A 56,071-nucleotide genomic window follows, 5' to 3' on the forward strand; every position below is an offset into this window, starting at 1 on the left:
ATGGGGAAGGGGCTGTAGGCGGAGTGCATGGCTTTTATCGGATCCATGTCCTGGAAGGCGATGGCCCAGACAAGGCCCAGCAGGGCGCCGAAGCTGATCACCGGGAAGGCAGGCTCGCGGTTGGCCAGCAGGCCCAGCACCAGCACTACGGGCACTATGGCCAGCGGGGTGATGTTGAACTGCTTGTCGAGCGCCTCCATTACCAGATTGACCTGTTCCAGGCTGACATTGCCGGAGTATTGCATGCCGACCACAGTGAACAGGGCCGCCGTGATGACGTAGGAGAACAGGCTGATGGGCAGCATGCCCTTGATGTGCTCCACCACGTCGACGTTGGACATGGTGGATGCCAGTACCACGGAATCGGAGAGAGGGGAGAGTTTGTCACCGAAATAGACGCCGGAGAGCACGGCGCCCGCCACCAGCGGTGCGGGTACCCCCAGACTGTGGCCTATGCCCATCATGGCGATACCGGCGGTGGCGGCGGAGCCCCAGGAGGTGCCGGTGGCCAGTGAGGTGAGGGAGCAGATGATCAGGGTCGCCAGCAGGAAGATGGACGGGTGTATCACCTTGAGGCCGAAGTAGATGATGCTGGGCACTATGCCGCCGGCGATCCAGGTGCCGACCAGGGCACCGACGGAAACCAGTATCAGGATGGCCCCCATCCCTTTGGCGACGCCGTCGACGGCGGCCTGCTCCAGGGATTTATAATCATGGCCGAGCTTGATGCCGAGCCCCATGATAACGAACCAGGCGATGAACAGTGCCAGCTGGATGGGCAAGTCGAGCAGGCTGGTGAAGGAGAAGGCCAGGGCCAGGAAAATGGCCAAGCAGGCAAACACCTGTGGCATGCTGGGTAGTCGAATGTGGTTGTGCTGGTTTTGCATAGATACTTCCTAAACTCTTGCTCGCCAAGGTCGCTCCCTCTCGTCCTGTGGATACTGGTATCCCGAGGGGCAACCCAAAAAGAGGCCGCAATCTACCACAAACTCAGGGCTTAAAATCCCAACGTATTTAGCAAAAATGCATTATTGATTGAAAAACCCACCAATTAGTTGATCTCGTAACCGTTTTTTTATGTCGGGTCGATACCGGCGAAATGGGCAAGACCCATAGGAAAGTCCGATTGCATACTTCTAAAATACAAATGATAATTATTATCAAAGTGTGCGATAAGGATATTCACCATGATCTGGATAGTGCGAGGCTTGCTGCTGGTGGGGTTGCTGGCGGTGCTGGGCTGGGGTCAGGACAAGGCGTATGGCATCTGGAGCCTGAGTTTTCTGCTGGCCGCCTGGGTCATGCTGGAGCCCAAGCTGAGGCCGGTGTTGATCCTGCTGCCCGTCGCAGGCATGACGGGGGTGGTCGCCTTGCTCTGGCAGCACAGCTGGCTGTAGCTGCCGGGTAGCCGTCAGCGGTAAGGGATTGCCTGAATCTTGTCGTGGGCTTGGCTCAATGCCTCGATCACCTTCTGCTCCATCTCGGTGCGCTGGGCATCACTCGTGAAGTAGATCATGTCGACGCTGTGACGGATGTAGTGGCTGGGGAGCTGATTCAGGGTGAGGCAGCAGAGATCGGCTAGCTGGTGAGAGGTCAAGGTCTGGTCAAGACCCTGTTTTTCTATCTCTTTGAGCACCAGATGTTCATAGAAGTTGTGAATATCGGTATCCAGGATCATCGATAGCCCTCGTCCATGATGTTGAAGTATCAACAGCATAGCCGCGCAGACAGAAAAAACAAAAGGCCCATAACTTGCGTTATGGGCCTTTTGCAGAATAGATGGTGCGAAGAGAGGGACTCGAACCCTCACATCCGTGGGACACTAACACCTGAAGCTAGCGCGTCTACCAATTCCGCCACCTTCGCACACTGTTTTTCTCCAGCAGTTTTTAAATGCGGTTGGACGCATTGCTCTGTTTTAACATGTCAGAATCATGGTGCGAAGAGAGGGACTCGAACCCTCACACCCGGGGGGCACTAACACCTGAAGCTAGCGCGTCTACCAATTCCGCCACCTTCGCACATCGGGTTATCAGTCTGGATTTACATGCTGTCTGATAAAAGCATGGTGCGAAGAGAGGGACTCGAACCCTCACATCCGTGGGACACTAACACCTGAAGCTAGCGCGTCTACCAATTCCGCCACCTTCGCACATTGGGTCATCAGTCTGGATTTACATGCTGTCTGATAAAGCATGGTGCGAAGAGAGGGACTCGAACCCTCACATCCGTGGGACACTAACACCTGAAGCTAGCGCGTCTACCAATTCCGCCACCTTCGCACATTGTCATCAATCTTGTTTTACATGCCATCGATGGAGCATGTTGCAGTATGGTGCGAAGAGAGGGACTCGAACCCTCACATCCGTGGGACACTAACACCTGAAGCTAGCGCGTCTACCAATTCCGCCACCTTCGCATCACTGCGGTCGGGGATTTTATAGAGTTTTGGGGGGGCGTCAACAGCCAAAGGGGACTTTTTTCGCTGTTGACGGATAAAGCCGCGCTAAGGGCACAAAACTTCAGCAAATCAGCGTCGAACCGGGGCCAGCGCATCCCGATACATCTGCTCGTACTGGATCACAGAATCAGCCCAGTTGAAGCGGGTATGCATGGCATTGCGTTGTACCTGAGCGAAGCGGTCAGGATCTTGCAGATAGTGGAGCAGGCTGCGGCGCATGGCATCGAGCAGGGTGCTGGCGGTGGGATCGTTGAAGCAAAAACCGGTGGCCAGCGCCGGGTCGGCAGCCCAGTCCACCACAGTGTCCTTCAGGCCGCCGACGGCCCGCACCAGCGGCAGGGTGCCATAGGCGAGGCTGTACATCTGGTTGAGCCCGCAGGGCTCGAACAGCGAAGGCATCAGGAAGAAGTCGGCGCCAGCCTCTACCAGGTGAGCCAGCCGGTCGTCATAGGCGTTGATGAAGGCGAACTTGTCCGGGTGCTGTTGGGCGATGGCCTGCAACTGGGCGGCGAGGGAAGGATCGCCTGAGCCGACGATAACCATCTGCACCTGGTGCTGCAGGAATTTGTCCAGGGTCGGGATCAGCAGGTGCACCCCTTTCTGTTCTGTCAGGCGACATACCATGCCATAAATTGGCAAATTTTCAGCAGAAAGTCCTACTTCCTGTTGCAACGTCTGTTTGCAGACCCGCTTGCCGGCCAGCTGGTCAACGTCATAGGTGGCGGGCAGCAGGGCATCGGATGCGGGATCCCAGTCCTGATAGTCGCAGCCGTTGAGGATGCCGCACAGATCGTTTGCCCGTTGCTGGAACACGCTGGCCATACCGTGGGCGCCCAGGTGAGTGAGCAGCTCGTTGGCATAGTTGGGGCTGACTGCATTGATCTTGTCGGCATAGAGCACCCCGCATTTGAGCAGGTTGACGTGGCCGTAGTCGTAGTTGATGCGCTGCTCGTAGTCCGCTATCTCGGGCACGGCCCAGAACTGCTGGCGATCGAATATCCCCTGAAACGCCGCATTGTGGATGCTGATCACCGATCGGGTGCGTTGGAAGAAGGGATTCTGGGCATGCCGGGTCTTGAGCAGTAGCGGCAACAGGCCGGTGTGCCAGTCATTGCAGTGGGCAATGTCGGGCGCAAAGTTGAGCTGCTCGCAGGCATGCAGGGCGGCCGCGGCCAGGAAGGCGAAACGCTCACCATTGTCGGGATAGGCCTGATTGTGCTCGGCATAGAGCTGGGACCGCTCAAAATATTGCGGGCAATCGAGCAGGTAGACGCAGATCCCGTCCAGCTCCAGCTGATAGATGCGATAGCTGATATCGGCTCTGTCCGGCGGAGTGGGCAGCCAGCGCGAGGCGATGAGCTTGGCCTCGTCCCGGCGCTTGAGTGTCTTATAGAAGGGCAGGATGATGCGAACATCGTGGCTCTGCCGGGCCAGATACAGTGGCAGGGCTCTGGCCACATCCGCCAGACCCCCGGTCTTCACCAGCCCCTCAACCTCCGAGGCAACAAACAGGATTTTCAGTGGGTTAATAGCCAACTCTTGCTCCCTTAGGTACCACGACGATACCGCCTTCGGATACGGTAAACCTCTCTCTGTCATGGTCCAGATTTTCACCGATCACGGTGCCGGGTGCAATTTCAACATTTTTATCGATGATGGCACGCCGAATTGAGCAGCCCTCACCTATCTTCACATCCCCCAACAGCACGGATTCACTGATGTGGCTGCAGGCGCCTATGTTGCAGCTAAAGCCCAGGATGGAACGCTGGATCTGGCTGCCCTGGATGAAACATCCGCCGGAGATCAAGGAGTTGGCTATCTTGACTTTGCACTCGTCGGTGTCGATGAAGGTGGCTGGCGGCAGCGGCGGGTAGTGGGTGTGCAGCGGCCACTTGCGGTTGTAGAGCGAGAAGGGCGCATCGTCGGCGACCAGGTCCATGTGCGCCTGCCAATAGGAATCCAGCGTACCCACGTCACGCCAGTAGACGTTGGGTTTCTCGCCCGGGATCACGTTGCTGCTGTAGTCGTAGACATAGACAGGGGTGCGCGGGTAGAGGCTAGGGATGATGTCCTTGCCGAAATCGTGGCTGGAGTTCTCCTCGGCGGCATCCCGTTTCAACTCGCGGTACAGCGTCTCGGTCTCGAAGATGTAGTTGCCCATGGAGACCAGAGCCTGGGTGGGATCCCCCGGGATGTGCTTGGGATGCTTGGGTTTTTCCTCAAAGCCAATCATCCGTCCTTCCTGATCCACTTCGATCACCCCGAAGGCGCTCGCCTCCTCGATGGGCATGCGCAGCGCGGCGACCGTCATGGCGGCCGCCTTCTGCTTGTGGAAGGAGACCATCTGGCTCACATCCATCTTGTAGATGTGGTCTGAGCCGAAGATGCAGACATGCTCGGGATCCGAGGTTTCGATGAAGCGCAGATTCTGGTAGATGGCGTCGGCGGTGCCGTCATACCAGCGCTTGCCCATCCGCATCTGGGCCGGGATGGGGTCGATGAAACGATCGGTGATACCAACGATGTTCCAGCCCTTCTTCATGTGCAGATAGAGGGACTGGGACTTGAATTGGGTGAGCACGTAGATGCGCAGGAAGTCGGCGTTGACGAAGTTGTTGAGGACGAAGTCGATCAAGCGATAGCTGCCGCCAAAGGGGACCGAAGGCTTGCTGCGGGTGGTGGTCAATGGCTGGAGGCGAGTACCTTCGCCCCCGGCCAGAATCATGGTCAATATGCCTGCCATTTGTATCTCTCTCCCTGCTTGAAAAGGTTTTCAGTCCGCTGCGAAAAAACACCCCTTAAGGGGTGTAAATCGTTTTCCTGGTACCTTATCAGATCCCGTCTGGCACTCTCTACTTGTTTTATTACAACAGTTAGACTTATTTACACTTTGCTCAGATAGACCTTGAATTTGGCATCGCTACCGATCACTTCGGTCCGTTTGAAGTGAGTATCCAGTATAGGCTGGTATCGCAGGAAGGCATTGGCGACTATGGTCAGGTCGCCGTTGGCAGAGAGGTATCCGGGGGCCTCGGCCAGGAAGGTTTCGGTGGCGGCATAGAAGGTTTTGAGGCCGGCATGGAAGGGCGGATTCGAGACAATATGTTGGAATTTTTCGGCAATATTGGAATACACATCAGAGGCATACACCTGCCCCTTCAAACTGTTGACGGCTAGGGTACGGCGGCTGGATTCGAGTGCCAGTGCGCTGATGTCCACCATGTTGACGGTCAGCTCCGGGTTGCGCTTGGCCAGGACAGAGCCGATGACGCCGGCGCCGCAGCCGAAATCGAGCAGACGGCCGCTCATGGAGGGCACAGTGGCCAGCAGCATCTGGCTACCGAGATCCAGCCCGTCGGCACTGAATACCCCGGGCAGCGCCATGACGGTCAGATCTGTCTCTCCGGCCCGGCACTCATAGCGGCTGAACCAGGCATCCAGCTCGAACGGCGCGACCGGCTTGCTGAGCTCGCCGTGATAGAGGGAGCAACGGCGCGCCGAATCCCGTTTGATCGGTTTCTCGCCATAAGGGGCCAGCAGCTTGTCCGCACCATTGATGCCACCCCGGTTTTCACCGGCCAGCAGCAGATCGGCGCCCGCCTCCAGCAGGGGCGTCATCATCGCCAGCAGATATTGTGCCTCGGCCTTGGCCTTGGGCATCAGCAACAACAGGGCATCGAAGCGAGGGGCGCCCCCGAGCTGGTGGTCGAACAGGATGTTGTTGCCCAGAGCAGCTTGCTGACCGCGGTAGTAGCAATAATCGGTGGTGAAGACCGTCAGACTATCGGTCAGTTCGGCCAGCTGGCGCGGGTAGTCATCCTCCAGGGCGCCGCAGATCAATAGCCGCTTGCCGACAAAGAGGGCTTGGTTACGTTCCAGCATCTGGCTGACGGCACTGATAGGACGGCTCATTGTGTCTCTCCACGCAATTTTGGGCGGCCATTATACATGGCCGCTTTCGCCTTGACATTTATGCCGTGTTACCGAAATATGCCAAGACACCTTATTTACCCAGAGATGATGCAATGCGGCAGCGCGTATCGAAACGAAAGCATAAACAAAGCCCGAACCATGGGCCTGCTGACGTGCGCGCGTAACCTCTCATCCCTGAGACGATTCAGCCCCGGTAGCGACCCCCGTACCGGGGCTTTTTATTGGTCTTTTACCAGTGTTTAGGAGAAGGAAATCCCATGTTTCAAGGTTCGATAGTTGCTCTGATCACCCCATTTCGGCAGGGCCAGCTGGATGAGGCCGCGCTGGTCCGTCTGGTGGAGTGGCACATAGAGCAGGGGACGCACGGCATAGTGCCGGTCGGTACCACGGGGGAGAGCCCGACCCTGACTCACGATGAGCATTGCCGGGTGGTGGAGTTGGTGATCAAGCAGGTGGCGGGACGTGTTCCCGTCATCGCCGGCGCCGGCTCCAACAATCCGGTCGAGGCGATCGAGTACACCCGTTACGCCGAGCAGATGGGGGCGGATGCCACCCTGCACGTGGCGGGTTACTACAATCGCCCCAGCCAGGAGGGATTGTTCCATCATTTCAAGGCGGTGCATGACGCCACCAGCAAACCGATCATCGTCTACAACATTCCGCCGCGTGCCATCGTCGATGTGCAGCCGGCGACTCTGGCCCGCCTGGCCGAGCTGCCGCGAATCGTGGGTGTGAAGGATGCCACCGGCGATCTGGCCCGCCCCTGGACCGAACGTCAGCTGATCAAGAAGCCGTTTGCCTGGCTCTCGGGCGAGGATGCCACCGCGGTTGCCTACAACATCGGTGGAGGCCAGGGCTGCATCTCGGTGACGGCCAACGTGGCCCCCAAGCTGGTGGCCGAGGTGCAGAATCTGACCCTGGCTGGCGAGTGGCAGGCTGCCCGCGAGTTGCAAGACAAGCTGATCCCGCTGCACCAGGCCATGTTCGCCGAACCTAGCCCGGCCGGCGCCAAATACGCAGTCTCCCTGCTCGGCTTGTGCAGCGAGGAGTGTCGTCTGCCGGTGATGCCGCTGTCGGAAGCGACCCGTGAGCGGATCCGCAATGCCATGCAGGCGTTGAATTTGTTGTAAAAACTGGGCTCTGGATCGCGCTTTTGAGTGTTGAGTCAGTTACTGATCCGGCTTTGCCGATATACTCGCTTGGATACAACCAAGGATGAGCGGGCATGCAGGAATGGGATCCGGAGCACTTCACCAGTTTTGAACACCTCTGCGAAGTGACGCTGGCGGCGGTCAGAGAAAAGACCGAAGCCGAGCAGATCTATCTGTGGCTGCGGGCGCCAACGCCCCAGCTCTACTGTTACCGGCCAGAGCTGGGATTGCTCTGCCTTGACATCGACGATCTCGTTGCCCTCGATCTCCCCCTCCTCTTCATCGAACGTTCCCTCGATCTCGGCCAGTTACTGGTGGAGCAAATAGCGCCGCCCCACGCGCTCTGGGACAACGTCGAGCCGGAAACCCCACGGCTGCGTGCCAGCTTCCCACTCAAGCGTCATCAGGGATTGGAAGCCGTGGTCTATCTGGAGACCCGACGTCGCATCGATCGCCTGCCAACGCGCCAGCAGCAGAGCATCCAGCTGCTGATGCACTACCTCGCCGCCGAGCTGGAGAGCCGACGGCTCGCCGGCCAGGTCAGTCTGGAGCGGGATCAACGGCTCCACACCCAGGCCGATCTCGTTCGCAGTCAGGCTCTGCAGGATGCCTTCCTCTGCATGTTGCAGGCGTTGCATCAGGTGGGGGTCAAGCTGTCTCGCTGCGACAACGAAGACAGTCTGTTGCACGATGCGGTGGCCCTTGCCCGTAAGGAGCTGCAATTCGATCGCATCGCCATCTTCCTGATCGACAGCGACTGCAAGACCATGCAGGGCACCTGGGGCACCAACGAGGCGGGTGAGCTGGTCGACGAGCGTCATTTTATCAGCCCCATCCCGGATCACCCCACGGTGCAGGAGGCGCTACGGCGCAAGGATTATGTACTGGTGCTGGAAGATGCCCCGCTCTATTACGAGAAGCAGGAGGTTGGGCGCGGCTGGAATGCCATGGTGTCCCTGTGGGACGGGGCTACCCCGATCGGCTGGATTGCGGCCGACAACCTGCTCTGGCGTCGCCCGCTCAAGACGTATCAGAGCGAGATCTTCAAGCAGTACGCCGCCGTGCTCTCCCAACTGCTGATCCGCCAGCGTACCCAGGCCACACTAGAGCGTTTCAACCGGGAGTTGGAGCAGAGGGTACAGGAGCGGACCCGACAACTGGCCGATTCCAACCGGGAGCTGGAGGAGGCCAACCGGCGGCTCTCCCTGCTGTCGCTGGAGGATCCCCTGACCGGGATCGCCAACCGCCGCCAGTGGGATATCACCATGGAGCGGGAGTGGGAACGAGCCCGTCGCCATCAGGGGGTGTTGGCGGTGCTGATGATCGATGTGGACGAGTTCAAGTCCTACAACGATCGCTTCGGCCACGGCAAGGGAGATCAATGCCTGCAACGGGTGGCAGCGCTGCTGCAGGAGACGGAGCGACGCCGGACCAATCTGGTGGCCCGTTATGGTGGTGAGGAGTTTGTGATCCTGCTGTGTGCGCCCCAGCCGGGAGAGGCGGAGCGCTTGGCCTCGCAGATCCACCAGGGGCTCGAGCAGCTGCAGATCGCACACCCGGCCTCTCGGGTGGCGGCGATGCTCACGGTCAGCATTGGTTTTAGTTATCTCATCCCTTCCTCGGACAAGAGCTGGCAGACACTGACCGAGCAGGCGGATCAGGCGCTCTATCTTGCCAAGTCACAGGGGCGGGCCTGCTCCCTGGCATATCGCTGAACCCGGGGCTGCGGGTCTCTCCGCAGCCCTCTTCCCATCTTCTATATGCTCTTCATCGCAGCGATCCCGAGATCGTTAATGCATCGCCATGCCCGGTCCTGTTGGCGGTAGCCGCGACTTTGTTTGGCCATAAATGTGGGGGCAAGCGTTTCCCGGCATTTGGCTCGTGGCGATGGGAGACGGCTCTGGCTAGAATGGGGGCCCATTTTCACAAGACAGATCCTGCACCATGACCCTATCCGGATTTCAAGGCCTGGTTTTCGACCTCGACGGCACCCTGGTGGACTCCATGCCGTTGCATCTGGCCGCCTGGGAGCACGCCGCTCGCGAGTTTGGCTTTCGGTTTGATGCCGACTGGTTCTATGAACTGGGTGGCATGCCCAGCCGCAAGATTGCCCTGCTGGTGGCCGAGGAACAGCAGATAGCGCTGGATCCGCTGTTGGTGACCCGCTGCAAGACGGAGCACTACGTGGCCAATCTGCACAAGGCGACGGCCTTCCCGGCCATGCTGGAGCTGGTCAAGCGCTATCATGGCCAGATCCCCATGGGGATAGGCACCGGCTCGCCTCGCATCAATGCCGAAGCCGTGCTGCGCAACACCGGGCTGGATGGTTACTTTTCGGTGGTGGTCACCGCCGATGACGTGGAGTTGCACAAACCCCATCCGGATACCTTCCTGCTGGTGGCACGCCGATTGGGAGTGGAGCCTGGCAGCTGTCTGGTGTTTGAGGATACGGGCATAGGTGCACAGGCCGGTGAGGCCGCAGGCATGCAGGTCTGCATGATCAAGGAAGGAAAACCGGTCGGTTTGACCTACTGAGCGGATGGGAACGGTGATCCGATCGGTTCATTGAACAGTCCACTCTCATACGGGACAGGCGATAACATGAGAGTGGACTCGGGCTCCGTCACTGGCTGACGTAGCAAAGCGTTCAGGATGACGAGAGGGCGAGCATCACTGCTCGCTGCTACCACCCTGGTTGTCGTCGTAACGGCTGGGGGCGCCATGGGGACGCGGTGCCATGGAGACGCGCGGCTTGCGAGCCCGCTGGATGCTGACGGCAGGGCGGCCTGAGTGCATGGCGATGGTGGAGATTTTGGCCTTGTAGACCAGTTGCTGGTTGCCATGGGCATCGGTCAGCAGCACGCTGTACTGGTCGAAACCGCTGATGGTTCCTTCCAGTTTGATGCCGCTTACCAGGAAGATGGCGACCTGACTGCGGTTCTTGCGCAGCCAGTTGAGGGCGGAATCTTGTCCGTTCCCAAGGGAGAAGGCTTGCTCAATCGTTGAGTAGCTTGGGGATTCAGTTGTCATAAATTATTGTCCCGCAGAAAAAAAGTGGCGTTTGATTGTGCTAAATGCCTACTGGCTTGTCAAAGTCATTCTCTTGCGTCGCGAAGCTGAACGAGCCGATGATCAGGGCTGGTGGTTAGCGGCGGCGGCTGCGATAATTGACGGCTCTGGCCGTTTGCGGCCTCATGCTGGGGTCTTATCTTGCATCCGGTTTCACACCAACACCCAACTTATACCCATGACGCGACGGCTTGTGAAGAGTGCGACCTGCTGGTGCCGGCCACCCCGCTCGCGGTCGGGGAGACGAGCAGTTGCCCCCGCTGTGGTCACGTCCTGAGTCGCCATCTGCCGCAGCAGGAGCGCAGGCCACTGGCCTACGGCTTCGCTGCCCTCATCATGTTCGCGCTATCCAACGTCTTCACCTTCATGTCGTTCTCCTCCCACGGGGTGGGGCAGGAGATGACCTTCCTACAGTGCATCACCACCCTGGTGGAGCAGGGCTACCTGTTCCTCGGGGCCGTACTGAGCCTGACCCTGATCGGCTTGCCGCTGGTCTATGTGGGCTCCATCATGCTGGTGCTCTGGCGCCTCGACAAGGAGATGCACAGCCGGGCGCTGCGCTCCCTCGGCCGCCTGCTGTGCCGGATCCGCCCTTGGCTGATGGTGGATGTGTTCCTGATCGGGGTGCTCATCTCCCTGGTCAAGCTGATGGGCATGGCGGACATCAAGATGGGGCTGTCGTTCTGGGCCTTCGTCGGTTATACCGTGCTGCTCATCAAGATGATGGCGTCCTTGGATCGGATGTGGCTGTGGCAGCGGCTGTTTGGCCCCACCGAGGCGCGGGAGCTGGATCCCGAAGCCGGCGCCATGGAGTCCGGGCTGGTGGGTTGCCATATTTGTGGTGCCCTGAGCGAGGCCGGTACCGACCGCTGCCCGCGCTGCGGCGATCACCTGCATGCGCGCAAACCAGGGGGCCTGAACCGCACCTGGGCGTTGCTGATCACCTCGGTGATCCTCTATATCCCCGCCAACCTCTATCCCATCATGGACACGGTATTCCTGGGGGACGACAGCCCCTCGACCATACTCGGCGGGGTGGTGCTGTTGTGGGCTCTGGGCTCCTATCCCATCGCCGCCGTCATCTTCTTCGCCAGCGTGGTGATCCCTCTGGTGAAGATCCTGGCGCTGCTGTGGCTCTGCTACGTGGTGCAGCGTGGCCAGGGCGCCTCGCCGCTGCGCAAGCTCAAGCTCTATCGCATGACCGAATTTGTGGGGCGCTGGTCGATGATCGACGTCTTCGTGGTGGCCATCTTGGCGGGTCTCATCCGACTCGATAATCTGATGACCATCTACCCTGGCCCTGCGGCCGTCGCCTTTGCGGGGGTCGTGTTGATCACCATGGTGGCCGCCATGAGTTTCGATTCCCGACTGATCTGGGATTTACAACAAGGAGAGCGCGAACGTGAGTGAGCGTAAGACAAGGTGGAAACCCGGTTCGGATTTTCTGAGCTCGGCCGCCGCTATCTGGATGGTGCCCATGCTGGCGCTGTTCATAGGAGCCTGGATGCTGTTCCAGCACTGGTATTCACAAGGCCCCAGCTTCACTATGACCGTGGCCACCGCCGAGGGCATAGTGGCGGGCAAGACGGTGATCCGTTCTCGTGAGGTGGAGGTGGGTCGCATTGAGGCGGTGGAGCTCAGTGATGACTACAGCCATGCGGTGCTCAAGGCTCGCCTGAACAGTGCCGCCGCCGGCATGCTCAAAAAGGACAGCCAGTTCTGGGTGGTCAAGCCCAGGATAGGCCGGGAAGGGGTCTCAGGCCTCGGCACCCTGCTCTCCGGCGCCTATATCGAGCTCTCCCCGGGCAAGAAGGGCAAGGCGCGCAACACCTACGCCATGCTCGACAGGCCACCCTTGGCGTCGCTCGATGCCAAGGGGCTGCGGCTGTCCCTCTCCAGCCGTGATGCCAATGCGTTGGGGGTGGGGTCGCCCATCAACTATCAGGGCTTCACAATAGGTCAGGTGGAGGAGGCCAAGTTCCTGCCCGAGAAGAGCGAGATGGAGTATCAGCTCTTCATCAACGCCCCCTATGACATCCTGGTGAGTAGCAACTCCCGCTTCTGGCTGACCCCAGGCTTCGAGGTCTCCATGAGCAGCGAGGGGATGAAGGTCAAGATGGACTCCCTGGAGAGTCTGGTCAACGGCGGCATCACCATGGGGCTGCCACCTGGCTGGCTGCCGGGTGAGCCGGTCAAGCAGCAGGAAGAGTTCGTGCTGTTCAAGGATGAGGCGAGCGTGCTGGCCGGTAGCCTGGATCAGTTCATCGACTACGTCTTCCTGTTCGAGAATGACGTGGGCGGTCTGCACCCGGGTGCGGCCGTGCAATATCGCGGTATTCGGGTCGGTACCGTCATCTCGGCTCCCTACCTCATCGACGACAAGGGGGTTCAGCTGTTCAAGAGCCGCCAGATCCCGGTGCTGGCGCGCATCGAGGTGCAGCGGCTCTCTCACCGCTACGCCAATGCGGAGAAGGAGCAGTGGCGTGCCCTGTTCAACAAGCAATTCAAGGAAGGTCTGAGGGCCAGTCTCAAGACCTCCAGCCTGCTGACCGGTGGCAAGGTGGTGGATCTGAACTTCTACCCGGACGTGCCCGCCTACCAGCCGCTTAAAGTCGCGGGCTATCAGGTGTTCCCGACCGCACAGGGCGGGCTGGATCAGATAGAGCGGAAGGTGAACCTCATCCTCGACAAGTTCGTCGACATGGACATGGCAACCACGCTGACCCAGGTCAACAGCACTCTGGCGACCCTGGACAAGACGCTCAAGCACGTCAGCGCTGTGAGCTCGAACCTGGAGCAGTTCACCGGCCAGCAATCGACCCAACAGTTGCCGGCGTCGCTGAATCAGAGCCTCAAGCAGTTGCAGGAGACGTTGCAGACCTATGATGCCGGCTCCCAGACCAATCAGGAGCTGCGCCAGTCGGTGCAATCCCTCAACCAGTTGATGGGAGAGCTACAACCCCTGGTCCATTCATTGAATGAGCAGCCGAGTTCGCTGATCTTCGATCGTTCCCGTCCCCTGGACCCAGAGCCCAAGCGAGGAAAATGATGAAAAAACAGATGATGACGCTGGCCTTGCTGGGCCTGTTGGCGGGTTGCAGTTCAGCCCCCACCAGCCTGCATTACTACTCCCTCGATGCCGACAGCCAGCCAGCGCCGACCCTGGCAACCCAGCCGCAACACCAGCTGGTGTTGCGGCCCATCGCCCTGTCGGGACAGCTGGACAGGGTCAGCCTGGTCTATCAGCTGGAAGGCAATGAACTGCACTTTGCCGAGTACCACCGCTGGGCTGGATCCCTGGATGCTCAGCTCAATCAGCTGACACTGGATGGCCTCTCCAGCCGCCTGCCGGGTTGGGTGGTGCGTCAGGACGGAGCCCGCAAGGGGCCCGTCCTGACCATCTCGGTGGAACGCTTCCAGGGGCGCCACGATGGCCGCGCCTTGCTCAGCGGTCGCTGGCGCTTGCTGACCGAGGATGGAGTCGTGCTGCGGGACGTGCCCTTCCAGCAAGTACGGGTCTTGCCCGCCGATGGTTATGGCACTCTGGTGGATGAGCTGGGACAGGGCTGGCAGCAGCTGCTGGATGAGATAGCGGCTGACATACGCACGCGAGCCTGAATGAGGCAATAAAGAAACGGGAGGCCAAGGCCTCCCGTTTTGTTTGGTGCGGATGACGCGAGGTTATTGTTGTACCTCGGAGACCCCTTGTACCTTCACTTCAACCCGACGATCCGGGGCCAGGCAGACGATCAGATCACGCTTGGACTTGCTGGTGCAGCTCTCGCCGGTAATCGGATTGTTCTTGCCATGCCCTTCCACGTTCACCTTGCCGGCAGGTAAGCCCTTGCCAATCAGGTAGTTGGCGACTGTCTGGGCGCGCTGTTCAGACAGCTTCTGGTTATAGGCATCGGAGCCGATACGGTCGGTGTAGCCGATGACGGTGGCGGAGCCATCCTTGGGTCTGGCTTCTTCAATCTGGCTATACAGGGTATCCAGAGCTTGGCCGGCGGCCGGTTTGAGGGTGGCCTTGTTGAAGTCAAACAGCACGTCTGAGCTCAGGGTGAACTGCTTGTCGACTACGACGGGTTCTGGTGCAGGAGCCGGGGCCGCGACCGGCAGTGCCGCCGCGACCTGACCGAAGCGATAGACGGCCGCCAGGGAGAGCAGGCCGTTGTCCATGCGCAGACCGGTATCATCACGGCTGCCATAGGGGGTGCTGTATTGATATTCGAGGCGGGCGGCCCAGTCCAGGTTGAGAGCATATTCGGCACCCAGTGCGCCGATGAAGGTCCCGCGGCTGTCGCTGCCCAGCGCATCGCTGCTGGTCCAGCCATAGCCGCCACCGAGGCGACCGTAGAGATCCAGGCTCTCAGTGACCGGGAAGCCCAGCTTCAGGGTCAACTGGGCAAGTTGAGCTTCGACTGAATCATTGAAGGCCGCGGCGTTGCGGGTACCGCTGTATTTGTATTTGCCCAGATAGTCGTAACCCAGTTCGATGCCCAGGTTCCGGTTGATCTGGTAGCCGCCGAAGAGACCGGCCCCGACTTCGTCGTTGTCCTCATCGGTGGAGAGGATGCTGTTGCTCTCGTCGACGCCGTAGAAGTTGGACCAACCCAATTTGGCACCGCCATACCAGGTGTTATCTTGTCCGGCTGCCTGAGCGTTGGCCGCAAGCAAGCCTGAAACCAGTAAGGTAATCAGTGTTTTATTCATATGAAGCCTCTGCAATTTTATCTGTGGGAGAGATCGAATCGGTATCGCCTCACCTCATGGGTTGAGCCTGTGTCCAGTCACAACATGTTTAAGCGTAGCCCGTTTTTTTTGAACCACAAGCAACTGATATAAAACATATTGTGATATCGATTTGCATCATAGAGGAGTTAGCGGAGGGGAGGGGGCACTATGGCTCCGATTTGTGACGGGTGTCATATGAGTTGTTTGTTTTGCGAGCAAGAGGGGCGTTCATAAAAAGGCCGACAGAGCGTGTCGGCCTGGGCATCATCACTGGGCGATGAATTCATACTCCTGCTCGATGAAGGCGGCGGCTCGTTCGCTCAAGGCTGCGTGCACGACCGTGGTCGGATGGACTTGATCCCAGAACATCTTGCCTTCACAGTTGAGCTCGCCTGCGCTGCGGCGTGCCATCGGGCTGGCAACGGCCTGGGCCAGCAAGGGGTTGCCTGCGATGGCGAGGCGCTCAGGCTCGCTGAAGGCCGAGAGCTGGCTGTCAGTGCTGGCGCTGCGGGAAGAGAAAGGTTTCCACACATAGCTACCGCCGTAGCAGGCATTCTCGATGTCGCTCAGGCCGAAGTTCTGCGGCTCACGCAGCATCTCGGCGAACTGCTTGTCGATCTCGAACAGCTTCACCAGGCCGGTGGGCGCCAGCTGGCGAGCCAGGTTCAGCAGCAGTTCGTTGTGATAGGACGAAACATGGCTGGCCGCGGCCACCACTTTCTGGCTGCGGGCCGACGGGTTCTGGCCGAGATCCGGCAGGTTGAACAGCAGCACCTGCTTCGCACCGTTCAGCACCAGACGATTCGCCGAGTCGCTGATGACGTCACGCACCCGCTTGGCATCCTGCTCCGTGTTCCAGCCATAGGCCAGATAGTCGTTGGCGCCGACCCAGAGGATCACCAGATCGTCAGGTTTGAAGCTGTCTTTCTCCAGGAACTGGGTGATCTCGTAGTCCAGATTGTTGATGACCTGATACTTGGGATTCCAGGAGATCTTGTTGTATGCCACAGCGGTGGCACCGCCTTCCGCCTCGTTGGCTATCTTCAGTCCCGGGAAATGCTGGGGCAGCTGCTCCAGCCAGACCGGACCGTTGGAGAAGCGACCCTGGTAATAGGGTGGGCTGGAGGGGAGATAACCGCGCATCTTGCCATACATCTTGCCGGTATCGGACAAGCTATCGCCGAACATCACGATGCGGGAGAAGGCGGGACGACTCTCGGCTGCCTGGATGGTCAGCGCGAAGAGTCCCAGTAAACACACAAGCCATTTTTTCATATTGTTGTTCTCGTTACATGGGTGCAGGTAGTGCCTGCAGGCTTTTCCTCGAAGCGGCAAGCCGGGCTGGGGACCCGATTTGCCACGTCGCAGGGTATTAAGCCGAATTAAATTTCGCAGTAAGGCATGTCGATTAAATCGATTACGGTCACACTCGACTCCCCCAGATGGGGTGCGCTTCACGTTTGTTTCACGAAGGAAGGGGCAATATGACCTCATACCGCAAAGACAGGAGCATGAAATGAACAAAGCTAGCGTAATCGGCCTGGTGGCCCTGATGTCCGTATCCTCTTTCGCCATGGCGGCCTACACAGGCCCGCAGGAGCAGAACAAGGTCTCGGTCGCACAGTTGAAAGACGTGGCCGATGACAACTGGGTAACCCTGGAAGGCAATCTGGTCAAGCACCTGGGTGGCGAGAACTACATGTTCCGCGATACCAGCGGTGAGGTGGAAGTGGAAGTGGATCAGGATGTGTGGCGTGGCACCGAAGTGGGACCGAACGATCTGATCCGTATCCGTGGTGAGGTTGACCACAGCTGGAACAAGACCGAAGTGGAGGTCAAGAGCCTGGAGAAGGTTGGCGCCGCGGCACCGAGCAAGGGTGGCTTCATCGCCAAGTAAGGGTGATGACGGCACTGCATCAGATAAAAGAAGGGCGCTCCATGAGCGCCCTTCTTGTTTTTGGATACCGTCAGCCCGCCCGACTGGCAACGGTACGCTTGAACCCCTTCTCAGCCTGATTGACCTTGTAGAGATAGCGGCGCGCTTCCGCCTTGGGATGGCGCTCGGTCAGCACCTGATAAACCGCCTCTGGCGAGAGCCGGTTGATCATGTCCGGCGCTACCTTACGGTTGCTGGAGAAGGTATTGAGTACCCCGCCGGCCCCGCCGTTGTAGGCGGAGATCACCGCGTAGCGGCGAGACTGCGGATCCTGAATATCCACCAGATAGACCGTCTGCAGCAGGTGCAGATAAGCCGTGCCCACGTCGATGTTGTAGGCCGGATTGAACAGGTCCTCCCGGGTCGGCTGGCCATTCTTGCCCTTCACCCGCACATAGACGTCCCGTCCGGCGGTGGCCGGGATCACCTGCATCAGGCCATAGGCGTTGGCGTGGCTGACCGCGTAGGGGTTGAAGCTGCTCTCGGTCTTGATCACCGCGTAGATCAGGCTCTCGGCGACCCCGTACTTGCGGGAGGCATCGCGGATGATGCTGGCGTACTTGTAGCCGCGCCTGTCCTCATGGTTGGCCACCATGGGGATGTCGACGAAGAAGATGTTGCGAATACCCAGGGTGCGCTTCTTCATCGCCGTGCTGAGCAGATAGTCGGCATAGCGTTCGGCGCGCCAGTCGGAGCGGATCGGCTGGCCCTGATTGTCCAGCACTTGGCCATAGAGGAAAGGCTCGCCACCGGGCAGGATCTCCCGGTCGGAGTAGAGATCCACTTCCGCCGGATCGTCCGGGGTCAGCAGTGTCTCTATGATGGCGCGGCGCAGGTGGGCGCGGGGATCGATCCCGGAGACGGTCTCTACCATGATGTGGCCGCTGGCGAAGTCGATGTGGGCCCGGCTCTTGTACTGATCCGTGTATTTGACGTAGTCAAACTTGCCCGCAAACAGCGCCTCGCGTCCCCATATCTCGTTCACGTTATGGGAGAGCGCACTGATCATGTGTTCGAAGCCGCGGGTGTCCTTGCCGTTGACCAGATCCTCGTCTTCATCACTGGGCTTGGGAGACGAGGAGCAGGCAGAGAGCAACAGCACGGCGCACAGCAGCCAAAAAATTCGACCCATAAGATCCTCAAACTGGGCGGCGGGGCCGCCCGTCACTCATTGCTGTGGGCTAAGGGAGGCATAACCGTCGATGGTCAACGGTAGGTATCCTCGCCTTGCTCACAGGGACAATTCATTTCATTGGCTACGTGGGAGATGTGACCCTCGATGAGCACACCCTAGATCACAGCGCCAACTTATTGGCTGGGCGGGGTATAACCGTCGATGGCCACTTCACCCGCTTCAAACAGGTAGCTCACCATCTCTTTTTCCAGCAGCTGACGATGCTCGAGGTTCATCATGTTCAGCTTCTTCTCGTTGATCAGCATCACCTGCTTCTTCTGCCATTCGGTCCAGGCTTCCTTGCTGATGTTGTCAAAGATGCGCTTGCCGAGCTCGCCGGGATAGAGTTGGAAATCCAGGCCAGGCCCCTCTTTTTTCAGACGCTGACAAAATACGGTACGGCTCATGTTGACCTCTATGGTTGCAAGTCAGGGTTGTAAGTCCGGGTAGGCGAGCAGACGGGCTGTGGCGGCCGCCAGCCCCACCTCGGCAGGATGGCGTAAGTTATACCAGAGTCGAGAATCCGCTTCCATGAGCAGCGGGGGCACAGGGGCAGCGATTTCGATCAGTATGGGCTGAATATCGAGGTGGAAGTGACTGAAAGTGTGCCGAAAACCAGGGAGTTCCCGGTAGTCGCTGCCGCTCAGCCCCAGTGCCTGCAAGCGTCCCTCAATCTCGACCTGTGACTCCACCTGCGGGAAGCAGTAGAGCCCGCCCCAGATCCCCTGCGGTGGCCGCTTCTCCAGCAGCAACTGATCGCCGTGGCGAATGAGCAGCATGATGCCGGTGCGGGCCGGAATGCTCTTCTTCGGTTTGCTGTTGGGGTAGGCGGTGGGATTGCCCTGCGACAGCCCCTGGCAATCGGCCTGGACCGGGCAGCGCGCGCAGGCGGGCTTGCTGCGGGTACAGACGGTGGCGCCCATGTCCATCATGGCCTGGTTGTAGTGGGCGACGCCCAGCTTGGGCGTGAGGCGGGTCGCCAGCTCCCACAGATCGTTTTCCACCTGTTTCTGACCGGGCCAGCCCGGTAGCGCCAGCCAGCGGGTGAGCACCCGTTTCACGTTGCCATCCAGGATGGCGTGGGGTTGGCCAAGCGAGAGGGAGAGCACTGCGCCGGCGGTGGAGCGGCCGATACCGGGCAGCGCCATCACCTCTTCCAACCGCTCCGGGAACAGTCCGCCGTGCTGATCGCGGATAGTCTGGGCCGCCTTGTGCAGGTTGCGGGCACGGGCGTAATAGCCGAGCCCGGTCCAGTGGTGCAGCACCTCGTCGATGGGCGCGTCGGCCAGTGCCAGCACGTCGGGGAAGCGGGCCATAAAGCGCTGGTAATAGGGGATCACCGTGGCGACCTGGGTCTGTTGCAGCATGATCTCGGAGATCCAGACCCGATAGGGGGTCTTGTCTTGCTGCCAGGGCAGGGTCTTGCGGCCATGGATCTGGTACCAATCCAGGATCCGGGTGGCGAACGTCGCGTTGTCTGAGTTGCTCACATTATACTCATTTTTGTCGATTAAAAAGGGGAGCTCTCAGGCTCCCTCTTGCTGTCGGTGGCTGGCCAGCGAGGCTGGCCAGTTCGATGTGTTATTAACCCTGCCAGTCTTGCAGCGCCTTGAGGCTGGCATGCTGGTTGCCGACCTGCAGGATAATGTAATCCTGGGCGATGGCGACCAGGGCCACGCCGGGGGCGACTTCGCTCCCTTCGCGTAGCTCCCGTCCGTTGAGCACCACGGCCCGTTTGGCCGGATCGGAGGAGTAGTTGTGGGCGCCATAGGTCAGCGGCGGCACCTGCTGCAACAGGGCTGGCGGCAGGGCGCTGAGCGGCATGGCCTGGGTTTCGGCCTGAGCTTGTGGCGCGGCCATCTCTTCCTGCAGCGGGGTGTTGTTGAGGGCCATCATGATGCGCTCGGCCAGGCTCTGGCCGTGATTGCCTGGCACCGCCGTGGCGGGCGCCGCGACGGTGGCCTTGGGGATCACCACGGGTTCTGGCAGCGGGGGCGGCAGGGGACGGGTGATCATCGGCTTGGGCTCGACCCGCACGAAGGGCGGGGTGATCACCTCTTTCACCTCGACCTGTTGTTCGATGGGTTTGAGATTGAGCAGGTGCCAGCCATAGTTGGCACCCGCGCCCATCAGCAGGGCGAGGGGTGCCAGCAGCCACCAGATCCAGCGACGGTTTGGCTCCTCCTCCCGGCTCACGGACAGACCCATGAGCGGCATGTGGGGCGTGAACTGGGGCTGATCGGCCCGGCGCAGGGCTTTGAGCAGGGTAGACATCAGGACGCCTCCTCGGACAAGGGGGAGATGGACTCATCTGCCATGGCATCCAGTTTGACCGGTGTGCTGTCGCGCAGTGACTCATCTTCCAATTTGGGCATGGGCTCACCGGCCTGCACATTCAGGCGCAGCAGGGTATTGCTGCCGGCGATGCCATCCGGGGTCAGTCCCTGCTCACGCTGGAACTGCTGCAATTTGTTCTTGAGCTCGGCATCGAAGCGGCTCACCTTGCGATCCGGTTGCTGCATGGCGCGGCTCAAGGCATTGTCCAGCCACTGTACCTGGGCCCCGCCGGCATTGTTGCCGATCAGGGTGACGCCACCCTTGGGCATGCGCCACAGCAGGGTGTAACTGCCACCCCAGACATCCGACAGCCACTGCCGGTCCACCTGCCAGCTCTGGTTACCGATGAGCAGGGAAGCCTTGTCCGCCCCCAGGCTCACCAGGGTGGCGTAGTAGAGGCCACCGGTCTCATCGGTCAGGCTGATGAGGGCCGGGTGCTGCAGCGCCTGCAGCTCGGCAAGGGAGGCATCGCCCTCCTGGCAGCGCAGGCCCGCGCGTGGCGCGCTGTCGCAGGTTGCCTCCTCCAGCTCGGCCTGGTAGCCCCACACCTTGTAGAGATTCTGCATGGCGATATCCGGTTCCAGCGCCTGATTGATGGCGCGGGTCAGCTGCTCCTGCTGCTCCGGGGTGTCGTCCACCTTGACCGGCACTTCTACCTTGACCAAAGGCCGGGCGGGGAAGACCCCGAACAACTGCCAGCTCCACCAGCCGGCGGCGACCAGCAGGGCTCCCACCAGCGCGACGGTGAGACCGGATTGCCAGCTGCCCTCGTCGCGGATGCCACTCACCTCATAGGCGGCAAGGCTGATGTCGCCGTGCACTATCTTGTGGCTGCCACGGGCGAAGGCGGCGATCAGGGCGCGATCACAGATGAGGTTGATGAGGCGCGGGATGCCACCGGAGAGGCGATGCAGGGTCTGGATCGCCTTGGGGGTAAAGATGGGCTGAATGCACCCCGCCACCTGCAGGCGGAAGCGCACATAGGCGTCCACGTCCTGGCGCGACAGCGGCAGCAGGTGATAGCGGGCGGTGATGCGCTGAGCCAGCTGGCGCAGCAGGGGCTGGCGCAACATCTGTTGCAACTCGGGCTGACCGATGAGCACGACTTGCAGCAGTTTCTTCTCATCGGTTTCGAGATTGGTGAGCAGACGTAGCTGTTCCAGTACGCCTGGCAGAAGATGCTGCGCTTCATCCACCAGTACCACAGTACGTTTGCCTGCCGCCAGGTTGGCCAGCAGGTGATCGCGGATGAGGTCGAACAGCGGCTTGAGGCCGGCGTCTTTCTCATAGGGGAGCTGGAATTCGTCACAGATGGCCGCCAGCAGATCCCGCTCGGTCAGGGAGGGATTGAGGATGTAGGCGATCTCGGTGTCGGCCGGCAACTGCTGCAACAGACAGCGGGAGACGGTGGTCTTGCCCGTACCCACTTCGCCGGTGAGCAGCACAAAGCCTCCCCCATCCTGCAACCCGTAGTTGAGGTGGGCCAGAGCCTCTGCGTGGCGTTCGCTCATGTAGAGGTATTTGGGGTTGGGCGAGATGGAGAACGGCGGCTCCGACAGACCGAAGAACTGTGTGTACATAAGGATCCATTCCATTGTTATGGGCGGCAGGTTAAAGCCTCCCCAGAGGGATGTCAAAGACCCGGATACCATAAGAGGGGCAGGATACCCGGCGACCCAAACGGCTAGGGTGATCGGGGTCGGATAATTGACAGGATCCGAGGCGAAAACGATGGGGGTAGCTCCTTGCTCCGCCCCCTGTGTTCGGGTTGCTCCGGTCACTGAGTGGGACGGGGCCATCGACCTCCTTGATAAGGGGGCCGTCGTGTCCGGCGGCCAAAAGCGGTATCATCGAGACAGGTTTATTGAGGGAGAGTGCGCGTGCAGACTTATCTGGTTGGAGGGGCGGTGCGGGATCGCCTGTTGGGATTGCCACAGGGCGACCGGGATCACCTGGTGGTGGGTGCCACCGTGCAACAGATGCTGGATCTTGGCTTCTCCCAGGTTGGCCGTGACTTCCCGGTATTTCTCCATCCCAAGACCCAGCAGGAGTACGCGCTGGCGCGCACCGAGCGCAAACAGGGCCAGGGTTATACCGGGTTTGTCTGCCACGCCGACCCGAGCGTCACCTTGGAGCAGGACTTGCTGCGTCGGGATCTTACCGTCAACGCCATCGCCGAGGATGAGAACGGCCAGCTGCACGACCCCTATGGTGGCCTGCAAGATCTGGAAGCCCGGCTGCTGCGTCACGTCTCCCCGGCCTTCGCCGAAGATCCCCTGCGCATCCTGCGGGTCGCCCGCTTCGCCGCCCGCTTCCATGCCCAGGGGTTCACAGTCGCGCCCGAGACGCTGGCGCTGATGCGGGAGATGGCGGAGGCGGGCGAGCTCGCCCACCTGACCCCGGAGCGGGTCTGGAAGGAGCTGGAGAAGGTGCTGTTGGGGCAGACCCCCAGGGTCTTCTTCGAGGTGCTGCGCGAATGCGGCGCCCTCAAGGCGCTGTTCCCCGAGCTGGATGCGCTGTTCGGGGTGCCGGCGCCGGCCAAGTGGCACCCGGAGATCGATACCGGCATCCACACCATGATGGTGCTGGAGCAGGCTTGTTTGCGCTCCCCCGAGTTGGCGGTACGCTTCGCCGCCCTCTGTCACGATTTTGGCAAGGGGCTGACGCCGCCAGCGTTCTGGCCGAGCCATCACGGTCACGGTCAGAAAGGCTTGCCGCTCATTCGGGATTTCTGCGAACGGTTCAGGGTGCCGAACGACTGCCGGGATCTGGCGCTGCTGGTGAGCGATCTGCACACCCAGATCCACATCGCGTTTGAACTCAAGCCGGCAACCCTGCTCAAGCTGTTTGACAAGGCGGATGCCTGGCGCAGGCCAGAGCGTTTCGCCCAGCTGCTCGATACCTGCCGCGCCGATTTTCACGGTCGTACCGGCTTCGAAGAGCGGGTCTATGCCGAGCCGGATTATGTGGCCCAGGCGCTCGCCGCAGCCCAGCTGGTGCCGGTCAAAGATATAGTGGCGGCGGGGTTCAAGGGGGAAGAGATCCGCGAACAGCTCGCCAAACGGCGGCTCGATGCCATCAGCCGGGTACACGACGAGTGGACCTTTATCGAGGAGTGAGCCCATAGGGTCGTCACCATCGATGGTGGTAGCTGAATTTTCTGCATATAGGCCACACAGAAGAATAAACCATCTGCTGTGGTTGGCTTATAAAGCGAGAACGGCCGATTGAGGCAGCAGAAGGCATAAAAAAGCCCGGGTCATTGACCCGGGCTTTTTGTTGCGAGGCGCGTTAAGAGAAGCAGGCCTGCAGCACGTAGAAGATGGCGATGGCCAGGATGGCGCCGGCGGGCAGGGTGATGACCCAGGAGACCACGATGTTGCGCAGCACGCCGAGGTTCAGGGCAGCAATGCCACGGGCCAGACCGACCCCCATCACGGCACCGACCAGAGTCTGGGTGGTGGAGATGGGCAGACCGGTACCGGAGGCGATCACCACGGTGGCGGCAGTGGCCAGCTGGGCGGCAAAGCCACGGCTCGGGGTCAGGTGAGTGATACCCGTGCCCACGGTCGCCATCACCTTCTCACCCATGGTGGCGAGGCCGATGACGATGCCGATGCCGCCGAGCGGCAGGATCCACCAGGCGATGTGGGAGTTGCCGGTGATCTGGCCGGCGCTTTCCACGGTGGAGACCACGGCGGAGAGCGGGCCTATGGCGTTGGCCACGTCATTGGAGCCGTGAGCGAAGGCCATGGCGCAGGCGGTGATCACCATCAGGATGCCGAATACCTTCTCCACGTTGGCGAAGTGCATCTTGTTGTCATCCTGCGGGTTGTACTGCTGGCCACGAATATAGAACCAGCCCGCGATGGAGAGCGCCACCGAGATGGCGACGGAGAGCAGGATCCCCTCGCCGTCACTCAGGTGCAGACCGACGTGGGTCAGCCCTTTCTTGATGGTGACCAGGCAGATGACCAGCGCGGTCAGGAACATATAGAACGGCACGTAGCGCTTGGCGTTGGCCAGCGGATCATCGGTGTTGAAGATGAGCTTCTGCACGCTGATGAACATGAAGTAGGCGATGATGCCCGAGATGGCCGGGGTGACTATCCAGGAGCCGACGATGCCGCCAAACTTGCTCCATTGCACCGCTTCCGGACCGACACTCACCACGGCGAAGCCGACGATGGCACCGATGATGGAGTGGGTGGTGGAGACGGGCCAGCCAAAGTAAGAGGCCAGGATCAACCAGAGACCCGCCGCCAGCAGGGAGGCAATCATGCCGAGCACCAGCAAGTCCGGGGTATCGGAGAAGGCATTGGTATCGATGATACCGTTACGGATAGTCGCCGTGACCTCGCCACCGGCCAGATAGGCACCGGCAAACTCGAAGATCATGGCGATGATGATCGCCTGACGAATGGTCAGGGATTTGGTGCCGACCGATGTGCCCATGGCGTTGGCGACGTCGTTCGCACCAATACCCCAGGCCATCAAAAAGCCGAACAAGGCCGCCACGAGCACCAGAGTGGTGCCGTAATTTGCGATAATGTCCATTAGTAGTGTTTACCCAGTCAGTCGATTACGAACGAGCCAGCATCAGTTCCAGACGGGCGCCAACGCGCTCGGCCTGGTCAGCCAGGTCACCTACCCATTCGAGGATCTTGTAGAGGAACATAACGTCGATCGGATTGTATTTGTGCTCAACGGCTTGCAGCTGTTGGCGCAGCCCGATCTGCATGGTGTCAGTATCGTCCTCGATAAGATCCAGTTGATGGATCATCTCGGCAACCATTTCAACTTCACGTCCTTTAAAGCCGGTTTCGAGCAGCTCATCGAGTTCTCCGATGGCTTTTTCGGCTTGGGCGGTCGCATCGATACAACGTTTGAGATAGGCCATGAAATCGGCGCGCATCTCGGAGGGGAATTCCATTTTACGACCAAGCATGCGGCCGGAAATATCCTTGGCACGGTTGGCAATCTTGTCCTGCTGGGTCAGCAGTTCCAGCAGATCGGTACGAGCGACCGGCAGAAACAGGCCGCGGGGCAGTTTCAGACGAATTTCACGTTTGAGGATGTCCGCTTCTTTTTCCAGCTGGGCGATCTGTTGCCGGATCTTCTCGGCATCTTCCCAGCGGTCTTCGGCAACGGCATCAAAGAACGGAATGAGCTGCTCGCAGCACACATGTACTTTGACGATATGCTTCTGCAGCGGCTTGATGGGGGACTTGGCAAAAAGCCCCAGGATAGTATTTACTGGCATGGCCAAAACCTGTGTCGGTGAAAAAACACTCGATACTATTTTATGAAGGGCGCATGGTAACTGAACTATGGCCTCAATAAAACCGTGAATTAATCGTTACGTTTCGCTGGCATTATATCCTCGCGATCGGGATCATGCCCTCCAAAGTTGCCTGCCAGCCCGGAATGACTATGCAAACTGAGATCGAGATAAAGTTTTTTGTCGCCAGCGACATCCAGGAACCTCTTTCCAACCTTCTGAATTCACTTGAAATTATTTCATCAGCTCAAGTCGGGCTCGGCAATGTCTATTTCGATACGCCAACCCTGGATTTACGCAGGCTCGACATGGGATTGCGTATTCGCCGCAGTGACAATTTTTCTGAGCAAACTATCAAATGCCGGGGCCAGGTGGTGGGGGGATTGCACGCCCGCCCCGAATACAACGCCCCCGTGGTGGGAGAATTACCGACCCTGGTCAGTTTCCCCGACGATATCTGGCCGAGTCTGGCCGCGCGTGACGACATACAGGACAAACTGGTTGCCCAGTTTCGAACCGACTTTGAGCGCAAGCACTGGCTGATCGCCTTTGAAGGGGCACAGATCGAGCTGGCCTGGGATCGGGGGGATATCGTCGGCTCGCTGGGTCGCAGCGAGATCGACGAGCTGGAGCTGGAGCTCAAGTCCGGTAGTGCCCAGGCCCTGTTTGGACTGGCAGAGCGGCTGGCCGGGCTGGGCGGTGTCAGGCTGGGGGCACAATCCAAGGCGCAGCGCGGGTATCGGCTGGCGGGGCTAGGCAAGCCGCTGGCTGCGCAGCCCCTGCCGGATGTCAGCGGACTCGCCGTCGAGGCCTGCATCACCCTCGGCTTGCAGCATTGGCAGCACCATGAGCAGCTCTGGCTAGAGAGCGAGGGAAGTGAACGGCAGCAGGCGCGGCAGGGGCTCTTGCAGGGGGCGACTCTGCTGATGGAGGCGGCGGCGACCCTGGCGGTGGCGCCACCCTGGCTGGCTGCGCTGCTGATCCAGCATGACGTGCTGGCACAGGCGGCGGGCGAGGATGAGACATTGTTGGCCCTGCTGCACCATGCAGACCTCGTTCGATTGCAACTGGCCATCGCGGCCTGGCTGCATCTGGGCCATTGAGGTCCGGCAGACAGTAAAAGGCTGGTAGTAAAAAGGTGAGCCTAGGCTCACCTTTTTTGTCTCTGATTTCCATCTGGCCAGTGCGGTCGTTGGCCTCATAGGTTCTTTGGCCGGGATCAGTTCACCACGGCCACGTTGATGCTGCCGTTGCCCTGGGTCATGCGAACGCGAGCACCCGGTACGAAGGTCGGGCTGGCTTTTTGTACCACCACGATGGACTCACCATTCTCTTTCTTGATCTCGAGTTCGACCCCGTCGACCTGGTTCAATTTGTCTCCGGCGGCCTTGCCCGCGGCGGCACCTGCGATGGCGCCCCCGGCGGCGGCGATGTCACTGCCCCGACCCCCGCCTATGGTGCTGCCGAGCAGGCCACCGACTACGGCGCCCCCGATAGTACCGAGAATGGCGTTATCTTCACCCTGGATCTTGACCGGGCGGGTGGAGAGGATGGTGCCATAGCTGACGGTCTGCACTTGCTTGGCGCGGTCCTTGGTGTAGACATCGCCAGAGTAGACGTCGCTGTTGGCACAACCCGTGATGGCGGTAGTGGCGGCCAGCAGGGTAACGAGAGCAATATGTTTCAACATGATGAGCCTCCTGGGCGGGCATCTAATTAATCTGGTTGTTGAGCCTGACTTTACGCCAACCGGATTGTGCAGGAAACCCGCAAAGTGTAACCAATTATGTGATACGCAGAACGTCGCCCTTCTGGATGTGTATCAGGCCAGCATGTGATACGCAGAACGTCGCCCTTCTGGATGTGTATCAGGCCAGCATGTGATACGCAGAACGAAGCCCTTCTGGATGTGTATCAGGCCAGTATGTGATACGCAGAACGCAGCCCTTCTGGATGCGTATCAGGCCAGTCGTTTTTCCAGCAGCAATCGGTCCTCACCCGGACCAAAATAGCCCGGCTCCTCGCTCAGCTGTGCATAGCCGAGGCGAAAATAGAGGCGCTGGGCCGGATTGGCCGGGTCAACGGTCAGTCGAACCCGCTCGGCCCGCGCATTGGCAAGTGCCTGCTCCATCTGCAGCATCATGCGCTCGGCAAGGCCGAAGCCGCGAGCCTCTGGCAACACGGCCAGGGAGAGCAGCCAGCCTTGCGACCGATCCTGTCCCAATCCACCAAGGGCATAGCCAAGCAGCTTGCCATCGAGTTCGGCAACCAGCAACAGCTCGGGCCACAAGTCCATGGCTTGGCGGAAGAAGAAGCCGGGATAGACATCTTCCCCGAAGACGTCGACATCGATCTGCCAGATGGCATGCATGTCGGTGTGGCGGGCCACTCTCAAAACGGGGGGCTGGTGCATCTTGGCTCCTGTTGTCCTGTGCGCTGCGCTTGGCAGTCAAAAGAACCACAGGGTAGTGAGCCATTTGGCGCGATGCAAGCCGTGTGCTGGCGAAGCACATCATGCCATCAGGGCGGTAGCGGTCGGCCATGAGGGCGTTTGGGGGGCTTGCGGCGGCTGTCCAGCAGATGGCACAAGGCGAGCCAGGGATGGCGCCACAGCATGCGCGGGCCGCTCCACTTCATGATCAGCTGGATCTGTTTGCGCATGGCGGGGGCATAGCAGTGGATGTCGCACTTGGCACAGGTCGGCTTGTGGCTATGGCCATAGCGGCAGCGACGCAGGCGCTGATGGGCAAATTCTCGCAACTGCTGGCAGTGGCGGCAGTCGTCATGGTGATGATGGTTGCAGTAGAGGCGGATCATGGCGCTGACCGTCAACCGCTCCCGCCTGAGCCTGGGATGCTCGGGTGCCTGGCTGGCACCTGCACTGCGACGAGTGCCTGGGTGATTGGAGTTCATGGCGGTCATTGTCCTGACCTGCTCGGCAAGGGTGTTGATGCAGGTCAAAAGCCGGGACAAAAAAACAGGGCCCTTAGGCCCTGTGTCATCAGACAACCTCGATTGTCTGCGATTAGATGAGGCTGGTCGCCTGCTCCAGCCAGGCGAGATCCTCGCCCTCGAGTAAGGGACTCAGGCGGCGGAACACTTCGACATGGTAGTCGTTGATCCAGCGGAACTCGTCCTGGCTCAACAGGCTGCGATCGATGAGGCGGGTATCGAAGGGGACATAGGTCAGCCGCTCGAAACCCAGCATCGGCAACTCGCCGCGTGGCTCCTGCTCGGTTACGACCACCAGGTTTTCACAGCGGATCCCGAATGCATCTTCCCGGTAGTAGCCAGGCTCGTTGGAGAGCACCATACCCGGTTGCAGTGCCACCAGGCTGCCCTTGGGGGCGATGCGCTGCGGACCCTCGTGCACGCTCAGGAAGTGGCCGACGCCGTGACCGGTGCCGTGGTCGTAGTTGTAACCGGCCTGCCACAGGGGCATGCGAGCCAGCACATCGAGCTGGATGCCGGCGGTGCCGCGCGGGAAGCGAGCCTGATCCAGCGCGATGTGACCCTGCAGTACCCGGGTGAACATGGCCTTGTGCTCGTCGGTTACCTCACCCACCTTGACGGTGCGGGTGATGTCGGTGGTGCCATCCAGATACTGGGCACCGGAGTCCACCAGATAGATGCTGTCCTGACCGAAGGCGCGCGGCACACCGTTGGTGTGACGGTAATGACACATGGCGGCGTTGGGGCCGAGCGCCGAGATGGTGTCGAAGCTCGGTTCCACATAGTGATCCTGCTCGCGGCGGAAGGCTTCCAGCCGATCGGCCAGGGTGCCTTCATCCACGCCGTCGAACTCGCCGGAGGCGATCAGCCGATCCAGCCAGGCGAGGAAGCGGGTGACGGCGACGCCATCACGCAGGTGGGCGCGCTGCATGCCAGCCAGCTCAGTCTCGTTCTTGCAGGCCTTGGGTAACATGGTGGGATCCTGGCCCGCCACCAGGATGGCACCGGCTTCTTCCATGATGAGCTGGGTCCAGGCGTTGGCGGTGTTCGGGTCGGCCAGCACCTTCTGCTGATCTTCCCCGATGCGCTGCAGCACGTCGCTCAACTTGTCGATCGGATAGACGGAGACATCCTGCCCCACGTGGCGGGAGAAGGCGACGCAGTCGATCTTGTCGGTATCGACGAAGAAATCCATGCTGGTGTTGGCGTAGAGCACGGCAAAGCCCAGCACCACTGGCAGGCGCTCTACGTCACGACCGCGCAGGTTGAGCAGCCAGTTGATGGGCTCGGCCTGGGTCAGCAGCACCGCGTCCAGGCCGCGCTTGCGCAGATCGCTTGCCAACAGTTCACGTTTGGCCTGGCTCGATTGACCCGCCAGCTCCTCGCTGTAGAGGATGACCGACGTCTTGGTCGGCGCCGGGCGATCGCGCCAGTGCAGGTCGATGGGGTTCTCGTTGACTCGCACCAGCTCGATGCCGCGCTCGGTCAGCACTGCCTTGGCATTCTGGTACCAGGCCAGGCTGTGCAGACGGGCATCGAAACCGACCCGGGAGCCTGCAGGCAGCTGCTCTGCCAGCCACTGTACATGGGGATCTTCGTTGAGATGGAGGAACTCAAACAGCTCGGCCGGTGCTTGCATGCGAGCTTGCACCGTGTAACGACCGTCGATGAACAGGGCCGCCCGCTGCGCCATGATGATGGCGAGTCCGGCGGAGCCGTTGAAACCCGTGATCCAGTCCAGACGCTCGGCGTAGGCGGGGATGTACTCTCCCAGGTGTTCGTCGTCGTGGGGAACGATGAAGGCGTCCAGCTCTTGCGCGGCCAGGGTGGCCCTGACTTGGGCGACGCGGGTTTCAATAATCTCGAAATGGTTCATGTCGTTAATGCCAGATTGTGGTGATGTGAGTGTTCACTGATGGTGACTGCCGGCCAGGATCTGTTTGATTGACTGGCCAGCCGCCTCGATATGTTGTTTGAGCAGGACCACGGCTTCGTGTTTGCGACGGGCCCGGCACAATTCCAGCAGCTTGGCGTGTTCGCGCTCGGCCTTGTCCACCCCGCCTTGGGCAAACAGCAGCTCGAAGCGCACGTAGCGATCACAGCTCAGATTGATCTGGGCGATCAGCTCCAGTGCCTGGGGACGATTGGCGGCCTGATAGAGGGTGGCGTGAAAACGATGATTCAACTCGGCCCAGTGTTCGATCTGGGTGCCGGACTCCAGCGCCAGGTCAAACTGGGCCAGGATGGCCTGCGCCTCAGCGAAGGTCTCCTCCGTCATCAGGTCGACGGCGTGGAACAGGGTATCGGCTTCCAGCAGGGCTCGCAAATAAAAGAGCTCCTCGATGGCGGAGGCATCCAGCATGGTGACCACGGCGCCGCGATGGGCCTCGAATTTCACCAGTCCCTGCGCCTCCAACTGCATCAGGGCCTCGCGTACCGGAATGCGGCTCACCGCCAGCTCCTTGGCGATGGCATCCTGGCGCAGGGGGGCGCCAGCGGGGAATTCGCCACGCAGGATTCGGCCACGGAGGTTATCCATCACCATCTGGGTGCGGGTCTGATAGGGTGGGTTCATGCTCGGGTCACGGGGAGTCGTTACAAAATTGTATATTGTATAAAGTTTGGTTGAATCTAACGCGCAACCGTCGGCGAGGCAAGGCATGGCGGGAGCCAAACGCCGCAGTTCGGCTAAAAAAATACCGGCCAGCGAGGCTGACCGGTATGAGATTGTGAAGAATTATCGGCGCTGGATTACAGCTGCGGGCCCGCAGCGACCAGGCGTTTGCCCTCGTCGGTGTCGGTGAAGCGCTCGAAGTTCTTGATAAAGCGTCCCGCCAGATCCACCGCCTTGGCATCCCACTGCGCCTTATCGGCATAAGTATCACGCGGGTCGAGAATGGCCGGGTTCACATCATGCAACTCGGTCGGTACTTCCAGGTTGAAGATAGGCAGCACCTTGGTCTGGGCCTGCTCGATGGAGCCATCGAGAATGGCGTCGATGATGGCGCGGGTATCCTTGATGGAGATCCGTTTGCCGGTGCCATTCCAGCCGGTGTTGACCAGATAGGCTTCGGCGCCCGATGCTTCCATCCGCTTCACCAGTTCCTGACCGTACTTGGTCGGGTGCAGGCTGAGGAAGGCTGCACCGAAGCAGGAGGAGAAGGTGGGCGTCGGCTCGGTGATGCCACGCTCGGTACCGGCCAGCTTGGCGGTGAAGCCAGACAGGAAGTGGTACTTTGTCTGCTCCTTGGTCAGCTTGGCGACCGGAGGCAGCACCCCGAAGGCATCGGCGGTCAGGAAGATCACCTTGTTGGCATGACCCGCCTTGGAGACCGGCTTGACGATGTTCTCGATGTGGTAGATGGGGTAGGAGACCCGGGTGTTCTCGGTACGGGAGCCATCGTTGAAATCGATGGTGCCGTCATCCGCCACCGTCACGTTCTCCAGCAGCGCATCACGACGGATGGCGTTGAAGATGTCCGGCTCGGCCTCTTTGGAGAGCTTGATGGTCTTGGCGTAGCAGCCACCTTCGAAGTTGAACACACCGTCATCGTCCCAGCCGTGCTCGTCATCGCCGATGAGTGCACGCTTGGGATCGGTGGAGAGGGTGGTCTTGCCGGTGCCGGACAGGCCGAAGAAGATGGCCACGTCGCCGTCCTGACCCACGTTGGCGGAGCAGTGCATGGAGGCGATGCCGCGCAGGGGCAGGAAGTAGTTCATCATGGAGAACATGCCCTTCTTCATCTCGCCACCGTACCAGGTGCCGCCGATGAGCTGAATGCCCTCGGTCAGATTGAAGGCGACGAAGTTCTCGGAGTTGAGCCCCTGTTCCTGCCAGTTCGGGTTGGTGCATTTGGCACCGTTCATCACCACGAAGTCCGGTTTGAAGCTTCTCAGCTCCTCCTCGCTCGGGCGGATGAACATGTTCTTGACGAAGTGAGCCTGCCAGGCCACCTCGGTGATGACGCGCACCGCCAGACGGGTATCCGGGTTGGCACCGCAGAAGCCATCCACCACAAACAGGCGCTTGCCGGAGAGCTGTTTGGTCACCAGGGATTTCAGATGTGACCAGACTTCCGGGCTGAGAGCTTTGTTATCGTTCTTACCCTGGTCAGACCACCACACAGTATTCTGGGTAGTGGCGTCTTTGACGATATATTTATCTTTTGGGGAACGGCCGGTAAAGATGCCGGTGTTGACATTGACGGCGCCGAGCTCGGTGACGACGCCCCGCTCGAATCCTTCCAGGTCTGGGCGGGTCTCTTCGGCGAAAAGCTGCTCATAGGAGGGGTTGCGAACGATTTCTTGGCTGTTTTTGATGCCGTACTGGTCTAGTTGTAATTGTTGGGCCAGGGTGGGTGTTGCCACGATAGTCATTATGTTCTCCTGGGTTCAGAGGTTTTGTAGGGTTCTATCTGGCTTTCATGCTACCACCTAGGTGGTAGATTATAGAGATCGCCATCAAACTTTATAAAATAGGGTATTTTTTTGTTATTTAAGTTAAAGGCGGGTTTTGCCCGCCTTCATTTAGTGTAACTTGTTTGCATCATTATCGGGAGCCCTGCTGAACAGGGTTTCGATGTCGATCTCATCGAATTGGTACTCGGCGCCGCAATAATCGCAGTGCATGTCGATCTTGCCGAGCTCCTGCACCATGGCCACTGCTTCTTCTTTCTCTATCTGCAGCAGAGCCCCTTCGCAACGGGCGCGGGAGCAGGTGCAACGGAACTCTATGGCCTGGGGATCAAACACCCGCACCTTGTCCTGGTGATAGAGGCGATAGAGGATCTCTTCGGCTTCCAGGCCAAAAAGCTCTTCATCCTTGATGGTGCTGGTGAGCTGGGTCAGGTGATCGAAATCGGCGCTGTGATCCTCGCTCTGGGCGGGGAGCGCCTGCAGCAGGATTCCGGCGGCGCGGGGCTCGCCCTCATGATGGCCGGTGCGGATCCAGAGTTTGGTCGCGAGCTGTTCGGACTGGGCGAAGTACTGCTCGAGGCAGCCCGCCAGGGTGTCAGCTTCGAGGGCGATGATGCCCTGATAGCGCTCGCCCTGCTCCGGGGTGATGGTGATCACCAGCTGGCCGTTGCCGACCAGGCTCTGCAGCTTGCCGTCAGTGGGCAGCTCGCCTTCGTAACGGGCGACGCCACGCAATTGCTGGTTGTGATCACCGTTGATCACCGCCAGACGCACCGGACCGTCCCCTTGCAGTTGCACCGTGATGGAGCCTTCGAACTTGAGGGTGGCGGTCAGCAGGCTGGTGGCGACCAGCAGTTCACCCAACAGCTTCTGCACCTGCACCGGGTAGTTCTGGGCTTCCACGATGTGGCGGTAAGTACGATCCAACTGGACCAGTTCCCCCCGCACTTCGTACTCTTCGAACAGATAGCGATACAGGAGATCTTGGTTACTCATCATGCATTCCTAGGGTCTTCGTGGTGTAAATTGATAAACACATTGTTAAACAGGTGGTTAGGAACTTATCCGTGCCCCTGTCGTCATAAAAGGGCCATCAAGGCATATTAATGTTGTTTGACCTTGAGTAGCTGGCGGCGTTCCTGCTTGTCGGGACGTCGCTCGGGGCTTGGGGCAAATTGGCTGTTGAAGCGCCTGGCCTCGCTGTTCTGGGCCCGTTTTTTCAGGCTATCTTCGGTCTCTTCATAGAGCTGCTGGGCCAGCGGGGCCGATTTGCGCTGCTCGCTGAGCTGCAACACCCGGACTTCCCGCTCGTCCTGGCCCTGCCAGACACGAATGAGGGCGCCGACCTCGACCACCTTGCCCGGTTTGCTGCGCTGGCCATTGTAATGCACCTTGCCACCATCTATCTGATCCCGGGCCAGGCTGCGGGTCTTGTAAAAACGCGCGGCCCACAACCATTTGTCGAGGCGGACCTGGGTTGTGGTTTCTGCTGGATTCGGCATGGATCGACTCCGGGATGGCTGAAAGAGGAGCCTGATTATATCAGAGGCAGGCCCCGGGATAGAAACTGGCGGGCTGGGTGTGACGGAATCTGGATTTTCGCCGCTTCATCCCATCCGGTCGGTTGTCACTGGGTCCATTGCCGTACACAATAGCCAACCGATTTGGATGCCAGAGCATTTTGAGAAACATGACGCTACCGCTCAGGGGTGATTTATTGAATGCCCTGCTGGCTCGTTGCAACAGCCTGCCACTCTCCCGTCTCAGCCAACCGCTGTTCTGGTTGTTGCTGTTATTGCTGGCCCAGCAGTGTGCCGGGCTCACTTGGCGTCTATTCAGCCTGACCCAGACTGTGGAAAATTCCCCCTGGCAGCCCTCGGTTACGGCCGCGCAGGGTGCCAATGCTGCCCGGCTCGATCTCAGCAGCGTCAGCCGTCTATCCCTGTTTGGCAAGGCGCCGCAAGTGGCGGCTGACCAGGTCGCTCAGGCGGTCGCGGCCGATGCCCCCAAGACCCAGCTCAACGCTCAGCTCAACGGGGTGCTGGCGAGTTCAGACCCTGCGAAATCCATCGCCATCATCGCTCACAATGGCCTGCAGAACTCCTACGGCATCGACGATTACATCGACGGCACCCAGGCCAAGATCCGCCAGGTATTCGCCGATCGCGTCATCATCGCGCGCGATGGCCGTGACGAGACCCTGATGCTGGATGGGGAAGAATACGGCAAGCCCTTGCCTAAAGCGGCGCCTCAGGATAGTAAGTTATCTTCGGTTCGCAGCGAATTGATGAGTAACCCCGGTAAAATCACCGATTACCTCAACATCTCGCCGGTGCGGGTAGATGGCCGCATGGTTGGCTACCGCCTCAGCCCGGGCAGCAATCCTGAACTGTTCAATCAACTCGGACTGGTCGCCAACGATCTGGCGGTCAGCATCAATGGTCTGGATCTGCGGGATAACGCACAGGCCATGCAGGCTATGCAACAAATAGCCGGCGCCAAGGAGATGACCGTCACCGTCGAGCGGCAAGGACAGCTCTATGACGTTTTTGTCGGCTTGTCAGAATAATGAATTGGAGTAGCACCAAGAATGATAAATAAAGGGAAAGGCTGGCGCTTGGCCACGGTCGCGGCGGCCTTGATGATGGCAGGTTCAGCCTGGGCCACCGAGTATGCCGCCAGTTTCAAGAATGCCGATATCGAAGAGTTCATCAACACGGTCGGCAAGAACCTGAACAAGACCATCATCATCGAGCCCTCGGTGCGCGGCAAGATCAATGTCCGCAGTTACGACTTGCTCAATGAGGATCAGTACTACCAGTTCTTCCTGAGTGTGCTCGATGTCTATGGCTTTGCCGTGGTGCCGATGAACAACGGGGTGCTCAAGGTGGTGCGCTCCAAGGATGCCAAGACCTCTGCCATCCCGGTGGTGGACGACAGCAATCCCGGCGTGGGTGACGAGATGGTGACCCGGGTGGTACCGGTGCGCAACGTCTCGGTGCGCGAGCTCGCCCCCTTGCTGCGTCAGCTCAACGACAACGCCGGTGGCGGTAACGTGGTGCACTACGAGCCGTCCAACGTGCTGCTGATCACCGGTCGCGCCGCCGTGGTCAATCGTCTGGTGGAAGTGGTGCGCCGGGTGGACAAGGCGGGTGACCAGGACATGGACATCATCAAGCTGCGCTTCGCCTCCGCCGGCGAGATAGTGCGCATCGTCAGCAACCTCAACAAGGATGGCAGCAATCAGGGCGGCAACGCTCCCTTGCTGCTCTCCCCCAAGGTGGTGGCGGACGAGCGTACCAACTCGGTGGTGATTAGCGGCGAGCCCAAGGCGCGGGCCCGCATCATCCAGATGGTGCGTCAGCTTGACCGGGATCTGCAGAGCCAGGGCAACACCCGGGTCTTCTACCTGAAATATGGCAAGGCCAAGGATCTGGTGGATGTGCTCAAGGGCGTCAGCTCCAGCATCGCGGCCGACAAGAAGGGCGGCGGCGCGGCTCCCAATACTGGTGGTGGCGCCAGCATAGGCGGCGGTCAGCTCGCCATCTCGGCCGACGAGACCACCAATGCCCTGGTGATCACTGCCCAGCCGGATGTGATGGCCGAGCTGGAGCAGGTTATCGCCAAGCTCGATATCCGCCGTGCCCAGGTGCTGGTGGAGGCGATCATCGTCGAGATCCAGGACGGGGACGGGATGAATCTGGGGGTGCAGTGGGCCAATGCCAACGGCGGCGGCACCCAGTTCACCAACACCGGTCTGCCCATTGGCCCCGCCATCATCGCGGGCAAGGATTATCAGGATAACGGCAATACCGCTGGGCTCGACAAGCTGCTGAGCAGCTTCAGTGGCATGGCGGCCGGCTTCTACAAGGGAGACTGGGCAGCTTTGGTGACGGCGCTCTCCACCAACACCAAGAACGACATCCTCTCGACCCCAAGTATTGTCACCATGGACAACAAGGAAGCCTCCTTCAACGTCGGTCAGGAAGTGCCGGTGCAAAGTGGCTCCCAGAGCTCCACCACCAGCGATCAGGTGTTCAACACCATAGAGCGCAAGACGGTGGGCACCAAGCTGGTGGTGACGCCCCAGATCAACGAGGGTGATTCGGTGTTGCTCAACATCGAGCAGGAGGTCTCCAGCGTGGCGCAGACCCAGGCGACCGGCACAGCGAATCTCGGCCCCACCTTCGATACCCGTACCGTCAAGAATGCGGTGTTGGTCAAGAGTGGCGAGACCGTGGTACTGGGCGGCCTGATGGACGAACAGACCAAGGAGCAGGTCTCCAAGGTACCCCTGCTCGGTGATATTCCGGTGCTGGGCTATCTGTTCCGCTCGACCTCCAACACCACCTCCAAGCGCAACCTGATGGTGTTTATCCGGCCGACCATCTTGCGAGATGCCAACGTCTACTCCGGCGTCTCCAGCAACAAGTACACCCTGTTCCGCGCCGAGCAGCTGAACCTGGCCTCCGAGGAGGGCTATGCCACTTCGCCCCCGCGTCAGGTGCTGCCCGCCTATGGTCAGGACGTGATGTTGTCCCCCGAGGTACAAAAGCAGATTGAATTGATGAAGGCGCAGCAACAGTCGACCGCTACCGGCGTGAAGAGCCAGGTGCAGACTCAGGTGCAAGGGCAACCCTTCGTGCAGAGCAAGCCCTGATGGCCGCCTATCAACTCGACAACAGCGAGCTGCCGGCAGAACTGCCCGAACTGCCGTTCGCCTTCGCCCGCAACTTCGGGGTGATCCTGACCGAGCGGCAGGGTGCACCACTGCTGCTCTGTCGTCAGGGCGTCGCCCCCCAGACCTTGCTGGAAGTGCGGCGGGTGGCTGGTTGCGGTTTTGCCATCGAGCAGATGGGGAGCGACGAGTTTGAAGAGCTGCTGATGGCCCACTACCAGCGCGACTCCTCCGAGGCTCGTCAGCTGATGGAGGATCTCGGCAACGAGATGGATTTCTTCGCCCTGGCGGAAGAGTTACCCCAGAGTGAGGATCTGCTCGATGCCGACGATGATGCCCCCATCATCCGTCTCATCAACGCCATGTTGAGCGAGGCGATCAAGGAGGAGGCGTCCGACATCCACATCGAGACCTTCGAGCGGGTGCTGGTCATCCGGTTTCGCATCGACGGTGTGCTGCGGGAGATCCTTCGGCCCCATCGCAAGCTGGCCTCCCTGCTGGTGTCGCGCATCAAGGTCATGTCCCGCATGGACATTGCCGAGAAGCGGGTGCCCCAGGATGGCCGCATCTCGCTGCGGATCGGCGGCCGGGCGGTGGATGTGCGGGTCTCGACCATGCCGTCCAGCTACGGCGAACGGGTGGTATTGCGACTGCTCGACAAGAACAACGTGCGCCTCGAGCTCAAGCAGCTTGGCATGACGCTGGCCAACCGCAACATCATCAGCGAGCTCATTCGCAAACCTCACGGCATCATTCTGGTAACGGGTCCGACCGGTTCGGGCAAGTCCACCACCCTGTATGCGGCGCTGTCCGAGATCAACTCGCGGGATCGCAACATCCTGACGGTGGAAGATCCCATCGAATATGACCTGGAAGGGGTTGGCCAGACCCAGGTCAACGCCAAGGTCGACATGACCTTCGCCCGTGGTCTGCGCGCCATCTTGCGTCAGGATCCGGACGTGGTGATGGTAGGGGAAATTCGTGATCTCGAAACCGCCCAGATCGCGGTGCAGGCATCTCTCACCGGTCACCTGGTGATGTCGACCCTGCACACCAACACCGCCATCGGCGCCATCACCCGGATGCGGGACATGGGGATCGAGCCTTTTCTGCTCTCCTCCTCCCTGCTCGCGGTGCTGGCCCAGCGGCTGGTGCGTACCCTCTGCCCGGATTGCCGTGCCCAGCACCCAATCACCGAGCAGGAGCGGATCGCCATGGGCCTGGAACTGGCACCTGATCAGCTGATGTGGCGCCCGGTCGGGTGCGAGCAGTGCAACCACACCGGCTATCGTGGCCGGACCGGCATCCATGAGCTGGTGGTGATCGACGACGGGGTGCGTGAGGCGATCCACAGCGCCAGCGGCGAGCTGGCCATCGAACGGTTGATCCGGGGCCATACCCCCAGCATCCGTCGCGATGGCATCGACAAGGTATTGCTCGGCCAGACCAGTCTGGAAGAGGTGCTGCGCGTGACCCGGGAAGATTAACCGGGGCAGGGCATAGCAACCATGGTCAGACAGGTGCAGGAGAACGGCAGCATTGGCAGCATTTGAATACAAAGCCCTCGACAACCGGGGCAGAAACAAGTCCGGGGTGATGGAGGGTGACTCCGCCCGTCAGGTGCGCCAGTTGCTGCGTGAGCAGGGGCTGGCCCCGCTCGAGGTGAACGAGACTACCGAGAAGGCGAAGCGAGAAGCTAATCGCTTCGTGCTGTTTCGGCGCGGCGCCTCGACCTCCGAACTGGCGCTGATCACCCGCCAGCTGGCGACTCTGGTGGGGGCTGGCCTCACCATAGAAGAGGCGCTGCGGGCGGTGGCCGAGCAGTGCGAGAAAGCACACCTGCGTAGTCTGGTGGCGACGGTGCGCAGCAAGGTGGTGGAAGGCTATTCCCTTGCCGATTCGCTGGGCGCCTTTCCCCACGTGTTCGATCAGTTGTTTCGCTCCATGGTGGCGGCAGGGGAGAAATCCGGCCACCTGGAGAAGGTACTGAACCGGCTCGCCGATTACACCGAGCAGCGTCAGCACATGCGCACCAAGCTGCTGCAGGCGATGATCTACCCCATCGTCCTCACTCTGGTGGCGGTCGGGGTCATCTCCATACTGCTCACCGCCGTGGTGCCCAAGGTGGTGGCGCAGTTCGAACACATGGGGCAGCAGTTGCCTGGTACTACCCGCTTCCTCATCGGTACCAGCGAGCTGATGCAGCACTACGGACTCTGGTTCCTGTTGTTGCTGTTCATCGGCGGCTTTGTCTGGCGCTGGTGGCTCAGCGATGACAAGCGGCGTCGCCACTGGCACGGCATACTGCTGCGCCTGCCGGTGATCGGCCGGGTCAGTCGCGGCCTCAACACCGCCCGTTTCGCCCGTACCTTGAGCATCCTCAATGCCAGTGCGGTACCGCTGCTGGAGGGGATGAAGATCGCCGGTGAGGTGCTCTCGAACGATTTCGCCCGCAGCCGGATTGGCGAGGCGACCGAGCGGGTGCGCGAGGGGACCAGCCTGCGCAAGGCACTGAATGAAACCAAGATTTTCCCGCCCATGATGCTGCACATGATCGCCTCTGGCGAGCAGAGCGGCGAGCTCGACAGCATGCTGGAGCGGGCGGCGGACAATCAGGACAGGGAGTTCGAAACCCAGGTGAACATCGCACTCGGGGTGTTCGAACCCATGCTGGTGGTCTCCATGGCCGGGGTGGTGCTGTTTATCGTGATGTCGATCCTGCAGCCGATCCTCGAGCTCAACAATATGGTGAATCTATAAGGTTCGAGTGTCCGAATACGCTTCGCTATTCGAACCTACAAACCCAATCGAACCCGTAGGTTCGATTAGCCGGCAGGCGTAATCGAACGATCGCGGTTTAACAATTAATCGTTGATGGTTCATGCCATCTCATTTCGTTAGGGAGTCATAGCAATGCACAAGCGTCGTCAAGCCGGTTTTACCCTGCTGGAAGTCATGGTGGTCATCGTGATCCTGGGGATCCTGGCCAGTCTGGTGGTGCCCAACCTGATGGGCAACAAGGAGAAGGCGGATCAGCAGAAGGCGGTCTCCGACATAGTCGCGCTGGAAAATGCCCTCGACATGTACAAGCTGGACAATAACCGCTACCCGACTACCGAGCAGGGGCTGGATGCGCTGGTCAACAAGCCGACCGCTTCCCCCGAGCCGCGCAGCTACCGGGAAGGGGGCTACATCAAGCGCCTGCCGCAGGATCCCTGGGGTAACCAGTATCAACTGCTGAGCCCGGGCCAGTTTGGCAAGATCGACATCTTCAGTACCGGGCTGGATGGCGAGGCCGGTACTGATGATGACATCGGCAACTGGAATCTGAAGGACTTCCAATAAGTGACTGACGGCGCCGCTCGCCATGCCGCGTGGGTGAGGCTCTCGTGAGGCTCACTTCGTTCCGTCAGCGCCAAGCGGGTTTTACCCTGCTGGAAGTGCTGCTGGTCGCCATGTTGATGGGACTGATCGCCACCGCGGTCACCCTCAGCATGGGCGGGGCCAAAGGGGATCGCGAGCTGGACAAGCAGGCGCGTCGCTTCATGGCGACCCTGCAACAGGCGCAGGAGTATTCGGTGATGGATGGCCGTCTGGTGGGGCTGCGAGTCGAGGATCACGGCTGGCAGTTCATGACGCGCGCCCCCAAGGATCGCAAGTGGCGGGCGCTGACCGACGACAAGATCCTCGGCCAGGTCACACTGCCGGAGGAGATGACATTGGCCATCACTCTGGAAGGCTTCAGCTGGCGCACCGACTCGGACGAGAAGACGGAACGGGGTCGTGACGAACAGGAGCGCACGCCTCAGGTGCTGATCTTCCCCGGTGGCGAGCTCACGCCCTTCGTGCTGGCCCTGAGCCAGCAGACCGATGACGAGAAATACCTGCGCACGGTCAAGGGCGACGAATTCGGTCGCCTCTCCTTACTGGAAGATGCCGTCGAGGAAGAAGAGTGAGATCCCGCAACATGAAAGCCGGTGGCATGACGTTGCTGGAGGTGATGGTGGCGCTCGCTGTGTTCGCCATCGCTGGGCTGGCGGTGATGAAAACGGCAAGCGAACATTTGTCCGGTCTCAACTATCTGGAAGAGAAGACGCTGGCGACCTGGGTGGTGGAAAACCAGCTGGTGCAGCAGAAACTCGAAGGCAAGTGGCCGGGCGACAGCTGGGTGGAAGGGGACGAGGAGATGGCCGGTCAGACCTGGTATTGGCGCTATCGTGGCGTCGCCACCAGCGATAACAACCTCAAGGCGCTGGACATGGAAGTGCGGACCGCGCCCAAGGCACAGAGTCCGGTGGCCATGATGCGGACCTATATCAGCCGATGAGCGACCAGTCGATGTTACAAAGTCGCCGCGCGGCCCTGGTTGGGCCATCGCCGCTACAGAGGCCGCGAGTTCGGCAGGGTGGCTTTACTCTGCTGGAGACACTGCTTGGGCCATCGCCAGTGCAGAAGCGTCATCCTCGACAGGGTGGCTTTACTCTGCGGGAGACACTGCTTGGGCCATCACCAGTACAGAGACGTCATTCTCGGCAGGGAGGTTTCACTCTGCTGGAGATGCTGGTGGCCATCGCCATCTTCGCCAGTCTGAGCATGGGTGCCTACCAGGTGCTGCAAGGGGTGCTCACCAGCGACGAGGTGGCCAAGAAGAAAGAGGCTAGGCTGTCCGAGCTGCAATTGGCGTTCGGCCTGCTGGATAGAGACATCAGTCAGATGGTGCCTCGCAGCGGCCGCAGTGAGGGCGAGAACAACAAGGTGCTGCTGGCGGCGTCCCGCTTCGGCCAGCAGAGTGACGACTGGGGCATGGCCTTCATTCGCGGGGGCTGGCTCAACCCGGATGGCATCTTGCCGCGATCCGGCCTGCAGCGGGTGGGTTGGCGGCTCAAGGATAGAACGCTGGAGCGCATGAGCTACCTCTATCCGGATCCCTCCATCGGCACTGAGCCGCGCATTCAGCCGGTGCTGACCGGGGTGACGGCGCTACGGCTCTATTTCTACGACAAGGGCGTCTGGAAGGAGGAGTGGACCCAGCGCGACCTGCTGCCCTATGGGCTGGCGGTGGAGCTGGATCTGGAAGACTACGGAACCCTGCGGCGCCAGTTCCTGATCGGGGCCGGTGGCCAAAGGGCTGAAAATGGGCGTTGATCGTCGCACCCGCCCCGGTCGGCAAGGGGGCATGGCGCTGCTGGTGGTGCTGCTGATCCTGTCGGTGATGGTGATCATCGCCAGCAACATGAGCAGCCGGCTGCAGCTCGAGTTGCGCCGCACCAGCAACCTCACCGCCGGCAAGCAGGCCTGGTGGTATGCCATGTCGGCCGAGGCGCTGGTGATCAAGGTGCTCAACCAGGACTTCAAGGATGACCCCAATGTGGTGAGCCTGGGTCAGAACTGGGCACGCGAGGATGGCGTCTTCCCGACCGATGACGGCACCCTGTCCGGTCGGGTGCGGGATCTGCAATCCTGCTTCAACCTCAACAGCCTGAGCGTGGCCCTCAAGGAAGGGGAGAGTGGCGACGATCTGGAAAAGCAGCCCTATCCGGTCAAGGTGTTTAGGGCGTTGCTGACGGAGCTGGAGGTCGAGGATTACGAGGCGGTGCAGCTCACCGATGCCATCCGTGACTGGACCGACAAGGACACCCAATTGGTCTCCAGCAACGGCGCCGAAGATGCCTATTACGAGGGGCTCAATCCCCCTTATCTGGCGGCCAACCAGTGGATGCTGAGCACGGATGAGTTGCGGGCAGTGCGCGGGATGACTGGCGCACTCTATGCCCGACTCGCTCCCTATGTCTGCGCCTTGCCTAATGACAAGCTGGTGGTGAACATCAACACCATCAAGCCTGAGCGGGCGGCCCTGCTGGTCGGCCTCTATCAGGGCAAGATAAGCCTCGACGATGCCAAGCAGGCGTTGAGCAGCCGCCCCAAGAAGGGCTGGAAGGAGAAGAAAGAGCTGACGGATCAGTTGCCGGTGCAGGCGAGCACCATCACCGGCCTCGATGCCGCGCTGGATATCAAGAGCAGCTACTTCGAGGCCAGTTTGCTGGCCGAAGTGGGTGACACCAGGGCCCGGCTGGAGACGGTATTCCAGCGAGCCAAGGACAACAAGCTGGTGATGTTGCGCCGCCTGAATGACGGCGCCGAATAGCGATTGATGCTGCCGCTGCGCGCTGGCATGAGGATACCCAATCACGGGGGGATGGCGAGCCAGGGGCTGCCATCCGTCCCGCCCCTTATCTGGACTGCAGCCGAAGGCTGCGGCCCCGCCCATCGACAAGGATGCAGGCGGGTATGGCAGGAGAACTATTTGTGAGCGAGAGTCTGGTCATCCGTCTGGGGACCAATGCGCAGCAGCCGGTCGAGTGGCTGGTGTGGTCGACGCAGGAGCAGGAGATCATCGCTTCCGGCACCCTGGCGTCCGCCCATGCCCTGGGTGAGCTGCGCGAGCGTGCCGGTGGTCGCCCCGTGGTGACTCTGGTGCCCGGCAGCGATCTTATCTTCCGGCGGGTCAGCCTGCCGGGCAAATATAACCGTCAGGCCGCCGCGGCGCTGCCCTACCTGCTGGAAGAGCAGATCGCCTCCGATGTGGATGCCTTGCACCTGGTAGTGCTCGGCCATCAGGGCAACGAGGTGGATCTGATGGCGGTAGACAAAGCCAAGATGGAGATCTGGCTCGGCTGGTTGCAGCAGGCGGGCCTTAAGAGCCTGCAGCTGTTGCCGGATGTGTTGGCCCTGCCGCTGGCCGCCGATGGCTGGTCTGCCTTGCAACTGGGGAACGAATGGCTGCTGCGCCAAGGGCCTCGCCAGGGCATAGTGGCCGAAGAGCCGCTGCTGGCCATGTTGCTGGCGACCCAGGCCGAGCCGGTCACCATTCACAGCCATACCCCGGTACCTGCCATCCCGGCCGCCAACTGGCAGGCTGCGGATCCGGAACTGCCGATGCTGCTGTTGGCCAAGGGGGCGCTGACCTGCCAGGCGAACCTGTTGCAGGGGCCCTATCGGCCACAGACCGAATACTCCCGCTACTGGCTGCAATGGCGTAGGGTGGCCGTGGTGGCCGGGCTTTTGCTGCTGGTGGCCCTGACCCAGCGCGGGGTGCAGCTCTATCAGCTGACGGAGCAAGACAAGGCGCTCAAGGCCGAGATCCGGCAGGTCTATACCAAGATCTTCCCCGGAGAGACCCGCATCGTCAACGCCCGCAGCCAGATGACCCAGCACCTCAAGCAGATGGGTCAGGCCCCGCAGGACGGGATCCTGCTGCTGTTGACCGAGCTGGCGCCGGTGTTCGCCGAGGTGCCGGGCCTCAAACCCGAGGTACTGCGCTTTGATTCGACCCGTGGCGAGCTGAGGCTGCAGGTCACCGCCCCCGGTTTCACCGAGATCGAGCGTTTCCGCGAACTGGCGGGCAAGCGCTTCGAGGTGCAACAGGGCGAGGTGCGCAGCACCGAGGGCAAGGTTGAAGGGGCACTGGTACTCAAGGGTAAATCATCATGATGGACAAATTGCAAGGCTGGTGGCACGGCATCAGCACCCGCGAGCAGCGGCTGGTGGCCGTGGGGGGCAGCATCCTGCTGATCGGACTCTGCTACTGGCTCATCTGGCAGCCCGTAGCCAACCGCATCGCCGAGCGTGAGCGGCAGGTTGCCAATCAGCAGCAGACGCTGGCCTGGTTGAAGGAGAAAGGGCAGGAGGTGCTGGCATTGCAGGGCAACAGCGGCCGCCAGATAGACACCAGCGGCACCCTGGACGGGGTGGTCAACCGCACCGCCTTCAACCAAAAGATCAAGATAGCCCGGCTGCAACCCCAGGGGCAGGAGCTGCAGGTGTGGATCGATACGGTTCCCTTCGATGATCTGCTGCTCTGGCTGGCGACCCTCTCGGATCAGCACGGGGTGCAGGTTCAAATCATCGAAGTGGCCCGTGAGAATCTGGCACCGGGCCTGGTCAAGGTCAGGCGTTTACAACTGAGTCGTCCCCAATGAAAAAACCTGTCCTGATTGCCAGCCTGTTCCTGTTGGCCTATCTCGCTTTCCTGCTGGTGCAACTGCCCGCCTCCCTGGTGGTCCGTTATCTGCCGCTGCCACCTAATATGGTGCGGTTGGAGGGGGTGAGTGGCACCCTCTGGAGCGGCCAGGTGGCGCGCCTGCAATACGCCAGCGAGTCGCTGACCCAGTTGCGTTGGGAACTCAATAGCTGGTCGCTGCTGCGCTTTGCCCCCGAGGTCTCCCTGCGTTTTGGCGATAGATCCGGCCTCAACGGGCAGGGGATCGTGGGCTGGAATGGTGCGGCCTTCGGCCGTGACATCACCCTCAACGCTCCCGCCCCTTGGCTGCTGGAGCGGGTGCCGATGCGGCTGCCGTTCCCGCTGACCGCGGCGGGGCAGTTGCAGCTCAAGGTCGATCAGTTCGCTCAGGGCAATCCCTGGTGTGACGAGCTGTACGGCAACCTCTACTGGTACGATGCCGTGGCCGATACGCCAGCGGGCAAGCTGCCACTGGGGGATCCCGAGGTCAAGCTGACCTGCCTCGACTCCAAGCTGGTGGCCGAGATCAAACAGGGCTCGGAGGCGGTGCAGGTGCTGGGCAAGCTGGAGTTGCAGGCCAATCGCCAGTATCTGTTCCAGGGCACTCTCAAACCGGGGCCTGAGCTGCCGGATCAGATGAAGCAGGGGCTGCCCTTCCTCGGTCAGCCCGATGGTCAGGGTCGCTTCCCGCTGCGTTATCAGGGCCGGATCTGAGGCTTGCTGGTTAAACAACACCCCGCTTTTGCGGGGTGTTCTGTTATAGAGTCTGGAAAAGGCCGTCCGGGGCCTCGCCGTGCACGGGGGCCGTGATCAGATGATTGAGGAAGAAGCCAAACAGCTCGGCCTGTGAGCCGACACGCAGCTTGCCATAGAGGTGTTTACGGTGATTTTTTACGGTGCCAGCGCCGATGCCGAGGGTATTGGCGATGGCCTCGGTGTCGAGCCCCTGCAGCAGTAAACTGGCCACCTGCCGCTCCCGCCGGGTCAGCAGCGTCCCACCTATGCTCTCCATCCCCTGGGCAATGGCCATCTTGAGAGTAGCGCCGTCCGGGCTACTCTGGACGGCGCCCTTTGTTGTACTGCTTGCGGCAATCTTCGCCGCACTCTCCGCCAGCAGGGGCTCTGACTGCTGCCAGTGCTGGCGACAGAGGGAGTGGACAAGCGGAAACAGCGCCTCCAGCCTGGCTCGCTCACTCCGACTGAGGGCTCGACGTTTCGCGAGTCGGCCGAGAAACAGCATCAGCGTCAGCCCGGGACGCACCGGCAGGATCAGCCCCACCTCTTCTTGCCAGCCGGTGGCCTGATAGAAGCGCTGGTGATAGTCAGGATCAAGCGCGCCGCGGGAGACCTCGGTCAGGGTCCAGACTCCGGCCTCCAGCCCGCTGGCCAGTGCCTGCATAAAGGGATCCTGACCGAAGTGACCGGCGAGATAGCGCTCAAACAGCAGTTCCCGTTGATGGCTGAGATTGTCATAGAGGTAGACGGGGCGCTGGCCGACTCCGAGCAGCAGGGCACAATCGAACGCCACCTGTCGCTGGATGAGTCGCACCAGCGCCGCCGCAAAGGCGTTGCCGTGCAGGGCATCGACGACGGCGGTCAGATCGGTGGTGAGGGCGGCGTTGTTCATGACAGGCTTGGCTTCCAGACAAGGGGCGGGGCCCATTGGACCGGAATGCTAGCACGGGGTGATAAAACTGTCCCCTGGGGGACATGGTCGCACCGCCGCCGGGGAGGGAGGATAAGGGTTTTCCCCGCAGTCCGGAGATCCTATGACAAACCCCCAGTTGCTCGACGAGCTGACCCAGCGCGGCCTCATTGCCCAGAATTCCGATCCGGTGGCGCTGCGTGATCACCTGAGCGATCCGCGCACCCTCTATTGCGGGTTTGATCCCACCGCCGGCAGCCTGCACATAGGCCACCTGGTACCGCTGTTGATGCTGCGCCGCTTCCAGCTGGCCGGACACACCCCGGTGGCCCTGGTCGGTGGCGCCACCGGGCTCATCGGCGATCCCAGTTTCAAGGCGACCGAGCGCAGCCTCAACAGCGCTGACACCGTACAGGGTTGGGTGGCCAGCCTGTCGACCCAGATTGCTGCCCTGCTGCCTGCGGGAGAAGGGCTGGCCGCGCCGCAACTGGTCAACAACGCCGACTGGATGGGGCAGATGTCGGCGCTGGATTTTCTGCGCGATGTGGGCAAACACTTCTCGGTCAACGCCATGCTGGCGCGGGAATCGGTGCGCCAGCGCCTCGCTCGCCCGGATCAGGGCATCTCCTTCACCGAGTTCTCCTATGCCCTGCTGCAATCCCAGGATTTCGCCGTGCTCCATGAGCGGCTCGGCTGCACCCTGCAGATCGGCGGCAACGATCAGTGGGGCAATATCACCAGCGGCATGGATCTCACCCGCCGCCTGCACCAGGCCCAGGTCTTTGGCATGACCCTGCCGCTCATCACCAAGGCGGATGGCACCAAGTTTGGCAAGACGGAAGGGGGCGCCATCTGGCTGGATCCGGCGCTCACCTCGCCCTACGCCTTCCACCAGTTCTGGCTCGGCACAGCGGACGAGGATGTCTACCGCTTCCTGCGCTACTACAGCTTTATGCCGCTTGCCGAGATAGCTGCGCTGGAAGCCGAGGATGCCAGGCGGCAGGGTCGCAAGCAGGCGCAGCAAGTGCTGGCCGACGAGCTGACCGAGCTGGTGCACGGCAAGGTCGCGCTAGCGGCGGCGCGGCGCATCGGTGAGCTGTTGTTCTGCGGTGAGGTGGCGAGCCTTGGCGAACAGGATCTGGCCCAATTGGCGCAAGATGGCATGCCGAGCTGCCGGGTGGTGGGGCCACAGGATCTGGTGACCCTGCTGGTGACCTGCGGTCTGGCGGCGTCGAAGCGCATCGCCCGCGAGTTGCTGGCGGCCGGTGCCATCGCCCTCAACGGCGAGCCGAAGCAGGATGAGGCGCTGGTCTTGAGCGATCGGCTGTTTGGCCGCTACCTGCTGCTGCGCCGTGGCAAGAAGCAGTATCAGCTGGTGGTGTGGCTGGACTGAGCCCGGCGCTACGCGAGCATAACAAGGGCTGCCCAGGCAGCCCTTGTTATGTGGCCACTGGCAGATGCTCACGGCCAGCGGCAGTCATCTGGCATGGCCGTGACATGGCGGGGGGGGCAGTAATCCGGCCTCAACCCGCCAGCGGCAGCAATTCGGCGTAGTCCCGTATGGCCGGGAAGGCGGTGATGCACTGCTCGGGCTGCTGGCTATCCGGGTTCTGGATGGCGAGTTGATAGCCGATGCCATAGTCGGCGGCGGCGCGCAGGATCCGCTCACTGTCATCGACAAACAGGGTGCGGGCCGGATCGAACGCCAACCGCGCCGCCAGTGCCTGCCAGCAGTGCTGGCTCTCTTTCGACCAGCCCAGCTCGTGGGTGCTCACCATCAGATCCAGATGTTCGCCCAGGCCGAGTCGCGCTTCCTTGACCGCGAGGCTGGCGGGGTGGGCATTGGTAAAGAGCACTAGTTGCTTGCCCGCCGCCCGCAAGGCAGTCAGGAAGGGGATGCTGTGGGGCCGCCACTGGATCTTCTCCAGGATCTCCTGCTTCATCCCCCGGATATCGAGATCCAGAGTCCGGCTCCAGTAATCCACGCAGTACCAATCGAGGGTGCCGGCCACCGCCTGATAGTGGGCATCGATCTGTGCCTTGGCCTCGGCCAGCGGCAGCAGGTGGTGCTCGGCATAACGCATCGGTACCAGGGTCTGCCACAGGTGGCTGTCAAAATGCAGATCGATCAGGGTGCCATCCATGTCGAGCAAAACGGTATCAATTTGGTGCCAGGGCAGTGAGGTCGGCATGCATATCCCTTCTTGTAACAAACGCTGCTGAAAAAAGAGCGGCATTATAACGGATTTTTCAGACCGCTTTCCCGGCCTTGCCCCGTGGTGTTCGTTCGGGGAGTCGTTTACTCTTGAAGCACGATTTTTTAACGAGCAGCGCCCCCGATGAGTGAGCACCACAAGAGCAAACCTGAACACATTCGTGTGGATATGATCGCTCATGACAAGAGCAAGCCGGAGATCCTCAAGGCCGAGATAGTGGCCGAGAGCCGGCTGTTCAAGGTGGAGTCCCTGCACCTCAAATTCAGCAACGGCGAGGAGCGCGTCTACGAGCGGATGCGCGGCGGCAACCGGGGCGCCGTCATGGTGGTGCCCATGCTGGATACGCACACCTTGCTGCTGGTGCGCGAATACGCGGCGGGTACCCACTCTTACGAGCTGGGCTTCCCCAAGGGGCTGATCGATCCGGGCGAGAACGCCTTCGAGGCGGGCAACCGGGAGCTGATGGAAGAGGCGGGCTTTGGCGCCAACAGCCTGATCCCCCTCAAGCAGGTGTCGCTCGCGCCGGGCTACTTCTCCAGCCGGATGGACATACTACTGGCCCGGGATCTCTACCCGGAGCAGCGCATCGGCGACGAGCCGGAGCCGCTCGAGGTGATCCCCTGGCCATTGAACCGTATCGACGAATTGCTGGCGCGGCCGGATTTTACCGAGTCGCGTAGCATCAGTGCCCTGCTGCTGGCCCAGAAGTGGCTGGCGGAGCAGGGGAATACACGCCCGTAAAGGGTCATCAACACAGAGGGTAGCAAGATGCAGGAGCTGTTGGCCTGGGTGCCTGGGGTCAAGGAGATCGCCCGTGAAGCGGGGCGGATCCTTCACGAAATCTATCACGGCGGTCAATTTGAGCGTCAGCTGAAGGAGGATGCGACCCCGGTCACCAGTGCCGATCTTGCTGCCGATGCCTACCTCAAGGGGGCGCTGTCGGCGCTGACTCCCTATATTCCGGTACTGACCGAAGAGGCGGCCGATGTGCCCTTCAGCCAGCGCGCCAACTGGCGCCAGTACTGGCTGGTGGATCCCCTCGACGGCACCGGTGAGTTCATCGCCGGCAGCGGCGACTTCGCCACCCTGATCGCCCTGGTGCGGGACAATGTGCCGGTGCTTGGCGTCATCTATGCCCCCGAAGCCGACGTGCTCTACTGGGCGGTGCGCGGCCACGGCGCCTTCAAGGAGGTGGGGGGCGAGGTCTATCCCATCAGCGCCATGCACCATGAGCACGATCAGCCAGATGCGCTGGTGGTGGCCATCAGCCGGCGCCAGAAACTGGAGATGCTGACCCGCCGCCTCAACCCAGCCATCAACTACGAGCTGATCCCGCTTGGCTCCAGCTCGCTGAAGTCCTGTTTGGTAGCGGAAGGCGCTGCCGATTGCTATGTGCGCCTCGGCCCCACCGGCGAGTGGGACACCGCCGCCGCCCAGTGCATCGTCGAGGCGGCGGGGGGGCGCATCCTCAGCCTGGCGCTGCAGCCGCTCAGCTACAACGAGACGGAGTCGCTGGAGAACCCTGACTTTATCGTGATGGGAGATCCGGATCTCGACTGGGGCAACATACTGGCTCATTGAGCGGGCTGACAACCCACCGCCGACCAGTCATAGGGCGACCTCAGGGTCGCCCTATTGTTTAGCGTGATCCTCTGCTTTGGTCGGGTTATTACAGGGATATCCGCTGGTGAAGGACGAGTATGGCAGTGGATCGTCACAAGTAATCGGAGGTGGGTAGTGTCTTGGTTTCTGTAATTCTGTAAATGAATGATCTGTCAAAATAAAAAATCAAACTTGCGTGATAATTTGGTTTTATATATCGTAAAATTTCATTTATCAGGATTTATTGGATTCTGTGAGCGAGATCCTATTCCCAATCTCACTGGCTGAGGCGGGCTTTGGTAGTGAGATCTGCCAGTTCCCTTTTTTGAGAATTAAATTCTGAAGGAGCACAATGATCGCAGATTAAAATACTGGTTATGAGTGAATTATCGATGAGTTTATCTGCAGAAGTCACAGCGGAGCTGCCTGGTTCCCAATCCGTCGTCGCCCACACCGGCTGGCGTCGTCACGACACCCACTGGGTCATCAGCCTGTTTGGCACCGCTGTCGGCGCCGGCATCCTGTTCCTGCCCATCAATCTGGGGCTCGGCGGGATCTGGCCCCTCATTATCGTCGCCGTACTGGCCGGTCCCATGACCTTCCTGGCCCACCGTGGCCTAGCGCGTTTCGTGCTCTCCTCCTCCCGTCCCCAGGCGGATTTCACCGAGGTGGCGGAGGAGCATTTTGGCAAGATGGCCGGCCGACTCATCTCGGCGCTCTATTTTCTCTCCATCTTCCCCATCCTGCTCATCTACGGTGTCGGCCTGACCAATACGGTGGAGAGCTTCATGATCAACCAGCTCGGCATGGCCACCCCGAACCGGGTGATGCTGTCCGGCGTGTTGGTGTTCGCCATGATCGCCGTGATGCTGGCCGGTGAGAAGGCTATGCTGCGGGCCTTCGCCTTCATGGTCTACCCGCTGGCGGCCATTCTGGCGGCGCTCTCCTGCTATCTCATTCCCCAATGGCAGTGGCCAGAAATGACCGCCTTCGAGGGCACGAGTTTTCTCAACACCGTCTGGCTGGCGCTGCCGGTGACGGTATTCGCCTTCAGCCACGCCGCCGCCATCTCGGGTTTTGCCAACGTGCAGCGCCGGGAATACGGCGAGCAGGCAGAGGCCAAGAGTGGCCTCATCCTGCGCAACACCACCGTCATGCTGGTGGGCTTCGTGCTGTTCTTCGTCTTCTCCTGCGTGCTGAGCCTCTCCCCGGCGCAGCTAGCGGAGGCCAAGGCCCAGAACGTTTCCGTGCTCTCCTATCTCGCCAACATCACCGACAACCCTGTGATCGTGACTTTGGGGCCGCTCATCGCCTTCATTGCCATCAGCTCCTCTTTCCTCGGCCACTTCCTGGGGGCGCGCGAGAGCTTGAAAAGCCTGATCGCCAAGCCCACCGGTTTGTCGCTCGGGAAGGCAGACAAGCTCGGCATCGCCCTGATGTTCTTCGCCATCTGGGGGGCTGCCGTCATCAACCCCGGCATCCTCGGTCTGATGGAGACCCTCTCCGGCCCCGTCATCGCCATGATCCTGTTTATCATGCCGGTGGTGGCCATCTACAAGGTGGAGGCGCTGGCGCGTTTTCGTCAGGGCTGGGCCAACGGCTTCATCCTGCTGACCGGTGCGCTGGCGGTGTCGGCGCTGCTGTTCAGCCTGCTGAAGTAACGTACGGCCTCTAATCGGCGGCGGAAATAGGAAGAGAGGCGACCCTGGGTCGCCTCTCTTGTTTTATACGGCTTTGCTTTATCCACTGACTCAGCCCAGCTTGGCGCCGTTCTCCACCGCCTGCTCCGGGATGGCCATCACCACGGCGCCGTCCGCCCGGTAGAAACCGGTGAGCAGAAACTCCGATTGGATGGGACCTATCTGCTTGGGAGGGAAGTTCACCACCGCCACTATCTGGCGGCCCAGCAGATCTTCCGGCTGATAGAGGTCGGTTATCTGGGCGCTGCTCTTGCGCACCCCAAGCTCCGGGCCAAAGTCCGCCCACACCTTGTAGGCGGGCTTGCGTGCCTCGGGGAAAGGCTCGACCCGCACCAGGGTGCCGACTCTCAGTTCCACCATCTCGAAATCCTGCCAGCTTATGGTCTGCATCTTGGCTCCTCATCTTGCCTGTTTAGCGTGATGGCCAGCATGCCCGATCCACCGCCGTCTTGTCTTCGGCGCAGAGCCGCCCGGTTACGGTCGCTGGCCGTTTTGCTGGCGCCAGAGGGAAGGGGTCAGCCCGGTCTCGGTGAGGAAGCGCTCGGCGAAGGCCCCCTGATTCTGGTAGCCGCAGCGGCAGGCTATCTCGCCGATGGACAAGGGAGTCTGGGTCAGCAGGGTGCGCGCCAGCGCCATGCGCCTCCCTCGAATGTAGTGGGAGACGCTCATGCCGAGTTGCTGGCGAAAAGCGTGTTTGAACTGGCTCTGGCTGAGGCAGGCGAGGGCGGCGAGGCGCTCGTTGGTGAGGGGCTCGGCGAGGTGAGCCTCGATATGGCGCTGCACCCTGAGCATGCGGGGGGCAAGGGTCGGGCCCATGCCCTGGGCCTCGGCCAGCAGCCCCAGCCAGACCTGCTCCATCCCCGCCACGTGGCGACCCTGAACCACCATCTGGCGCAGGAAGGCGAGGTAGTGACGCTGAGGCTCGTCCAGTGCAATAAAGGGACGCTCGGTGAGGGCAGCTGGCAGCCATTGGCTCTCCTGCACCAGAAACGAGAGGGCCGGATCGGCGGCGTAGTCGTGACGCTGGCCCGGCGCTATGACGCAGGCAAAACCAGGTGCGAGGCGCTGACCCTGGCCATGCACCTCTATCTCGATGGGGCCGTCCAATGGGATCACCAGCTGGGCGAAGTCGTGGCTGTGGCTGCTGACATCGCGCTGATAGCGGCGCAGGCTGAACGGAAGGGGAGTGGATGACAATGACGCGGCCAGGGGCCGCGTCATTGAAGGGGGAGGACTCTTTGCCATCTGCTCGGCAGACTATTCGGCGTCGAAGTCTTCAATTTCCTTGCCGAGCGCTTCCATGATGGCGCGGACCTCGGCAGGGACGCTGTCCGGATGATCCTTGCGCAGGTCATCGTCGCAAGGCAACGGCTGACCGGTAAAGGCATGCAGGAAGGCTTCACAGAGCAGCTCGCTGTTGGTCGCATGACGCAGGTTGTTCACCTGACGACGGGTGCGCTCATCGGTCAGCACCTTCAGCACCTTGAGCGGGATCGAGACAGTAATCTTCTTGACCTGTTCGCTCTTCTTGCCGTGTTCCGCATAGGGGCTGACGTAGTCGCCGTTCCACTCTGTACCCATGATTCACCTGTTCTCATTTGGCCGTGAGCGCGGATTTTAACCCTTACGGAATTAGATGGCAATCCAACAGCAAAGCCATTTAGACGTCTAGAAGTGTTGACGGCTTTTTTGCGCTGGCGTAAGGTGGTTCACCATAGGCCAGCGATGGCAAAAACGGGTGTGGCAGGGAAACAACGGCCAGCGTCCAGCGACAGATCAAGGAGAGAGTGACATGACCCACAAGGCCACCCTGGCGGTACGTACCGGGATCGAGACAGATACACAGCACGGTGCCGTGGTGCCGCCCATCTACCTCTCCAGCAACTACACCTTTGCCGATTTTGGCGAACCCCGTCAATACGATTATGCCCGCTCCGGCAACCCGACCCGCACCAACCTGGCGGACGCGCTGGCGGTGCTGGAAGGAGGGGCGGGCGCCGTGGTGACCGGCACCGGTATGGGCGCCGTCCACCTGGTGACCACCGCCCTGCTCAAGGCCGGCGATCTGCTGATCGCCCCCCACGACTGCTACGGCGGCACCTGGCGCCTGTTTGAATACCTGGCGGCCAAGGGTCACTACAGAGTGCAGTTCGTGGATCAGGGGGATGAAGCGGCCTTGGCCGAGGCGCTTTCCCAGAAACCCGCGCTGGTGTGGGTGGAGACCCCCTCCAACCCGTTGCTGCGGGTGGTGGACGTGGCCGCCATCGCCGCTGCGGCCCACGAGGTGGGTGCCCAGGTGGCGGTAGACAACACCTTCCTCTCGCCGCTCTTGCAGCAACCGCTGACCCTCGGCGCCGATGTGGTGGTGCATTCGACCACCAAGTACATCAACGGCCACTCCGATGTGGTGGGCGGGGTCGCCATCGCCAAGGAGCAGGTACTGGCCGAATCCCTGGTGTGGTGGGCCAACTGTCTGGGGCTGACCTCGGGGGCCTTTGATTCCTACCTCACCCTGCGCGGGCTGCGCACCCTGGCGCCGCGCCTGCGCACCCATCAGGAGAACACGGACCGGATCCTCGCCTTCTTGCAGCAACAGCCGCTGGTGAAGACGATTTATCACCCCAGCCTGCCGAGCCACCCGGGTCACGAGATTGCGCGCCGTCAACAGTCCGGCTTCGGCGCCATGTTAAGTTTTGAACTCGATTGCAACGAGACGGGGCTGCGCGCCTTCCTGGCGGCCCTCGAGCTCTTCTCGGTGGCCGAATC

Annotated in this window: 55 protein-coding genes and 5 tRNA genes (2 of these 60 cut by a window edge); 27 read left to right on the forward strand and 33 right to left on the reverse strand. The window is 60.8% G+C overall.

What is annotated here, in order from left to right:
* A protein-coding gene (gene nhaC, locus BN1137_RS12500) for a Na+/H+ antiporter NhaC (protein WP_050718922.1) crosses the window boundary here: on the reverse strand, positions 1-887 show its 5' portion. 523 nt of this gene lie to the left of the window's left edge; 887 of the gene's 1,410 nt are visible here — the first part of the coding sequence; it begins with the start codon at positions 885-887; its stop codon lies off the left edge, out of view.
* Between the two features lie 300 nt (positions 888-1,187).
* On the opposite strand from nhaC, the gene BN1137_RS12505 reads away from it, so the two are divergent.
* Positions 1,188-1,397, forward strand: a complete 210-nt coding sequence (locus tag BN1137_RS12505) for a hypothetical protein (protein WP_050718923.1) — start codon at positions 1,188-1,190, stop codon at positions 1,395-1,397.
* 14 nt (positions 1,398-1,411) lie between these two features.
* On the opposite strand, the gene BN1137_RS12510 is transcribed toward BN1137_RS12505, so the two are convergent.
* The 9 genes from BN1137_RS12510 to rsmC form a co-directional block, all read right to left on the reverse strand.
* Positions 1,412-1,678 carry a late competence development ComFB family protein gene (locus BN1137_RS12510; protein ID WP_050718924.1) on the reverse strand — a complete coding sequence of 89 codons (267 nt, stop codon included), beginning with the start codon at positions 1,676-1,678 and terminating at the stop codon, positions 1,412-1,414.
* 102 nt (positions 1,679-1,780) lie between these two features.
* Positions 1,781-1,866, reverse strand: a tRNA-Leu gene (locus BN1137_RS12515).
* A 69-nt stretch (positions 1,867-1,935) separates the two neighbouring features.
* Positions 1,936-2,021, reverse strand: a tRNA-Leu gene (locus tag BN1137_RS12520).
* Between the two features lie 45 nt (positions 2,022-2,066).
* A tRNA-Leu gene (locus tag BN1137_RS12525) sits at positions 2,067-2,152 on the reverse strand.
* Between the two features lie 44 nt (positions 2,153-2,196).
* A tRNA-Leu gene (locus BN1137_RS12530) sits at positions 2,197-2,282 on the reverse strand.
* A 51-nt stretch (positions 2,283-2,333) separates the two neighbouring features.
* Positions 2,334-2,419, reverse strand: a tRNA-Leu gene (locus tag BN1137_RS12535).
* A gap of 111 nt (positions 2,420-2,530) precedes the next feature.
* Entirely contained in the window at positions 2,531-3,997 is a 1,467-nt protein-coding gene (glgA, locus tag BN1137_RS12540) for a glycogen synthase GlgA (protein ID WP_050718925.1), read from the reverse strand.
* Positions 3,987-5,204 (reverse strand): glucose-1-phosphate adenylyltransferase, encoded by a 1,218-nt coding sequence (glgC, locus tag BN1137_RS12545; RefSeq protein ID WP_050718926.1) that lies wholly within the window; start codon positions 5,202-5,204, stop codon positions 3,987-3,989. The genes glgA and glgC overlap by 11 nt, the downstream gene beginning before the upstream one ends.
* A gap of 140 nt (positions 5,205-5,344) precedes the next feature.
* Positions 5,345-6,373: a 16S rRNA (guanine(1207)-N(2))-methyltransferase RsmC gene (gene rsmC, locus BN1137_RS12550; RefSeq protein WP_050718927.1), complete on the reverse strand. Its 1,029-nt coding sequence runs from the start codon at positions 6,371-6,373 to the stop codon at positions 5,345-5,347.
* Between the two features lie 278 nt (positions 6,374-6,651).
* Between rsmC and dapA the strand changes: the two genes are divergently transcribed.
* The 3 genes from dapA to BN1137_RS12565 all read left to right on the forward strand — a co-directional run bounded on the left by dapA (position 6,652) and on the right by BN1137_RS12565 (position 10,080).
* Entirely contained in the window at positions 6,652-7,524 is an 873-nt protein-coding gene (gene dapA, locus BN1137_RS12555) for a 4-hydroxy-tetrahydrodipicolinate synthase (protein WP_050718928.1), read from the forward strand.
* Positions 7,525-7,619: 95 nt separating this feature from the next.
* Positions 7,620-9,260 carry a diguanylate cyclase domain-containing protein gene (locus BN1137_RS12560; protein ID WP_050718929.1) on the forward strand — a complete coding sequence of 547 codons (1,641 nt, stop codon included), beginning with the start codon at positions 7,620-7,622 and terminating at the stop codon, positions 9,258-9,260.
* 229 nt (positions 9,261-9,489) lie between these two features.
* Complete coding sequence (locus BN1137_RS12565; RefSeq protein WP_050718930.1) at positions 9,490-10,080, forward strand: HAD family hydrolase; 591 nt, start codon at positions 9,490-9,492, stop codon at positions 10,078-10,080.
* A gap of 135 nt (positions 10,081-10,215) precedes the next feature.
* On the opposite strand, the gene hfq is transcribed toward BN1137_RS12565, so the two are convergent.
* Entirely contained in the window at positions 10,216-10,575 is a 360-nt protein-coding gene (gene hfq, locus BN1137_RS12570) for an RNA chaperone Hfq (protein ID WP_010675750.1), read from the reverse strand.
* Between the two features lie 180 nt (positions 10,576-10,755).
* On the opposite strand from hfq, the gene BN1137_RS12575 reads away from it, so the two are divergent.
* The 3 genes from BN1137_RS12575 to BN1137_RS12585 are packed head-to-tail and all read left to right on the forward strand — an operon-like array spanning position 10,756 to position 14,232.
* The gene (locus BN1137_RS12575; protein WP_050718931.1) at positions 10,756-12,024 is read left to right on the forward strand and encodes a paraquat-inducible protein A; all 1,269 of its coding nucleotides are present in this window, start codon (positions 10,756-10,758) and stop codon (positions 12,022-12,024) included.
* Positions 12,017-13,663, forward strand: a complete 1,647-nt coding sequence (pqiB, locus tag BN1137_RS12580) for an intermembrane transport protein PqiB (protein ID WP_050718932.1) — start codon at positions 12,017-12,019, stop codon at positions 13,661-13,663. The genes BN1137_RS12575 and pqiB overlap by 8 nt, the downstream gene beginning before the upstream one ends.
* Positions 13,663-14,232 (forward strand): PqiC family protein, encoded by a 570-nt coding sequence (locus BN1137_RS12585; RefSeq protein WP_050718933.1) that lies wholly within the window; start codon positions 13,663-13,665, stop codon positions 14,230-14,232. The genes pqiB and BN1137_RS12585 overlap by 1 nt, the downstream gene beginning before the upstream one ends.
* A gap of 63 nt (positions 14,233-14,295) precedes the next feature.
* Here BN1137_RS12585 and ompA read toward each other — a convergent pair whose 3' ends face one another.
* Together ompA and BN1137_RS12595 are read right to left on the reverse strand one after the other, a co-directional pair.
* Positions 14,296-15,327, reverse strand: a complete 1,032-nt coding sequence (gene ompA / locus BN1137_RS12590) for a porin OmpA (RefSeq protein ID WP_050718934.1) — start codon at positions 15,325-15,327, stop codon at positions 14,296-14,298.
* Positions 15,328-15,615: 288 nt separating this feature from the next.
* A complete protein-coding gene (locus tag BN1137_RS12595) occupies positions 15,616-16,623 on the reverse strand; it encodes an SGNH/GDSL hydrolase family protein (protein ID WP_050718935.1) in 1,008 nt (335 codons plus the stop codon).
* A 241-nt stretch (positions 16,624-16,864) separates the two neighbouring features.
* On the opposite strand from BN1137_RS12595, the gene BN1137_RS12600 reads away from it, so the two are divergent.
* Positions 16,865-17,245 carry a YgiW/YdeI family stress tolerance OB fold protein gene (locus tag BN1137_RS12600; RefSeq protein WP_050718936.1) on the forward strand — a complete coding sequence of 127 codons (381 nt, stop codon included), beginning with the start codon at positions 16,865-16,867 and terminating at the stop codon, positions 17,243-17,245.
* Between the two features lie 70 nt (positions 17,246-17,315).
* On the opposite strand, the gene mltC is transcribed toward BN1137_RS12600, so the two are convergent.
* The 5 genes from mltC to BN1137_RS12625 form a co-directional block, all read right to left on the reverse strand.
* Positions 17,316-18,416 (reverse strand): membrane-bound lytic murein transglycosylase MltC, encoded by a 1,101-nt coding sequence (mltC, locus tag BN1137_RS12605; protein ID WP_050718937.1) that lies wholly within the window; start codon positions 18,414-18,416, stop codon positions 17,316-17,318.
* Positions 18,417-18,592: 176 nt separating this feature from the next.
* Entirely contained in the window at positions 18,593-18,865 is a 273-nt protein-coding gene (locus tag BN1137_RS12610; protein WP_005313967.1) for an oxidative damage protection protein, read from the reverse strand.
* 21 nt (positions 18,866-18,886) lie between these two features.
* The gene (gene mutY, locus BN1137_RS12615) at positions 18,887-19,948 is read right to left on the reverse strand and encodes an A/G-specific adenine glycosylase (RefSeq protein WP_050718938.1); all 1,062 of its coding nucleotides are present in this window, start codon (positions 19,946-19,948) and stop codon (positions 18,887-18,889) included.
* 94 nt (positions 19,949-20,042) lie between these two features.
* Positions 20,043-20,732, reverse strand: a complete 690-nt coding sequence (gene exeB, locus BN1137_RS12620; protein WP_050718939.1) for a GspB family T2SS assembly factor variant ExeB — start codon at positions 20,730-20,732, stop codon at positions 20,043-20,045.
* A complete protein-coding gene (locus tag BN1137_RS12625) occupies positions 20,732-22,375 on the reverse strand; it encodes an ExeA family protein (protein ID WP_050718940.1) in 1,644 nt (547 codons plus the stop codon). The genes exeB and BN1137_RS12625 overlap by 1 nt, the downstream gene beginning before the upstream one ends.
* 300 nt (positions 22,376-22,675) lie before the next feature.
* On the opposite strand from BN1137_RS12625, the gene BN1137_RS12630 reads away from it, so the two are divergent.
* Complete coding sequence (locus tag BN1137_RS12630; RefSeq protein WP_050718941.1) at positions 22,676-23,914, forward strand: multifunctional CCA addition/repair protein; 1,239 nt, start codon at positions 22,676-22,678, stop codon at positions 23,912-23,914.
* Between the two features lie 172 nt (positions 23,915-24,086).
* Here the strand turns inward: BN1137_RS12630 and BN1137_RS12635 are convergent, their stop codons facing one another.
* Both BN1137_RS12635 and BN1137_RS12640 read right to left on the reverse strand, forming a co-directional pair.
* Positions 24,087-25,352 (reverse strand): inorganic phosphate transporter, encoded by a 1,266-nt coding sequence (locus BN1137_RS12635; RefSeq protein ID WP_050718942.1) that lies wholly within the window; start codon positions 25,350-25,352, stop codon positions 24,087-24,089.
* Between the two features lie 25 nt (positions 25,353-25,377).
* Positions 25,378-26,058 (reverse strand): TIGR00153 family protein, encoded by a 681-nt coding sequence (locus BN1137_RS12640; RefSeq protein WP_050718943.1) that lies wholly within the window; start codon positions 26,056-26,058, stop codon positions 25,378-25,380.
* 170 nt (positions 26,059-26,228) lie between these two features.
* Between BN1137_RS12640 and BN1137_RS12645 the strand changes: the two genes are divergently transcribed.
* Positions 26,229-27,179, forward strand: coding sequence for a CYTH domain-containing protein (locus BN1137_RS12645; RefSeq protein WP_050718944.1), 951 nt, complete (start codon positions 26,229-26,231; stop codon positions 27,177-27,179).
* A 116-nt stretch (positions 27,180-27,295) separates the two neighbouring features.
* Here BN1137_RS12645 and BN1137_RS12650 read toward each other — a convergent pair whose 3' ends face one another.
* The 8 genes from BN1137_RS12650 to hslR all read right to left on the reverse strand — a co-directional run bounded on the left by BN1137_RS12650 (position 27,296) and on the right by hslR (position 34,946).
* Positions 27,296-27,766, reverse strand: a complete 471-nt coding sequence (locus BN1137_RS12650; protein ID WP_050718945.1) for an outer membrane lipoprotein — start codon at positions 27,764-27,766, stop codon at positions 27,296-27,298.
* Between the two features lie 270 nt (positions 27,767-28,036).
* Positions 28,037-28,489 (reverse strand): GNAT family N-acetyltransferase, encoded by a 453-nt coding sequence (locus tag BN1137_RS12655; RefSeq protein ID WP_050718946.1) that lies wholly within the window; start codon positions 28,487-28,489, stop codon positions 28,037-28,039.
* 107 nt (positions 28,490-28,596) lie between these two features.
* Entirely contained in the window at positions 28,597-28,998 is a 402-nt protein-coding gene (locus tag BN1137_RS12660) for a nitrous oxide-stimulated promoter family protein (protein WP_198150637.1), read from the reverse strand.
* Between the two features lie 103 nt (positions 28,999-29,101).
* The gene (locus tag BN1137_RS12665; protein ID WP_050718947.1) at positions 29,102-30,904 is read right to left on the reverse strand and encodes an aminopeptidase P family protein; all 1,803 of its coding nucleotides are present in this window, start codon (positions 30,902-30,904) and stop codon (positions 29,102-29,104) included.
* A 33-nt stretch (positions 30,905-30,937) separates the two neighbouring features.
* On the reverse strand, positions 30,938-31,603 hold the full coding sequence (locus BN1137_RS12670; RefSeq protein WP_050718948.1) for a GntR family transcriptional regulator: 666 nt from the start codon (positions 31,601-31,603) through the stop codon (positions 30,938-30,940).
* Positions 31,604-31,779: 176 nt separating this feature from the next.
* On the reverse strand, positions 31,780-33,405 hold the full coding sequence (gene pckA, locus BN1137_RS12675) for a phosphoenolpyruvate carboxykinase (ATP) (protein WP_050718949.1): 1,626 nt from the start codon (positions 33,403-33,405) through the stop codon (positions 31,780-31,782).
* Between the two features lie 150 nt (positions 33,406-33,555).
* A complete protein-coding gene (gene hslO / locus BN1137_RS12680; RefSeq protein WP_050718950.1) occupies positions 33,556-34,440 on the reverse strand; it encodes an Hsp33 family molecular chaperone HslO in 885 nt (294 codons plus the stop codon).
* A 107-nt stretch (positions 34,441-34,547) separates the two neighbouring features.
* On the reverse strand, positions 34,548-34,946 hold the full coding sequence (gene hslR, locus BN1137_RS12685; protein WP_050718951.1) for a ribosome-associated heat shock protein Hsp15: 399 nt from the start codon (positions 34,944-34,946) through the stop codon (positions 34,548-34,550).
* Positions 34,947-35,134: 188 nt separating this feature from the next.
* Here hslR and exeC point away from each other — a divergent pair, with 188 nt between their 5' ends.
* From exeC to exeN, 12 genes are all read left to right on the forward strand, one after another.
* Positions 35,135-36,013, forward strand: coding sequence for a GspC family type II secretion system variant ExeC (gene exeC, locus BN1137_RS12690; protein WP_050718952.1), 879 nt, complete (start codon positions 35,135-35,137; stop codon positions 36,011-36,013).
* 21 nt (positions 36,014-36,034) lie between these two features.
* The gene (gene exeD / locus BN1137_RS12695) at positions 36,035-38,104 is read left to right on the forward strand and encodes a GspD family T2SS secretin variant ExeD (RefSeq protein ID WP_050718953.1); all 2,070 of its coding nucleotides are present in this window, start codon (positions 36,035-36,037) and stop codon (positions 38,102-38,104) included.
* Positions 38,104-39,609 carry a GspE family T2SS ATPase variant ExeE gene (gene exeE, locus BN1137_RS12700; protein ID WP_050718954.1) on the forward strand — a complete coding sequence of 502 codons (1,506 nt, stop codon included), beginning with the start codon at positions 38,104-38,106 and terminating at the stop codon, positions 39,607-39,609. Before exeD ends, exeE begins: the two co-directional genes overlap by 1 nt.
* A gap of 52 nt (positions 39,610-39,661) precedes the next feature.
* Positions 39,662-40,882, forward strand: a complete 1,221-nt coding sequence (exeF, locus tag BN1137_RS12705; protein WP_050718955.1) for a GspF family T2SS innner membrane protein variant ExeF — start codon at positions 39,662-39,664, stop codon at positions 40,880-40,882.
* A gap of 153 nt (positions 40,883-41,035) precedes the next feature.
* Entirely contained in the window at positions 41,036-41,467 is a 432-nt protein-coding gene (gene exeG / locus BN1137_RS12710) for a GspG family T2SS major pseudopilin variant ExeG (RefSeq protein WP_033128920.1), read from the forward strand.
* A gap of 44 nt (positions 41,468-41,511) precedes the next feature.
* Positions 41,512-42,078, forward strand: a complete 567-nt coding sequence (gene exeH, locus BN1137_RS12715; RefSeq protein WP_050718956.1) for a GspH family T2SS minor pseudopilin variant ExeH — start codon at positions 41,512-41,514, stop codon at positions 42,076-42,078.
* Between the two features lie 11 nt (positions 42,079-42,089).
* Positions 42,090-42,449: a GspI family T2SS minor pseudopilin variant ExeI gene (gene exeI / locus BN1137_RS12720; protein WP_050718957.1), complete on the forward strand. Its 360-nt coding sequence runs from the start codon at positions 42,090-42,092 to the stop codon at positions 42,447-42,449.
* Positions 42,450-42,616: 167 nt separating this feature from the next.
* Positions 42,617-43,267, forward strand: coding sequence for a GspJ family T2SS minor pseudopilin variant ExeJ (exeJ, locus tag BN1137_RS12725; protein WP_157433753.1), 651 nt, complete (start codon positions 42,617-42,619; stop codon positions 43,265-43,267).
* Complete coding sequence (exeK, locus tag BN1137_RS12730; RefSeq protein ID WP_198150638.1) at positions 43,257-44,267, forward strand: GspK family T2SS minor pseudopilin variant ExeK; 1,011 nt, start codon at positions 43,257-43,259, stop codon at positions 44,265-44,267. The genes exeJ and exeK overlap by 11 nt, the downstream gene beginning before the upstream one ends.
* A 161-nt stretch (positions 44,268-44,428) precedes the next feature.
* Positions 44,429-45,613: a GspL family type II secretion system protein ExeL gene (exeL, locus tag BN1137_RS12735; RefSeq protein WP_157433754.1), complete on the forward strand. Its 1,185-nt coding sequence runs from the start codon at positions 44,429-44,431 to the stop codon at positions 45,611-45,613.
* Positions 45,610-46,101, forward strand: coding sequence for a GspM family type II secretion system protein ExeM (gene exeM, locus BN1137_RS12740; protein ID WP_050718960.1), 492 nt, complete (start codon positions 45,610-45,612; stop codon positions 46,099-46,101). Before exeL ends, exeM begins: the two co-directional genes overlap by 4 nt.
* Entirely contained in the window at positions 46,098-46,856 is a 759-nt protein-coding gene (gene exeN, locus BN1137_RS12745) for a GspN family type II secretion system protein ExeN (RefSeq protein WP_050718961.1), read from the forward strand. The genes exeM and exeN overlap by 4 nt, the downstream gene beginning before the upstream one ends.
* Before the next feature lie 43 nt (positions 46,857-46,899).
* On the opposite strand, the gene BN1137_RS12750 is transcribed toward exeN, so the two are convergent.
* Positions 46,900-47,769 (reverse strand): LuxR C-terminal-related transcriptional regulator, encoded by an 870-nt coding sequence (locus BN1137_RS12750; protein WP_083443450.1) that lies wholly within the window; start codon positions 47,767-47,769, stop codon positions 46,900-46,902.
* Between the two features lie 142 nt (positions 47,770-47,911).
* Here BN1137_RS12750 and tyrS point away from each other — a divergent pair, with 142 nt between their 5' ends.
* Positions 47,912-49,180: a tyrosine--tRNA ligase gene (gene tyrS / locus BN1137_RS12755; protein WP_050718963.1), complete on the forward strand. Its 1,269-nt coding sequence runs from the start codon at positions 47,912-47,914 to the stop codon at positions 49,178-49,180.
* Between the two features lie 130 nt (positions 49,181-49,310).
* Here tyrS and yrfG read toward each other — a convergent pair whose 3' ends face one another.
* Complete coding sequence (gene yrfG, locus BN1137_RS12760) at positions 49,311-49,979, reverse strand: GMP/IMP nucleotidase (protein WP_050718964.1); 669 nt, start codon at positions 49,977-49,979, stop codon at positions 49,311-49,313.
* A 147-nt stretch (positions 49,980-50,126) separates the two neighbouring features.
* On the opposite strand from yrfG, the gene nudE reads away from it, so the two are divergent.
* The 3 genes from nudE (at position 50,127) to BN1137_RS12775 (ending at position 53,266) form a co-directional block, all read left to right on the forward strand.
* Complete coding sequence (nudE, locus tag BN1137_RS12765) at positions 50,127-50,744, forward strand: ADP compounds hydrolase NudE (RefSeq protein WP_050718965.1); 618 nt, start codon at positions 50,127-50,129, stop codon at positions 50,742-50,744.
* 27 nt (positions 50,745-50,771) lie between these two features.
* Positions 50,772-51,584: a 3'(2'),5'-bisphosphate nucleotidase CysQ gene (gene cysQ, locus BN1137_RS12770; protein WP_050718966.1), complete on the forward strand. Its 813-nt coding sequence runs from the start codon at positions 50,772-50,774 to the stop codon at positions 51,582-51,584.
* Between the two features lie 413 nt (positions 51,585-51,997).
* On the forward strand, positions 51,998-53,266 hold the full coding sequence (locus BN1137_RS12775) for an aromatic amino acid transport family protein (protein ID WP_050718967.1): 1,269 nt from the start codon (positions 51,998-52,000) through the stop codon (positions 53,264-53,266).
* 90 nt (positions 53,267-53,356) lie between these two features.
* Here BN1137_RS12775 and BN1137_RS12780 read toward each other — a convergent pair whose 3' ends face one another.
* From BN1137_RS12780 to metJ, 3 genes are all read right to left on the reverse strand, one after another.
* Entirely contained in the window at positions 53,357-53,695 is a 339-nt protein-coding gene (locus BN1137_RS12780; RefSeq protein WP_050718968.1) for a tRNA-binding protein, read from the reverse strand.
* Between the two features lie 84 nt (positions 53,696-53,779).
* A complete protein-coding gene (locus BN1137_RS12785; protein WP_050718969.1) occupies positions 53,780-54,526 on the reverse strand; it encodes a helix-turn-helix domain-containing protein in 747 nt (248 codons plus the stop codon).
* A gap of 36 nt (positions 54,527-54,562) precedes the next feature.
* Positions 54,563-54,886: a met regulon transcriptional regulator MetJ gene (gene metJ / locus BN1137_RS12790; protein ID WP_005315809.1), complete on the reverse strand. Its 324-nt coding sequence runs from the start codon at positions 54,884-54,886 to the stop codon at positions 54,563-54,565.
* A gap of 211 nt (positions 54,887-55,097) precedes the next feature.
* Between metJ and metB the strand changes: the two genes are divergently transcribed.
* Positions 55,098-56,071 carry the 5' portion of a cystathionine gamma-synthase gene (metB, locus tag BN1137_RS12795; protein WP_050718970.1) on the forward strand. It continues 196 nt past the right edge of the window, so the window shows 974 of its 1,170 coding nt (coding positions 1-974); its start codon is at positions 55,098-55,100; its stop codon lies beyond the right edge, outside the window.

Origin of the sequence: Aeromonas tecta (assembly GCF_000820185.1) — a bacterium.
Classification (GTDB): Bacteria; Pseudomonadota; Gammaproteobacteria; order Enterobacterales; family Aeromonadaceae; genus Aeromonas; species Aeromonas tecta.

Coding starts and splice junctions, on each gene's coding strand:
- exeB (WP_050718939.1), bottom strand. CDS start 20,732: ATGTCTACCCTGCTCAAAGCCCTGCGCCGGGCCGATCAGCCCCAGTTC.
- hslR (WP_050718951.1), bottom strand. CDS start 34,946: ATGCCGAATCCAGCAGAAACCACAACCCAGGTCCGCCTCGACAAATGG.
- mltC (WP_050718937.1), bottom strand. CDS start 18,416: ATGGGTCGAATTTTTTGGCTGCTGTGCGCCGTGCTGTTGCTCTCTGCC.
- BN1137_RS12565 (WP_050718930.1), top strand. CDS start 9,490: ATGACCCTATCCGGATTTCAAGGCCTGGTTTTCGACCTCGACGGCACC.
- BN1137_RS12595 (WP_050718935.1), bottom strand. CDS start 16,623: ATGAAAAAATGGCTTGTGTGTTTACTGGGACTCTTCGCGCTGACCATC.
- BN1137_RS12585 (WP_050718933.1), top strand. CDS start 13,663: ATGAAAAAACAGATGATGACGCTGGCCTTGCTGGGCCTGTTGGCGGGT.
- exeC (WP_050718952.1), top strand. CDS start 35,135: ATGACGCTACCGCTCAGGGGTGATTTATTGAATGCCCTGCTGGCTCGT.
- exeI (WP_050718957.1), top strand. CDS start 42,090: ATGAAAGCCGGTGGCATGACGTTGCTGGAGGTGATGGTGGCGCTCGCT.
- ompA (WP_050718934.1), bottom strand. CDS start 15,327: ATGAATAAAACACTGATTACCTTACTGGTTTCAGGCTTGCTTGCGGCC.
- BN1137_RS12670 (WP_050718948.1), bottom strand. CDS start 31,603: ATGAACCCACCCTATCAGACCCGCACCCAGATGGTGATGGATAACCTC.
- exeE (WP_050718954.1), top strand. CDS start 38,104: ATGGCCGCCTATCAACTCGACAACAGCGAGCTGCCGGCAGAACTGCCC.
- BN1137_RS12785 (WP_050718969.1), bottom strand. CDS start 54,526: ATGACGCGGCCCCTGGCCGCGTCATTGTCATCCACTCCCCTTCCGTTC.
- tyrS (WP_050718963.1), top strand. CDS start 47,912: ATGACAAACCCCCAGTTGCTCGACGAGCTGACCCAGCGCGGCCTCATT.
- cysQ (WP_050718966.1), top strand. CDS start 50,772: ATGCAGGAGCTGTTGGCCTGGGTGCCTGGGGTCAAGGAGATCGCCCGT.
- BN1137_RS12665 (WP_050718947.1), bottom strand. CDS start 30,904: ATGAACCATTTCGAGATTATTGAAACCCGCGTCGCCCAAGTCAGGGCC.
- BN1137_RS12610 (WP_005313967.1), bottom strand. CDS start 18,865: ATGAGCCGTACCGTATTTTGTCAGCGTCTGAAAAAAGAGGGGCCTGGC.
- exeD (WP_050718953.1), top strand. CDS start 36,035: ATGATAAATAAAGGGAAAGGCTGGCGCTTGGCCACGGTCGCGGCGGCC.
- pckA (WP_050718949.1), bottom strand. CDS start 33,405: ATGACTATCGTGGCAACACCCACCCTGGCCCAACAATTACAACTAGAC.
- exeG (WP_033128920.1), top strand. CDS start 41,036: ATGCACAAGCGTCGTCAAGCCGGTTTTACCCTGCTGGAAGTCATGGTG.
- BN1137_RS12780 (WP_050718968.1), bottom strand. CDS start 53,695: ATGCAGACCATAAGCTGGCAGGATTTCGAGATGGTGGAACTGAGAGTC.
- nudE (WP_050718965.1), top strand. CDS start 50,127: ATGAGTGAGCACCACAAGAGCAAACCTGAACACATTCGTGTGGATATG.
- BN1137_RS12750 (WP_083443450.1), bottom strand. CDS start 47,769: ATGAACAACGCCGCCCTCACCACCGATCTGACCGCCGTCGTCGATGCC.
- BN1137_RS12645 (WP_050718944.1), top strand. CDS start 26,229: ATGCAAACTGAGATCGAGATAAAGTTTTTTGTCGCCAGCGACATCCAG.
- BN1137_RS12505 (WP_050718923.1), top strand. CDS start 1,188: ATGATCTGGATAGTGCGAGGCTTGCTGCTGGTGGGGTTGCTGGCGGTG.
- exeK (WP_198150638.1), top strand. CDS start 43,257: ATGGGCGTTGATCGTCGCACCCGCCCCGGTCGGCAAGGGGGCATGGCG.
- BN1137_RS12640 (WP_050718943.1), bottom strand. CDS start 26,058: ATGCCAGTAAATACTATCCTGGGGCTTTTTGCCAAGTCCCCCATCAAG.
- hslO (WP_050718950.1), bottom strand. CDS start 34,440: ATGAGTAACCAAGATCTCCTGTATCGCTATCTGTTCGAAGAGTACGAA.
- yrfG (WP_050718964.1), bottom strand. CDS start 49,979: ATGCCGACCTCACTGCCCTGGCACCAAATTGATACCGTTTTGCTCGAC.
- metJ (WP_005315809.1), bottom strand. CDS start 54,886: ATGGGTACAGAGTGGAACGGCGACTACGTCAGCCCCTATGCGGAACAC.
- BN1137_RS12655 (WP_050718946.1), bottom strand. CDS start 28,489: ATGCACCAGCCCCCCGTTTTGAGAGTGGCCCGCCACACCGACATGCAT.
- exeN (WP_050718961.1), top strand. CDS start 46,098: ATGAAAAAACCTGTCCTGATTGCCAGCCTGTTCCTGTTGGCCTATCTC.
- exeM (WP_050718960.1), top strand. CDS start 45,610: ATGATGGACAAATTGCAAGGCTGGTGGCACGGCATCAGCACCCGCGAG.
- BN1137_RS12635 (WP_050718942.1), bottom strand. CDS start 25,352: ATGGACATTATCGCAAATTACGGCACCACTCTGGTGCTCGTGGCGGCC.
- rsmC (WP_050718927.1), bottom strand. CDS start 6,373: ATGAGCCGTCCTATCAGTGCCGTCAGCCAGATGCTGGAACGTAACCAA.
- hfq (WP_010675750.1), bottom strand. CDS start 10,575: ATGACAACTGAATCCCCAAGCTACTCAACGATTGAGCAAGCCTTCTCC.
- BN1137_RS12775 (WP_050718967.1), top strand. CDS start 51,998: ATGAGTTTATCTGCAGAAGTCACAGCGGAGCTGCCTGGTTCCCAATCC.
- BN1137_RS12560 (WP_050718929.1), top strand. CDS start 7,620: ATGCAGGAATGGGATCCGGAGCACTTCACCAGTTTTGAACACCTCTGC.
- BN1137_RS12600 (WP_050718936.1), top strand. CDS start 16,865: ATGAACAAAGCTAGCGTAATCGGCCTGGTGGCCCTGATGTCCGTATCC.
- BN1137_RS12625 (WP_050718940.1), bottom strand. CDS start 22,375: ATGTACACACAGTTCTTCGGTCTGTCGGAGCCGCCGTTCTCCATCTCG.
- glgC (WP_050718926.1), bottom strand. CDS start 5,204: ATGGCAGGCATATTGACCATGATTCTGGCCGGGGGCGAAGGTACTCGC.
- BN1137_RS12510 (WP_050718924.1), bottom strand. CDS start 1,678: ATGATCCTGGATACCGATATTCACAACTTCTATGAACATCTGGTGCTC.
- BN1137_RS12650 (WP_050718945.1), bottom strand. CDS start 27,766: ATGTTGAAACATATTGCTCTCGTTACCCTGCTGGCCGCCACTACCGCC.
- dapA (WP_050718928.1), top strand. CDS start 6,652: ATGTTTCAAGGTTCGATAGTTGCTCTGATCACCCCATTTCGGCAGGGC.
- BN1137_RS12660 (WP_198150637.1), bottom strand. CDS start 28,998: ATGACCGCCATGAACTCCAATCACCCAGGCACTCGTCGCAGTGCAGGT.